Genomic DNA, 57,671 nt, shown 5'->3' on the forward strand with positions numbered 1-57,671 from the left:
AATGCCCGCTTCAGTTGAAAGTGTAACTCCGCCTTCAGGATGTCCTTATCATAAAGGTTAAAATTTATTCTAAAAAATTAAAAAACCCTTCAAAATAAATTTGGAGGGTTAATTTTTACACACTGAAATTGTTTTAAATGGTCAATCCATGAATATTTTTCACCTGCCCCATCACAAAAGTGCTGTGTGTACTTCCTATTGAAGGCACTGCCCCCAAAATATTGAAAACAAAATTCTGGTACTGTTTCATGTCTTTCACATATACCTTTAGCAGAAAATCAAAATCTCCTGAAATACTGTAACATTCTGCGACCTCTTCAATTTCCATAATTTCTCTTTCAAATTCTACGGCGAGATAGCTATCATTACTTTTCAGCTTTAGCTGGCAATATACCGTAAAGCCAAGATTAAGCTTTTCTGCATCCAAAACTGCAGCGTATTTCTTCACATAGCCTTCCTGTTCCAGACGCTTCACACGCTCAAAAACCGGCGAAGGAGAAAGGTTTATTTCCTTTGCGAGCTCTTTTACGGTCAATTTTGCATCCTTTTGAAGTAGTCTAAGTAATTGTAAATCTTTATTGTCGAGATGCTCCATAGAATATTATTCTTTTTGATGTTAATTTTAAGTCAAAGATAAAGAATTTTATTCTACCACATTAACATTTTAAAGGTTAATTTGCTTAATGTATGAGAAATCATTAATATTTTATTCTTTATTTCTATTTTTACTCAAGACATTTACCAACTCTATTACACTGTTGGAAATAATAAAAAGTAAAAGGGAATATTTTATATCGAGATCACTCTGATTGGGGAGTGGTCTCATTTTTAAAAATAAAAATATATTCTCTCGTTAATACAAAAAAATTTTTAGTAAAATAATCTTAGGGGAAGCAGCTGTACATTTTGTAGGGTTGCTTTTTTATTTAAAATCTTTGTATTCAGCACACTTTTGAAGAAATTATCAGCATTCTGATAAACAACAATATCCATTTTTATGAACAAAAATCAGAATATTATTCTAATCTATATTAAATTCCTTTAACATTAAAGGATAATTTACTCTGCAATAAATAAATTATAGTTTAATTATCTTTTTTAATATTAAATTATCATTAATAAATTCTTTATAATTATTTTTAAGCAAAATTAACATTCACAATTCTGCCTGAATTTTATTGAATTATTTTAAATAAATTTAGTTAAACATTACCATATGAGAAAAAACTACCCTTTTTTATTTTTTATCTTTTTACTCTCTTTTTTCTCCAAAACCGATGCACAGACATATCAACTCACCGGAACGCCCATTAATACAACGGGGTGGACGATGGTTGCGCCTACCGTTGTCGGAACCGGAGGGGATTTCATTCAGCTTACCCCTGATACCAACAACCAGTCCGGCTCAATAAGGCTGAATGAACCTATCAACCTTAAATATTGTGATAAATGGAGAGTGGAATTCGATTTCAGAATGGATTCCAACCAAACTGCCAATGGCGACGGTATTGCTTTCTGGTATTTACAGAATCCGCCAATAGCCAGCGTATTAGGCTCAGGACTTGGGGTTTCCCAGAATGCTGTAGGCTTAGTTGTAGGATTCGATACATACAACAATACCACAACAGCAGTGATGAGTAAAGTGCATGTTGGTTACGGACAGATTGCAAACACTACGGATGCTAACAATGTAGAATTTTTCAACATTCCGGGAAGTTCATTCCATTCTCCCGACATGAATACCACGCTTCCTTTTCAGGGAACGAATTATAAGCATGTAGAAGTAACTTCAGATGTAGTTCCGGGAACCCAAAACTGGATGATAAAGATAACCATCAACGGTACACTCATCTGCAATCAGATTTTTGCTCCTTCAGGTGCAGCGGCAGCTATGACCGTAGGATATTTCGGATTCTCGGCTTCTACAGGGGGCAACAGATCAAGACATTCGATTAAAAATGTAAAGGTTTTCGTAGATAAAATTCCTTTGTTGCAAGGCGCTATTTCAAAAGATATCTGCCCGGATGCTACAGGGATGGCGACTGTTGATTTAACGACTTTCAATTCACAGCTTACTGCGAATCCTAACAACTATACTTTTGCGTATTATATCGGTGGAACGCCTATCGCCAATCCCACGAACTTTCAGTATAATGCCAATACAAACATATCGGTAGTGATAAAGGATCCTACACTGGTCTTATGTGATAACAATGACGCCACAATAACCTTGAGGGTTGCACCGACAGTTACCACAACAGATGCTACATTAAGAACCTGCTTCATTGAAACCAAGCCGTCTACAGGGCTTTTCAACCTTACTACCGCTTCTGTAATCGGTACATCATCAGGTATTACCAAACAGTACTACCCTTCTTTAACGGATGCCGAAAATCAAACAAACGCAATTGCAGATCCTATTAATTATATTGCACCAAACGGAGTGGTATACATCAGAGTAAGCAACACATTTGGATGTTATGATATTGCGAAAGTAACATTGGAAGTTATTCCGCCCGTTTTCTCTAATGTTTTAGAGGATAAAATCATCTGTATGGAAGATACGACTACATTGGATGCAGGGCCCGGCTTCGTGAGCTATCAATGGAGCACAGGTGCTACAACAAGATCTATTACCAACGTAGGAGTAGGTACTTATTGGGTAAAATTGAAGACAGGAACATGTGTGGCTACTCAGGCTGTAAAAGTATATGCTTCTGAACAACCTGTTATCTCAAGTGTTGATATTTCTAATAATGTGGTTACAGTACATGCAAACGGTGGTACTCCGGCTTACCAATATTCTTTGGATGGTATCCAGTGGCAGGAATCTAATGAATTTAAAAACATGCCAAGAGGAGATTCTAAGATATTCCTTAAAGACGCTTATGACTGCGATCCTGTGGTTATCACGATCATTGTACCCAACCTTATCAACGTAATCACTCCGAATGGTGACGGAATTAATGACGGAATCGATTATTCTGCACTTGCCGGAAAGCAAAACCTTGTATTCAATGTATTCGACAGATATGGAGCACAGATCCACAGAGCCGATAAATCAAACAAATACAAATGGGACGGTACTGCCGGGGGAAGAAAAGTTCCTACAGGAAGCTACTGGTATTCCGTTTCATGGAATGAAAACGATAAGAAAAATACACCCATCACTTACTCGGGTTGGGTTCTTGTAAAAAACAGAGACTAATTTCAATACAATAATCATTACTTAAAATTTATATCATGAAATTTAAAATATTTTCAGGATTCTTGCCTATTGCAGCCCTGCTGCTGGCATCTTCTTTAGAAGCGCAAAACTTTCAGCAAATGCCGATAGCGTCGGGACTCACCTCTGATGTTATCGCCAATGGAATAGGATCATCAGCCATATCTACATCTACGGATGTGGATGGGGTATCTTACGCCTTTGTTTCGAGGGATTTTCAGGTAAACGCATCAAGCACCCCACTTACGTATGGATTACCTGTTAACCGACTTATCAATAGCGTGGTTGCTTCAACGCCGGGATTATCCTATCAGCTTCCTGATTATAATTCAAGCAACTCTTTAAAATTATCAACACAAAATAGCTCCGGGACAATAACTTTTACCACACCGATTCCGGCTTTCAAACTGTATATGCTTGCAACCAGCGGAAGTGGAGCATCAACCGTATCTGCTGTGGTAAATTTTACGGATGGCACATCCCAGACCTTCACAGGAGTAGCGGTTCCGGATTGGTATGATAACACAGGATTCGCTGTTCAGGGCTTTGGAAGAATCAACAGAACCAATGATAATCTGGAAGCCAGTACAACAAATCCGAGGTTATATCAAATTTTGTTAACTATTGGTGCAGGCAATCAGTCGAAACCAATCCAAAGTGTTACAGTTACAAAAACATCATCGGCTCAGGGTCATGCTAATATTTTTGCATTCTCTGCAGATGCCTACTCTGATTGTGCTGCTCCGACATTAAACGCTGTAGGAACTCTTACATCAAGCAGTGCAGATGTCTCGTGGACAGCTCCTACAGGTACGATTGCCTCGAGCTATGATATTTTTTACAGCACAACCAATACAGCTCCTACAAGCGGTACCTCACCTATTATCACGGGGATTACAGGAACTTCAACTACAATTCCGAATTTAAACCCGAATACGACTTATTATTATTGGGTAAGAGGAAACTGCAGTACGGGAGGAACGAGCCAAAGCGTATGGTCTTTCTCAGGAACATTCAAAACATTGTGTGGAGAAGTAACCAGCATGTTTGAAAATTTTGATTCTTATACGACAGGAAATATTGTTCCTACCTGCTGGGTAAGGCTTGCTGGTTCGGGTTCTCAGACCATAACATCAACATCGCCTGCTTCAGGAACCAGAAATATTTACCAGTCAACATCTTCTACTGCAACACCAACTTATGTTGTGCTTCCAGCGTTTTCTAATATTAATTCCGGAACCAGCCAGTTGAGATTTAAAGCCAGAGTAAGCACTGGGGCTCCAGGCTCTCTAATTGTAGGTTATGTAACCAATACGGCAGATGCTGCCACATTTGTCCCATTACAAACCTTAACTATCACCAATACATCCTATACAGCAGCAGGCTCTGAATACACTGTTTCAGTTCCTAATACAGTTCCTGTCGGTGCGAGATTGGCAATAAGAAGTACCAATGATGGTAAATCTTATTATTGGGACGATGTATATTGGGAAGCTTCTACCCTGTCTACTTCAGAGGTTAATGCAAACAAAAAGAAATTGACCATTCATCCGAATCCTTTCAAAGATGTGCTATACATTTCTGAAATTGAAAAAGTGACCTCTGTTACCATCAGCGATATTTCCGGAAGAGTGGTGAGAACGATTGACAATCCTACACAGGAGATCAATTTGAGTCTATTAAATTCAGGATTATATTTGGTTAACTTAAGAATGAAAGACGGTACTCAGTACACCGTAAAAGCAATTAAAAATTGATTATTTAATATATTGCACCCAGGGCGATTCAATAAAATGAATCGCCCATTTTTTTGAAAACCACCTACCTAGGAAGCTCAGGCATTGAAACATTTTCAGTTTTTGAAGTTAATGTCTTTAAAAACGCTTCCAGCTGAGCAATTTCTTCATCCGACAGTTCCAGCATTCTTACCATCCCGGATTTTTCGGATTTTAAAGTAATTCCTTCGTGAACTGTTGATCTTTTTTGCGAATATTCCGGATTTCCTTTGCTGTAAAAATCGATCACTTCTGTTAAAGTTTTCATCGATCCGTTATGAAAATAAGGAAATGTCCGTGAAATTTCTCTTAAACCAGGAACTCTGAATTTTCCGGCATCCTCAGGTTTTTTCGTTACTAAGTATCTTCCCAGATCCTCTCCTTTTTCACCCAATAAAGATGTACCGACATTTTCGAACCCACTGTTGGAAAAATATCCCGAATTATGACAGTTCATACACTGAGCCTTTGTTCTGAAAAGATGCAGCCCCATCAATTCATCATTGGTATAAACTTCTGATTTTCCGTCGATAAACTGATCAAACTTACTTGATCTACTCTTAATCATTCTTTCAAAAGTGGCAATCGCTTTGGAAATTCGGTCTTTCGTGGCGGTTTTATCACCAAAAGCTTTTTCAAATAAAATTTCGTAGCCTTTTATTTTTGAGATTTTCCCGGCTGCAATGTCAATATGTTCACTCATTTCTCTTTCATCCTGAATCGGCATTTGCGACTGCTGTTCCAGAGATTCTGCACGCCCGTCCCAGAATAATGATTTTGCATGTGCCACATTCAGAATACTCATGGCATTACGGATTCCGAGTTGTCGGTCGTGCCCGAAAGAAAATGTCCGGTTATCACTCCAGCCCAGTTCCGGATCATGGCATGAGGCGCACGCGATCTGATTGGATTTTGAAAGTCTGGGATCAAAAAAAAGTGTTTTCCCCAGTAATTCTTTTTCTTCCGAATAAGGATTATCATCAGGAAATTGTACGTTCGGCAGATGTCCGATTTCAACAAAAGAAGATGCAGATTCAGGATCTAAAATTGGTTTTGGCCACTTTGAAGAATCTCCCGAAGAATACAGTTTTCTCAGGGTATTCATAAAAGCATTTCTCTGATTTACCTCTTTTTGTACCTTATTGCTTAAACAATTATTGAGCAGCGAGACAACAAGAAACAAAACCAAAATCCAACTTAAAACATTCTTCATGGTCATACGGAAGTTTCAGCAAAAATATGATATTTTTATTTCCTATCAATCCGGTAAAATTTAGAATTAAAAAAATTTAACTAAAATAAAAGCTTTCCTCCGCCGTTACTACATTGAACTAATTATTAAGAACAATCAGGTAATGTTCAGTTTTAATTATTTTTCACCGCAAAAGACACAAAAAATTTTAACACTTTAGCTACGTACTCAAAAGAATACATAAGCTTTCGAAAAATCTCTGTTTTTTTTAATCCTTTCGATAGCTTTTATGATTAAATATTCATACAGCTTTTGTTTCTTTTGCGGTAAAAAACAAGACCAGTTAAAAGCATATTTTAAAGTTTTACGTTTCATTCACATGATTGAGAATTAATTATTTTATATTTAAACTTTTATTCAAATAATAAACACAACTAAATGCAGACATTATCCTTGAAAATTGCCACTTCTGCAGCAGCAATTTGCTTCAGCACATTGGTTTTTGCACAACAAAAATACTCGGTAAGCGGCACTGTGAAAGATAAGAAAAATGGAGAACTCTTACTCGGAGTCACAGTAAAAGTGGCCGAAGACCCTACGATTTCGGTCGTTGCCAACGAGTACGGATTCTACTCTCTTTCACTTCCCAAAGGAACGTACAATTTAATTATCTCGAATCCCGGCTTTAAAGATTTTCAGCAAAGCGTTACTGTAGAAAACGATATAAAGCAGGATTTAGAACTCAGCCAGGAAGGGAGAGAGGAAAGAGATGAGAAAACAACAAAAATTGATGAGGTCGTTATTTCCGGAGTTAAAAAAGATAAAAATCTTTCTTCCGCTCAAATGGGAACGGAAACTCTAAGCATTAAAAACATTGAAAAACTTCCGGTTCTTTTCGGTGAAAAAGATGTGATGAAAACAATCCAGCTTTTACCCGGAATCAAAAGCAACGGTGAAGGCAGCAGTGGATTTTCCGTACGAGGCGGCGCTACTGACCAAAACCTTATTTTGCTGGATGAAGCAGCGGTTTATAACGCTTCTCACCTGCTCGGATTTTTCAGCACATTTAACAGTGATGCTCTGAAAGATGCGAGTATTATTAAGGGAAACAGTCCTGCCCAATACGGTGGGCGACTTTCTTCTGTGCTTGATGTTAAAATGAAGGACGGGAATAATAAAGATTACAATGTCAACGGAGGAATCGGTCTAATCAGCAGCAGATTAAGCGTTGAAGGACCGATTCAAAAGGAAAAATCTTCATTTATTGTTTCGGGAAGGAGGACGTATGCCGATTTATTTTTGAAGGCAACCGATGATTTCAAAGACAGTAAATTATATTTCTACGATTTAAATTTAAAAGCCAACTACCAGATCAATGAAAACAACAGGCTTTATTTATCAGGATATTTCGGAAGAGATGTTTTGGGATTGGGCGATACTTTTTCAACGGATTGGGGAAATACAACGGCTACTTTGCGCTGGAACAGCATTATCAACAGTAAGTTATTCTCCAACACCTCGTTTATCTACAGCAATTATAACTATAATGTTGCATTAAGCAGTAATAACAATACTTTCGGACTTGACTCTAAGATTGAAGACTGGAATCTGAAACAGGATTTCTCCTGGTTTGCCGGTAATAAACATTCTATAAAGTTTGGATTACAGTCTATTTATCATACAATTACCCCAAGCAGTGCTTCCGGAACGAGTGTGAGCAGTTTTCCGAGAAACCCGAGATATTCGTGGGAAAATGCGCTGTATATTAATGATGATTTTAAAGCAACAGAAAAGCTGACGATCAATTATGGGGCAAGACTTTCAATGTTCAGTGTTTTGGGTGGAGACACTTTTAATACTTATCAAAATGGAGTTCTTACCGATTCTGAGTTTTTGGAAAAAGGAAAATTCGGGAAGACTTATATAAATCTTGAACCGAGAATTACAGCCAATTACAGAATTAATGAAGTCAGCAGTGTGAAAGGAGGCTATTCCAGAAATACACAGAATCTACATTTATTGAGCAACAGTGGAAGCGGAAACCCAACCGATCAATGGATTGGAAGCAGCTACACCGTAAAACCGGAAATTGCAGATCAGGTAAGCGTGGGCTACAGCCGAAATTTCAACAATAACAATTATGAGCTGAATGCTGAGATATATTACAAATCCATGCAGAATCAGATTGATTATAAAAACGGAGCGCAAATCAGTTTCGATACGGCAGCGGATGTAGAAAGCGAATTATTGTTCGGAAAAGGAAGAGCGTACGGACTTGAACTAATTGCGAAAAAGAAAAGCGGAAAATTAACCGGCTGGATTTCTTATACTTTGTCTAAAACCGAGCGAAAAATCAACGGAATTAATGATAATGAATGGTATAATGCAAGACAGGACAAAACACACGATCTCTCGGTTGTCGCAACGTATCAGCTAAATCCAAAGTGGTCTTTTTCAGGATTATTCCTTTACAGCACAGGAAATGCAGTGACTTTCCCTACCGGAAAATATGAGCTGAACGGGCAAACCATTTTCCAGTACAGCAGCAGAAATGCGGACAGAATGCCGGCTTATCACAGAATGGACCTGAGTGCAACCTACGAACCAAGTTCCAATAAACGTTTCAAAGGATCGTGGTCTTTTGGAATTTACAATGTGTACGGACGAGAAAATGCCTATACAATTACCTTTGAAGACAATCCGGACAAGCCCGGAACGACAAGAGCCATGCAGACTTCGCTATTCCGTTGGGTACCAAACATCACTTATAATTTTAAATTTTAATTCATGAAAAATATATTTTTAATCATATTATCTCTGTTTTTAGTCACCTCCTGCGAAAAGGAAATCGATCTTGACCTTGAGGATCAGAGCGGAAAAATCGTCATCGAAGGAAATATAACCGATCAGCCAGGGCCTTATTACTTAAGAATAACAAAATCAGTTGCTTTTACAGAAACCAACCAATATCCTGCTATAGAAAATGCGCAGGTGGTGTTAAGTGACAATACAGGGCAAACCGAAACATTACAGTATGTAGGAAACGGAAACTATAAAACTTCAACCTTCGCAGGGCAATCGGGAAGAACCTACACCCTGAAAATTAATGCAGAAGGACAGCAATATTCAGCACAAAGCACAATGCCTGAAGCCGTTTCTTTCGATGATCTGGAGCAGGATTCTTTTATGGTAGGAGGCGAAACGAGCTATACCCTTCTGCCTGTTTTCAACGATCCAACACCTTTGGGGAACCGTTATCTCTTTGTTTATACGGTAAATAACAATCCTAAAAAGTTCTTCTCTGAATTTTCTGATAATGTAAATAACGGGCAACCTAACCAAAGACCTCTGTTGCTTCCTAATGATGATGGAGATGCAGATGATATTAAAGTAACTATTGGCGACACCATCCATGTTGAAATGCAGTGTATCGACGAAAGCGTATACACATTTTACTCTGCTCTTTTACAGCTTTCAGGAGGCGGCCCAGGTGGGGGTGTCACGCCGACTAACCCGCCGAGTAATATCAGCAACGGAGCGTTGGGATATTTTTCTGCACATACTGTGAGAACAAGAACTGCAGTTATTCAGTAAAAAATTTAACAGCACATAAAAGAAAGCTATTCGGAGACCTTCTGAGTAGCTTTTTTATTGATTTATTTTAATCGACTTTCAGTTTAGCTAAAATTAATTCTAACCGATGTAACAAATATTCTCCGAAAGGTGTCTTATATAAGAAACATAGTTTTTACATGAAAAATATTTTGATACCCATCGCTTTATTGGCGAGCCTTTTTACTTTTGCACAATCACAAAAAGACACCATAAAATCTTCAGAAAAAGAAATTGAGGCTGTTACGGTAATTGCAAGAAAACCCACGGTAGAATCCAAAGCAGACCGTACCGTTTTCAATGTTTCCAACAGCTCTATCCTTGCAGGAAATACAACCTGGGATGTTCTCAGAATGACGCCGCTGGTGAGCATTGACAATAATGATGCGATAAAAGCGGAAGGAGAATCTGTTACAGTTTATATTAATGACAGAAAAACGGTTTTTACCGGTAAAGAATTAAAGGAATATTTAAAAACAATTCCTGCAGACAACCTGATGAAAATTGAGGTAATTACCAGTCCGTCTTCCAGATACGAAGCCACAGGATCGGTGATTAATATCGTTCTTAAAAAGCGTGATGACGAAGGGATCAAAGGGAGTGTCACCTTAAATAACAGACAAAACACAAAAAATTCCCAATACACCAATTTAAATTTAAATTACCATAAGAAAAACTTTACCCAGACCTTCAGCGGAAGCTACGGAGACAATACATACGTACAGAGAAGTTCCAGTTTATTTAACTGGTATGCCGACAAATCTACCAATCAGATTGACAGCTATGTTACCGGCAGAAGCAAAAGTCCTTCATTCTCCTCTACTTCGGAGTATGAAATCAACAGCAAAAATACGGTAGGTGTTATTTTAGAATATTATCAGAGTAATTCTACTTCCAGTTCAAAAGCCAGCAGAATAAATCATATTGATGGGGTTTTTGAAAGTTCTTCAGAACAAAATCAGAATGCAACAGGACTCAACCGTAACCTGGGAACCAACTTATTTTACAAATGGTACGATAAGGAAAAAAATAAAATTTTAGATGTTAATGTAGGGACAAACTATTACGGACAGTCCGGAGAAAGCTATTTTATCAACGATAAACTATTTGCCGACGGCTCGTCGTCTATGGAGCAAATCGGTATTCTTTCTGATACTGAAAACAGGAATTACTATCTGAAAATAGACTATACACAGCCATTAGGAAAATCCGGTGCTACCTTTGAAGTCGGAGGTAAAATTAACTTCAACAATAACGTAGTGCCCAACGATCTTTATGGGGATATACTTGCAGGATTGAGTTCTCATGATATTTTCCATTATGAAGACAATATCAGTTCGTTATATGCCAACTATAGCCGCACTTTCTTTAAAAAATTAGAGACAAGAGTCGGTCTCCGTTACGAATATATCGATTACAGAATGCGTCAGGATGTTTCGGGAAAATCAAGAAAAGATGCTTACGGAACTTTTTTACCTAATTTATTATTAAAATATTCTTTTTCAGACAAATATGATTTAACATTAACGTATAACAGAAATCTCTGGAGACCTTGGTATGCGGAATTCAACCCGTTTATGACTCCGAATACAGAAGGAATCTATAACAGAGGAAATATGGATCTCAATCCAAACCCAAGCGACAGAGTCTATATGAAACTGGGAATTTTAAAGAAGTATTTTATTTCCGCAAGATATTCTTACACCAATCAGGATTACTGGACAGATTATCTGCAGGAAGAGATCGGTGGTAAGAAAGTTTCTGTCACTCAGGAATCCAATTTCAACGGAAAAGTTCACAAATACTATTTGTATGCGAACACCAACCAGACTTTCTTCAAAAATAAACTGACGGTAAACCTAGGACTTGGATGGTATTACATCGACAATAGTGATTTCAATGTGAAAAACGGATTGACGAACAATTATTACATCAACTTCCTGAGTGCTTCTACCAACCTTTCTTACACGAATCTTTTTAATAAAAATATTAATTTAAGTGCCTGGGTAGAAGTTTCCAATCAGAATAACGGAAATTCCAATACCAATAAACCTAATATCTTCCATAATATTTCTGCCACGAAAATATTCCCTAAAACACAAATGGAAGTCAGCCTTCAGCTGATGAATATTTTCCAGAGACCTAATTATGATGCGACGACCTACAATACCACAGGATACGTGCGAAGTGCTTCGAAATGGGATTGGTACGGAGCATCCATCTCTTTCGTGAAACGTTTCGGAAATCAGAAAGTAAAAGAAAATACCAAAACCGATGTTGAAAAAAACGGCGGCGGCGCTAAATAATTTTTTAATGTTTAATATGAGAACGGATGATAAATTAATTTTTATAGTCCGTTTTTTTGTTAAAAATATTTCAGATAAAGAATCAAAGTCTTTTTAAGTTTATAATTTACTTTTAACATTAAGAAACTAAGAGTATTTAGCTTAAAAAACTTAATAAAGATCAATTTATTGATTTCTTAACCGAACACACCTTACTTAACTGAATTACTTAATGTTAAGAAAAAGAATAGACAAAGTTTATTTTAATTTAGAAAATTAAGAGAGAGCTATAAAAATTTATTAATAAGAACCCGTTGTGCATTTTGATTTGTTTTTCGTCATTTCGATTAGATTTTTGAAGAAAATCGTATTGAGAAATCTTTAATTTTGAAGATAAATTCCATTCTCAATACATTTTTTCTCCACTTTGTTACGAAAAAATACTCGAATTGACGAACCACATATTAAGTTTTTCAAAATGCACAACGGGTTAATAAAATTTAAACCGGCTATTAAAAAAAAATTATAAATATTTAATTTTTAAATTACAAATGGCATAGATATTATTATATATATAGCAAATACAAAAAGATGAAAAATATTTTGCAATATAGAAGATTAATAGACCGTTATTTAATTCTCAGCGTTAAATCCCAGTTTAATCTGGAGCTCGATCTCACCGGTGAATACACCTTTGCAGAAAATTTGGTATCTAAGAAAATTATCGTGGCAACTACCTTTACAGAACGTATATTTTCAAAGCCATCGGTAAAGCTTTTCCTATCTTCACTGATTGCAGAACTCAATTATGAAAAATGCAGTATAAGCTTTATTAAAAGTAAACTAAGAGCTTTGAAAAAAGGGCAATCCGGACAGAACATAAAGGAGGAATTATCAGAAGAAATATAAAAGAATCCCGGCTTATCTACCGGGATTCATTATAATAAATTTTAAAAGCAATTACTGTAAATATTTAGCGACTTTATCCTCAAGATCTTCAAGATTGAAGGGCTTCGCAACATAATCATCCGCCATCGCCTCTTTTGCCAAAGCAACGATATCGTTATTGGCCGTTACATAAATCACAGGAATCTCCTTGAATTCGTTATGATTTTTAAGAAGCCTGGTAGCCTCCACACCACCGATTTTCGGGATCCAGTTGTCCATCAGGATAATATCCGGCTGATATTGCGTTACTTTATCCAGAATATCATGTGAGGTCTCTGAAATTTCGACCTGATATCCGTTTTCTTCAAAAATAATCGTAATTACTTCCAGAATTGTTTTATCATCATCGAAAATCAAAATTTTCTTTTTACTCATATTAGTCAGTATATTTAAACTTAGTTAGGGGTTATTTTTTATAATTGATTAATATAATACGCCAGATTATCCGGCTTTATAATTAAATCATAATCGATTTCTTCCACGGCATGCTTCGGCATATAATTTACTTCGGCCGTTTCAGGATCTTGGATCCAAACTTTACCTTTATTTTTTTTAATATAGCCTAAACCTTCCACTCCATCGGCATTCGCTCCGGACAAAAGTATGCCAATCATGTTTTCGCCGTAAATTTCCGCCGCCGATCTGAAAGTTACATCAATAGACGGGCGCGAATAATTCATCTTTTCCGAACTGTCCAGCGACATCATTTTTTTATTTTCAAACAATAAATGATAATCTGCCGGCGTTATGTATAATTTATTAGCCTGCATCTCGGTTTTATCCTCAATTTCGATCACTTCCATCGAAGAAAACTGCTGAAGCAGGGTCTGCAGAATATTGGTTGTATGCGCTTTTCTGTGCACTACCAAGAGAATAGCAAAATTCAGCTCTTCGTTTAAGTTTTTAATCATCTCCAGAATAACCTGTAAGCTCCCTGCTGAGCCGCCGATTACAATTAATTCTGTTTTTATGCTTTGTGTTTTCATGATGAACAAGGTTACTGATGATCTACTTTTTTCCAGATCTTCTGATCTTCAATCTGGCTGTAATTTTTATCTAATTTAGAAAATCTCAGCGTTTCTTTTGCTCCTAAAGCTAAAAATCCTAAATTTTCCAGGCTGTTATCAAAAAGACGGAATACTCTTTCCTGCAAGCCTCGGTCAAAATAAATCAGCACATTTCTGCAAATGATTAATTGAAAACTGTTAAAAGAACTGTCCGAAACAAGATTATGTGTTGATAAGATCAGCTTTTCCTGAAGGCTTTTATCGAATTTCACACTGTCATAATTAGCCGTATAATAATCTGAAAAATCTTTTTTACCGCCTGATAAAATATAATTTTCGGAATACAGCTTCATTTGCTGCAAAGGAAAAACTCCGGCTCTTGCGGTTTCCAAAACCGACGGATTAAGATCTGTTCCGTAAATTAAAGATTTATGATAAAGATTAGCCTCCTTCAGTAAAATCGCCATTGAATAAGCCTCTTCCCCCGTAGAACAGCCCGCCACCCAAATTCTGATTAAAGGATAAGTTCCCAACTGGGGCAGGATTTTTTCTCTTAACGTCTTAAAAAACTGCGGATCCCTGAACATTTCTGTTACATTTACTGTAATTTCTTCTATAAAGCGTTTCAGATATTCGGGATCATTAAGAATGGTATATCTAAGCTCTGCAAAACTGGTAAACCTGTCTATCAGACAGATCCGGTTTACGCGGCGCTTAAAAGAGGCACGGCTGTACTCTGAAAAGTCGTAGCCGTACATATCATAAACGTCTTTAATCAGGTATTCCACCTCTTCATCTTTTACGATACTTGGTTCCAGCATTTACGGCAGTTTTTCTATGGCAGTTATTAACTGATCAACATCAATCGGTTTTGAAACATAATCCTGAGCCCCCGCATCAAGACATTTCTGTCGGTCTTCCGGCATAGCCTGAGCCGTCACCGCAATTACAGGGATTTTACTTATAGAAGGGGTTTCCTTTATAATTTTTATAGCCTGATATCCATCCATTTCAGGCATCATCATATCCATCAGCACTACATCAAACTGATTATCTTTTTCAAGAATCTCAATGGCTTCCTGAGCCATCGTACAGCTTTCTGTCTGGTAACCGCGAGACTTTAATGTCAGCTTAAGGGCAAATATATTTCGTGGATCATCGTCCACAATTAAAATTTTCTTTTTCATCAGAATTTCATCTGTTTAACTTTCATATAACCAAACACGAAGCAAGGATAACAATTGATCGATATCCACAGGTTTCGAAATATAGTCCGAAGCTCCTGCAGTAATACATTTTTCACGTTCCCCGATCATCGATTTTGCCGTAATCGCAATAATGGGCAGGCGCGCGAATTTAGGCATTTTTCTGATTTCTTTTATCGTTTCATAGCCATCCAATTCAGGCATCATCATATCCATCAGAATAACATCTACATCGGGGTTTTCTTTAATCTGCTGAAGGGCATGTTTTCCGTCCATGGCAACAACGGCTTCTACTTTATATTTTTCGAGAGCCTTGGTTAAGGAGAAAATATTACGGACATCATCATCTGTGATCAGTATTTTTTTACCGCTTAGTACTTCTGTTAAAGAGCCTAATGTTTTGTTTCTTACCGTTTCAATTGAGGTATTTTTTTCTTCAACCAAATGCAGGAACAGCCCAACCTCGTCTAAAATTCTCTGATAAGAATGGGCAGTTTTAACGACAATAGAATCGGCATACTGCTTGATTTTCAGCTCTTCTGCTTTGGATAGGTTTTTTTCAGTAAAAATAATGATCGGGAGATTTTCTAATCCGTCGTAACTCTTTATCGATTCAATGATCTGATATTCATTTCCTCTTGACGATGCTCCTACATCCAGAATCACACAGTCAACCTGGTTGGTGGTTAATGCTTTTACACTATCTTCCACGTTATTCTCCACCGACAATGAGATGTTGAAATTACTTAAGAAATAGGATAGCGCACTTGCATGTTTGGCATTTTCTTCCACAATCAGTACTTTTTGTGGACCTTTTTTCAGTGCTTCCTCAATTTTTCTGAAAACATCGGTCATTTGATCCAAAGCCACAGGTTTGCTGATAAAATCGATCGCCCCTTTCATTAAGCTTTCCTTTTTTACATGCAATGCAGACATCATGTGAACAGGGATATGTTTGGTTTCAGGATGAACTTTCAGTTCTTCCATTACCTGCCAGCCGTCTTTCACCGGCAACTGAACATCCAGCAAAATAGCCTGCGGATGGTACTGCAGCGCTGCGGATAAACCATAGTCTCCTCTCACTACAACCACACCTTTATAATTCTGTAAATGAGCATACTTCAGGAGCGCTTTAGCAAAATTTGTGTCATCTTCAATGATTAAGATTACTTTATCATCTTCATTAATATTATCTCTGTCGTCATCCACATTATCAGGAATTTCCAATGTCGTAAATGTTTCTTTTGCTTCAACTTCTCTGTCTTCCAGAATATTGTGGATTTCTTCTACATCTTCACGGATAATTTCCACCAGATCCTGATCGGTTTCAATCTGAGCAATTTCCAAAGCTTCTTTTACAGGAATAATTAAACTGAACTCACTTCCTTCGTTTACTTTGCTCTGAAGAGTCAGCTCTCCGCCTAGCAGTCTTGCAATTTCTCGGCTTATTGATAATCCCAAGCCCGTTCCTCCAAATTTTCTCCTTGTAGAACCATCAGCTTGTTGGAATGCTTCAAAAATAATCTTCTGCTTATCTTCTGCGATCCCGATTCCTGTATCTTTTACAGAAAATATAATGAAATCTGTCTTTTTCGGATCTTTTTTAATATGTAAATTTATACTTCCGTGTGTAGTAAATTTCAAAGCATTCGAAAGTAAATTTCTCAATACCTGGTCCACTCTCAAACGGTCGGTTTCAATAATTTTCTTTACTTTTTCATCAATTTCAATATTGAATTGAAGTTTTTTCTCCTGAAATACCGGATTAAATAAATTTTTGAGATCTTTCACAATATCATCAATCGCAACATCCTGATATTCCAGAGTCATTTTCCCGGATTCTATTTTGGCTAAATCTAAAATTTCATCAATTAACGTCAATAAACTGCTCCCTGAGCTTTGGATAACTTTTGCCGATTCAATCTGATCTTCATTTAAATTCTCTTCAGGATTTTCTGCCATTAACCTTGATAAGAGAAGGATCGAATTTAACGGAGTTCTTAATTCATGTGACATATTAGCCAGGAATTCAGACTTATATTTTGTACTTAAAGCCAATTCTTCTACTTTTTTCTGAATCTCATTATTGCGTTCTGCAATAAGATGATTTTTCTCTTCCAGTAATCTTGAACGCTCCTCCAATTCAGCATTGGCCTGCATTAATTCTTCCTGCTGAACCTTCAATTCTTCTTCAGAAGCCTGTAGTTTCTGTGTCTGAGCCTCCAATTCTGTATTCAAATTTTCCAGTTCGGAATGCTGAACCTGTAATTCTTCCGACTGTGCCTGGGTTTCTTCCAATAATTGCTGTTCTTTCTCGCGGCCTTTTGCTGCACTTAAAGCAATGCCTATATTCCGGCTACATTCGATGAAATAATCGATTCTGTCCTGCTCAAAATTAGATGTTGAACCCAACTCCATCACACCGATAATATGGCCGTCCGCATAGATAGGAACCAACATAATCCCGTAGATCTGGATTGTACTGCTTGCAAAAGTCACCACAAAATCATCCTGATGAAGATTGTTGTACACCTGAGGTTTTTCACTAATGAAAGCCTGGCCTACCATCCCCTCTCCCGGTTCGAAAGTCTTTTTCATATTATTTTCAAGACCGAAAGCTGTGCTTAATTTCAGGAGGCCTTCATCATAAAGATATAATGATCCGTTGATACATTTACCATATTCAACCAACTGATTCAAAGATTCCTCAGAAACTTCTTTCACCGATTTGTTGCCGACTAAAGATTCATTTAAAATGGCAAGACCTTTCTGGCGCCAGTCGCTTTTATTGATGGTATCAAAAGAATGCTTCAAAGATTCCGTCATATGATTCAAAGAGCCTACAAGGTCTCCCAAATCGTCTTCTGCGTTATCAACAACCTTTTGGCTGTAATCTCCATTCGCAATTCTGTTGGCAATCTGCTGAATGGCACTTACACGTCTCGACATTTCCAGATCTTTAGCCTTCAGCATTTTTTCCAGCTTATCTCTTCTGATCAGATCCGCCCGTAATTTAATATAGAAAAATGCCGTCACCACCACTGCAGCAATGGCCGAAAAAATGATGAATAAAACGGTAGTTTTAGAGGATCTTGTAAGGTCTTTATTTTTAATAGCCAACTGATTTTCTTCATATTGAGAAAAATCTTTTACAATCTGCCGGCATTTATCCATATATATTTTGCTTTCTAAAATCTGCTCCTGGGTCATCATCTGCCCTTTTCTGCGATTTTCTACGAAATGCTTCAGATTATCCAGATTTTTTTCTACATTCTCTTCTAATGAAGTTAACAGTTTTTTTTGATGCGGATCTGTAATTTCCAGACTTTTGGCATATTCAAATGTTTTGGCATATTCTGCAACACTTCGATTATAAGGCTCAAGAAAACTTTCACGGCCCGTGAGCTGATATCCTCTGTTTCCTGTTTCGGCATCCAGAAGAGCGACCAATACATCTTTTACGGCAGTAACTGCACGCCTGCTTCTTCCTACACTTTCACGATGCTCCATCTGGTTTTGAATACTTAAATAAGATGCAATTGAACTTGCAATCAATATTAAAAGAGATAAACCAACACCAAACTGAAGATTTCTTATAATTTTTTTCGGCATAGAATTAATTTAAAGGTAAAGTGAAATAAAAGGTCGATCCTTCATCTAATTTACTTGAAACACCAATATTTCCGTGATGCTGCTTGATAATTTCCGAGCAGATGAATAAACCGATACCCATTCCCTGAAACTGCACGGAAGATTCTTCGACACGGTAGAACTTATGAAACACAGCTTCCTGCTTAAAATCGGGAATTCCTATTCCGAAGTCGGTAACATTGATCTTTACTTCCTGCTCTTCTTCGTCCACAAAAGTGGTGACGATCACCTGATTGTTCTGAGGAGAATATTTAATGGCATTGGTAAGGAAATTGATCAGAACCTGCTCAATCCTGATCTCGTCGATCGGGATCAGGATATCCGGCAAAATGCCGTCGCGTTTTATTTTAACTTTATTTTCGTCGTGGGTCTGAAGAATAGTTTCAATGGCATTGCTGATGACATTTTCCAGATTGGTTGGTTTTTTATTAATTTTCAGCTTACCGTTTTCAATTTTAGAAACATCAAGCAAATCTGTAATCAGCGTATTTAATTTTTCAATCTGATCCAGAACTTTTGTTACAAAACCGGCTTCAGAACTGTCTTTTTGAAGTTTAAGTTTTCTTTCCAGCAGTTGAACATACGCTTTAATACTTGTAAGTGGAGTTTTAAGCTCATGGCTGGCAATGCTCAGAAATTCATCTTTTTCTTTCTCTACCTTTTTCTGATCATCAATATCCGTAAACGTTCCTACCCAGTTTTTAATTTTCCCATCTTCATGAACCGGAGTAACCCTCAGCAAATGATAACGGTAATCCTCTGTTTTGATATTTTTAATTCTTACCTCCAGCTCAAGCGATTTGCCTTTCTTTCTGCACCGTTCAAACTCTTCGGAAATGTTGTGATCATCCGGATGGGTTTCGGGGAAATCTCTTTCGGAGTTCGAATACTGATACCATTTTCCGTTTACAAAATCGACTAAACCTTCTTCATTTAAAGTAAACGCAATCTGTGGTAAAGATTCGAGCATCAGATGGAAATGATCGATCTGGGATTTCATGGTCACCTGGGATTCACGCCTTCCTTTCACCTCAAGCTCAAGGCTCTGCTGTGTTTTTTTCATCGCTACATTCTGCTCCTGAAGATTGTAAAAAGTCTTTACTTTCAGCATCAGAATTTCCGGATCCACAGGTTTTGTGACATAGTCTTTCCCTCCGGAAGCGTAGCCTTTCGTAATAAACTTTTTCTCGGTGTTCACCGCAGACAAAAATATAATAGGAACATCCTTCGTTTTACTGTATCCTGCCAAAGTTTCGGCAACTTCGAAGCCATCCATATCTGGCATCTGTACATCTAAAATGATTAAAGCATAGTTATTTTTCAATGCTTTCCCTAAAGCTCTTTCTCCGGAATTCGCGGTATCTACCTGAAAATCTTTAGATTCCAACAGTTTTTTCAGCGAGAAAAGATTGCTTTCGTTATCATCAACAATTAAGACCATAGAAACGTAAAATCAATAATTAATTATATTTACTTTAGTTTCAAAAATACTCACAAAATTCGATAAAACAGTTATTTTTTCATGATTATCGCTATATATACCACATTTTTACAGAGATTTTTTATGATTCGGAGAATAAAATAAAGATTAAGTGTCTGATAGTTTTATTTTTACTTTCAGCCGAAAAGTTTTTGGCATTTTTTTATTTGTTGCTAATTTATCGCTCTGCTATTTTAAAAATTGTATTATCCTACCCGTTCTGCATTTTGATTTATTTTTCGTCACTTAAAGTAAATTTTTTGAAAAATGTGCTTGTAAAGGATAAAGATGTCTAACATTCTATGGCGTCCCAAAAAAGATACCGTAGTTTTTTTGGTATCTAATGCAGTTACCTATTCTTTTTAAGAGCCTGTTTAAAAATTGATCAAAATTATTTCCCCGATCCTCACGGGAGTAATTTTGCTTAATTTTAATTGGAGTTTTGTGCCCTTTAAGGTCGGCATAAACAATAACCCCATTAAATCTCGATTTGAAATAAAATTTTAACAGGCTCTATGATGAGAATTAAATTTCAAATTAATTTTAATAAAATGCTCATTTTAGATACCACAGAATCCTGTTTTCTCTTATAATGGTCTTATAGTTGCAGATTTATCACCAATCAATCACTAAAATATATCTATAATGGAAACTAAGACCCCAACAAAGAAGGCAGCAACAAAAAAAACGGTAAGAACTAAAGCAGCTGCAAAAACTCCTGCTAAAAAAGGCGCTGCAAAAGAATTAAAAGATCTTTTTGAAGATTCTCTGAAAGACATCTACTGGGCAGAAAAAGCGCTCCTGAAAGCATTACCGAAAATGATGAAAAATGCACAGGATGAAAAGTTGAAAAATGCCATCAATAAGCATATCGGAGAAACAGAGACCCATGTGGAAAGACTGGAAAAATGCTTCAAATCCTTGGGAAAGAAACCTCAGTCAAAAAAATGTGATGCAATGCAGGGGTTAATTGATGAAGGAAAAAGCATCATGGAAGAAACGGAACCTGGAACAGTAAGAGACGCCGGAATTATTGCAGCCGCGCAAAAAGTGGAGCATTATGAAATCGCCACTTACGGAACACTGGCTGCTTTTGCAAAAGTACTAAAAGAAAAAGACTGTCTGAAAAATCTTCTGGACACTTTAAACGAAGAAAAAAAATGTGATGAACTGCTTACTAAAGTCGCAGATACCAATCTGAACAAAAAAGCAAAATAATTACTTCTTCAGAAAAAGAGAGACTTCTTACAGTTTCTCTTTTTTATTGAAAATAAACTATTCTTTTTATTTTAAACTTGTTTAATTTATTATCTAATCACATCAGTCACACTAGTTTACAGTTTAATCTGAAAATAAAGATTACAGAAAATCGAAGATTTTCAAAAAACTACTGTGTTCTAACAGGCAGCGTAACAGTCATTTGAAAATCTTCTGTAAGAGATGTGATTACATTTAAAATAGTTTAAAAAGACTTTTCTATAAAAATCTGTTCAACTTATTTTATTTAAAATAATCACTACGAATAACTGCAAAGCCTGTTGAATGGCACAAATTCTGATAATAAAAGAATACACCAAATAATAAATACTATGTCTATACAAATTAAAGTTGCCTTTTGCACCGAATGCAGAGGTTACCATTCCGCTACCCCTTCCGATAAGAAAAATATTAATCATGCCGATGTTACCGATCATTTCTTTTATCACGGCGAACCTTTCTTTACCCTTGATTCCGCAACATTTGACAAGGCATCGAAGCTGGAAAATACGGAAGTTATTACCATGAGTCTCGAAGAACATATTAAACATGATCATCTTTATTGTTACTGCGACAAAAAAACAGCTATTTCGAAGAATAATTATTATTACGAATCTTTGGAACCAGCAACCGAAGTCTTAATGAGTGAAAAGTGGAGTGATACGGATTATTATTTCAAAGATCTTTATTATACCTACAATAATTTTCACGGGCTTGTAGCCGGGAACCACAACAACTATAACAGCAGCAGACCCTAAATTACAAGCATGAAACAGCATTACTTTAATAAGATCTCAGATGTCCTCTGGGATTTTATTTTATTGTAATGTTAACTGTTAGTTTCATTAAAAAATTTACTAAATATGATTCCAAGCATAAAGCAGGAATATCTTTTATTACTAAGTTTATCAATCTTGAAATCACACCAATTCAATAAAACAATTTATATAGTATTATGAAAAAAACAATTTTTGCCCTATTAGCGGCTGCTTCTATCGTAGCATGTAAAAAGAATGAAACTACAGTTGCAGATCAACCTTCGGACAGCACTGCAAGCACATCCATGTCTGCCCCGGTAGATTCTTCTGCAACAACTCCTAATGATTCCACAGCTGTATCCGCCAGTCAGAATACTGCTACAGCCAATCTGAGCGATCAGGATAAAAAATTTGCTGATGCTGCGGCAAAAGGCGGAATGATGGAAGTAATGATGGGACAGCTTGCAGCTACTAATGCGGAAAAGACATCTGTAAAATCTTTAGGACAAATGATGGTGAAGGACCATGGCAAAGCGAATGATGAGCTTAAAGCCTGGGCAACCACCGTCAACTACACTCTACCAACCGCATTGGATGCGGAAAAACAGAAAAAATATGATGACCTTAAAGCTAAAAAAGGAGCTGAATTCGACCGCATGTACACCGATTTGATGGTGACAGACCACAAAAAAGATATCGCAGAATTTAAAAAGCAGGCTTCCGGAGGTTCAGAATCTTCTTTAAAGGCTTTTGCGAGCAAAACTTTGCCAACTTTAGAGCATCATTTAATGGAATCTGAAAAAGCAAAAGCCGACGTAAAATAATTTACTAAAAGTAATAGGAGACCAAATAATCATTGATTATCAAACAAAACAGCATTATGATTCAGGTCATAATATAAAAAATGTTACTTTTTATCCGCTGTGCATTTTACCAATTTTTGGTATTAGATCCGTCAGTTTGAGTATTTTTTCGTAACGAAATGAAGAAAAAAGGTATAGAGAACACATTGATCTTCAAAATTAAAAACTTCTCGATACGATTTTTTCAAAAATCTACTCTAAGTGACGAAAAACAAATCAAAATGTACAACGGGTTATTTTTTAATTTACTTACAATCAATCCATTCAGGACTTCATCTGAAATACAATTATGCTTGACCTCTCGTGCAAATGAGAGGTTTTTATATGATAAATCAGCAGGTTACACCTTACAGTTGATATTTAGGTCTTCTACAGGATCTCCAACCTCTATACGGTGCATATTTCCCCAGTCTGACATCGCTTTCAGCAAGGGATTCATTGTTTTTCCAAGATCTGTCATACGGTATTCTACCCGTGGCGGAACTTCAGGATATACAATCCTTTCAATAATCTGATCATCCTCCAGTTCTCTCAACTGATTCACCAGCATCCGTTCAGAAATTCCTTCAATAGATTTTTTTAATTCTCCGTAGCGCATTGTTCCGTGGTTTAATCTGCACAGTATTGCAGGCTTCCAGCGTCCTCCCAGAATACTTAGCGCTCTTGCCATACCACAGCTGTCGTTAATCAGTTTTTCGTTCAAAGCATTCGTAGATGTCTTCTTTCTCATTTCTTACTTTTTTGTTAGTACTTAACAATTTTATCAGTACCTACAAATTTACAATTTACACTCTACATTTGCATAAAAAATAAGCAATGAAAAATTTATCAGGCAAAATTGCCATCGTAACAGGCGGAAGCCGCGGAATAGGCGCTGCCATCACCCTTAAACTTGCTTCCGAAGGGGCAAATGTTGTATTCACCTATCAGAATTCTGCAGACAAAGCACAGGCACTTGCCGCTGAAATTAAAAATACCGGCGGAACTGCCGTTCCTATGGCCGCGGATAGTTCAAGCCCTGAAGATCTGAAAAATGTGATAGAAAATACAGTAAAACAATTCGGGAAAATTGATATTCTGGTGAATAACGCCGGAATTTATGTAGGCAAACCATTTGAAGAGTATACCTTTGAAGATTATCAGCTCACGATGGATGTGAATGTCAGAGCTGTTTTCTTAAGTTCTCAAGAGGCTGTAAGACACATGCCACAAGGCAGCAGAATTATCTCAATAGGCAGCAATATGGCGGAAAATGCAATCGGGCCTCAAACCACTTTGTATACCATGAGTAAATCTGCTCTGCAAGGGTTTACACGCGGTCTCGCCCGTGATTTAGGTCCGAAAAAGATTACGGTTAACCTTGTACAGCCAGGCCCAATCAACACCGATATGAATCCCGACAATACAGAATTTGCAGATTTCCTAAGAACGCGCATGGCTACAGGGGAATATGGCAAGGCAGAAGATATTGCGAATACCGTGGCATTTTTAGCCGGAAAAGACAGCAATTTTATTACCGGAGCATTTATTACGGTAGACGGAGGCTTTAATGCTTAATCATAAGCTTAAAGAAGACTATCCCGATTATTTATATTAAATTATTGGAAATCACGTAAGAGATGGCTTCCGTTATATTGCTAACTCCAATTTTTTCAAATAATTTACTGCGGTGAAATTTTACGGTCGTAGGCGATACAAAGAGCTGCTGGGCAATTTCTTCAATTTTTAATCCCTGAAGATACAGCCTGATGATTTCTATTTCCCTTGGCTTAAGGGTAATTTTATTCTGTCCGGACCATTTTTCCGTATCCAGATTATAACACCAGTAAACGTCGGAAATATTTGATGATATGCAGATATTTCCGGCAGTTTTACTAAGAGCATACGAAGCTATACAAACCATCTTAGAAATATCTCCTTCTTCTGACACTTCGATTGGTGTAATCTTATGGTTCACCAACACATCCACAGTACTGACGCTTTTAATATGGAAATCATAAGCAATGGTGTGCTGTTTTTTTTCTTCGGAGGTAAGGCATTCAAAAAATTTAAATCCGGCACTATTGACTGCTTTCAGGATTTTAAGATCTTCAGCCCTTGCATATTTACGAAAGAACCTATAGCCTATTTTTTCTACTTCTTTAGAATGCAAACCGGCAAAAAGAGAAGGATTTTCTGATATAAACTCCAGTTTTTCATTTTTAAGATCAATAATATAAATACAGCCCACCCCCGTTCTGCCCAAAACTTTCAGGGCATTGTAATACATTTCGCAAGATGTATTCCGCCCCTGATTATCAACACTGCCAACGCCTGATGTGTTTGAAACATATCCCATATTTTGATTTTGATAATTTTTGCACCTCAAAACTATACAAAAGTATAGTAATATTAAAATTTTATTAAATTATATTTACACTCAGTTAATGAACGAGTCTTATTACCACTAAAAATTAAGGTTCTTTCAATTAATACAGTCTGTCCGGAAATTGAAACCACGTTCAATTGTGAAAGGCAGACGATTCTATTCCCTTTAAAAATGATCTGATGGCATTACAAATCTGTATATGCTCTAAGAAGATATTTTATAACTGAAACTGACAGTATTCTTAAAAGGGATCTTCAAAAAGATTAAGTATTAAAAATATTATTATTAAAATTAAAAGATAATAATATTGATTTTTAAACAGCTAAAAAGATAAAACAAACATAAAACTGTACGAAAGTATAGTATTATAAAAATTGTATTAAATTATTTTTACGAACATATAAAAAATTATAATTAATAATTAAAATCCTATTCCAAATGAAAAAATTCCAAAACAAACCATCCCACCACATCAGGTTATAATACTCCTTTACCATAACCTTCGGAATCATCATCACTGATATTCCGGTATTACTGCGAGAGACATTACTCTTGTGGCTATTCATCTTGTTTATAACTCATTTTACAGCCATTAAACTACTAATGGCCTGTACCAGATTTTATATGAAATGAAAAATAAAGGCTTTACTCTATTTTATAAAAAAACCAAACCAACCAATCAATGTTTATCAACTATTTATAAATATTAATATATGAGAAAACTTTTACTAATCGTTATTTTCTTGTGGTCTTTTGCGTCGGTTGTCTCGGGGCAAACCTGTACTCCGGTACCGGTTCCTTTTCTACAATCATTCAGTACAGGGGCACTTCCTACCTGCTGGACCAGTCAAAATCCAACAACTACGTCAACCAACGTCAACGTAAAGTGGAAATTTTCCGGAGCTGCCGGATATGGAGCCACCGGAAACGGAGGAAAGCCTTCAGGAACTTTTGCCTGGGTAGACGCCTCTTCACCATTTGATAATGAGCATAATGTGGAGCTTATCACTCCGCAGATCAATTTAACCGGCCTTACGACTCCATATGTAAAGTTCGAATGGTTCAAAGATCATTTAACAGCATTGAACGGAACCGTTCCTGTCGCTGAAAACAATGAGCTGAAAGTGGCTGTAAACAACGGTAGCGGCTGGGTACAGATCTGGTCCAGCAATACCAACAGCCCGGAATGGAGAACCGTAGGGATTCCTTTGGCAGCGAGCTATGTGGGAGCTACTGTTCAGTTAAGATTCACTGTAGATAAAGATGTTTTATCTGGCGGTGATTTTTATGATGATGTACTTTTAGATGAAGTACAGGTAATAGAAGCGCCAACTTGTTTTGAACCTGTTGCTTTGCCTGTCACCAATATTGTTCCTAATTCAGGTACAATCAACTGGACTGCACCTCTTGCACCTGCTCCGGCACCTGCAAACGGATACGAATACTACTACAGTACAACGAATACAGCGCCTACGGCTGGAACTGTCGGTACACTAACCGCAGCAACCACAGCTGACTTAACACCGCTTGTTCCGGGCACTACCTATTATTGGTGGGTAAGATCTGTCTGTTCACCTACTAATAAATCATTATGGGTAGCGGGTGCTCCTTTTACACCCGGTCAGATCGGAGGCGGAACTGCCACTCATGGATATTTACCGATTTATTCTTGCTCAGGATTTAATTATTCACAGCAGATCTATACAGCTTCGGAGGTTTCAGGAGCTGTCGGAACCAATAACTATATTACCTCCATTAAGTTTTTTGTTGCGACCACCGCAACGACTCAGGCCAACTATAACCAATGGGTTGTTTATCTGGGCAATACATCACAACTTGATTTCGCAACAACATCAAGCTGGGTACCTTCAACTTCTTTAACACAAGTATACACAGGAACACTGCCTGCAATGACAGCCGGAACCTGGGTAACTCTACCATTAAGTACACCTTTCCTATGGGATGGAGTAAGTAATATTGTTGTTGCCGTTGATGAAAATTCTACAGGAACTTCATGTACAGCAAACTGGGGAAGCTATACCGCAGGAACCAACCGAGGAATGCTTTATTACAATACAACAACAAATCCGGATCCTGCAAATCTTCCGGTGGCAATCAGCAGATATTCTGTATTGCCAAGAATCCAGATGGTGGGTACTCCGCTGGCTCCGTGTACTAATAACCCGCCTGCTAATATTGCTGTAAACAATATCACTTCAACATCTGCAAATGTTACCTGGACAGCTACTGCCAACGCAACTTATGTAGTGCGATACAGAACAGTACCGGGAGGAACATGGCAAACGATTACCATCAGTACACCATTAATTAATAATGTTACGCTACCAGGACTTCTTGAAAGTACTCAATATGAAGTACAGGTTGCTACGATTTGTGGTACACAGGGAGCGTTTTCGGCAAGTGTAAACTTTACAACTCCGGCACTAACTTACTGTAGTGTTGCTCCGGCAACCGTAACGAACGGATATATCAGCAATGTAACAATGATTGGCACCAATGTGCCTTTAACGAGCAATACGTCAGGGCCATCAACCTATACAGATTATTCTTTAGACCCTACAAAGACTGTTACCCTATTAAGAAATTCTGCTAATAATACTTTATCTGTAGGAAGATCTATTGCTACCGGAACATATACAACTTATGCATGGATCGATTTCAACGGTGACGGAATTTTTGACAATAACCCATCCACAACACCAGGCGGGGAAAGAATCATGAATTTAGGGTTCTCAAGCACAACGCCAGTAACCGCTACTTTTAATGTTCCGGCAAATGCATATTTGGGAACTAGTAAAATAAAAATGCGTGTGATCGTTTCTTCAACGACTCCAGCCAATGCCTGTACAGCATTAACCGGAAATGGTGAAGTGGAAGATTACTACGTTAAATTTATCGATCTTCAGCCATGTACGACTGCAGCACCAACGAATATTGCAGTAAATAATATTACACATAACTCTGCGTATGTATCATGGTTACCTGCATCCAACGCAACTTACGTGATCAGATGGAGACAAGGAACAACAGGAGCATGGTTACCTTCTGCAGCAGGGCTTACACTTCCTGCAGGACAAAGCTTCCATACTATTACGGCATTGCTTGAGCAGACTGCTTATCAGGTTCAGGTAGCCACAATCTGTAGTGGTACCCAGGGGGCATTTTCGGCAAGTGTAAACTTTACAACTACTCCACTTACCTACTGTACAATGATCGGTACAGGAACGGGAGATTTCATTTCAAATGTAAAAGTTACGCCTACTAATTTCCCTGTAATGGATAACACATCTGTTCAGAATAATTATACCAGTTATACAACGCCCGCAACTCTTGTTAATTTAGAAATAGGATCTTCAGGAAACCAGATATCAGTTTCTAAAGACTGGGATGGAACTACGTATGCTGAAGCAGTATATGTTTGGATCGACTGGGACAGAAACGGTGTTTTTACAGATGCTGAAAGAATTATGACTTCTGCGGCAAGCACCACAACTCCTGTTACAGCGACATTCTCTGTACCATCTACAGGAATTTATACCGGTCCCTTAAACACAACGATGAGAGTTGTTCTTAAGCGTACCAGCGCACCTGTAATGTGTGTGAACCCCGCTAACGGTGAAGTAGAAGACTATGCCGTAAAATTAAGACCTTGTAATAATGCTACTCCAGGAAATCCTGTATTTTCAAGTATTACGCACAATTCGGTTTCGATAAACTGGGCAGCTGCAACCAACAATAATGCATTTGTTTTAGAATACAGACCGGTAACAACACCAGCTTCTGCATGGATCCCTTTGAATCTTTCTGTTTTAGCAGGAAACCCGCCGGTAGCCATCAGCGGACTTACACCGGCCACTACTTATGAGGTAAGAATTGCGGCAGTTTGTGGCAGCACAGGAGTTGGGATTTTCACACCTATCCGTACATTTACAACAAGATGTGATCCCAATCCCCCGAATGTAACGATCAGTAATGTTACTTCCAATTCAGCATTAATTACATGGAATCCTATTGTTCCTAATGCCAACTATATTTTAAGATGGAGAGAAGTAGGAACTATCCCTTGGAACCAGCCGACTATTCCTCAGCCGCCGGCTAATTCATATACAATTCCGAATCTTAGTTCATTTAAAACTTATGAAGTACAGGTAGCAAATATATGTACAGGAGAAACAACTCCGAATACATGGTCTAATCCTAAAGTATTTACTACTGTAAGAGTTTGCGAAATAGCACCTCCGGGACTTACCATTACCAATATCACTCCAACAACTGCCGAAGTTACATGGAGTTCATTCCCTGGGGCAACTTATATTTTAAGATACAGAAAAGTAGGAATTCCGAGCTGGACATCCGTTACCACAAATACAAATACGATTACATTAACAGGACTATTGGAACTTACAAAATACGAAATGCAGGTAGCCAATATCTGTGGCGGAACACCGGGAGATTATACCAATCTTTATTATTTCACGACACCTACTATCGTATACTGTCAAATGTCATCGGGTAGCTCTGCAGCAGAATTTATCTCAAAAGTTCATGCAAAACCAAACGGAAAACCTGAAATGATCAATACAACACTTGGGTCAAGCTATTCAGACTTCACAGGAGATTCTACGAAGTTTATCGAATTGATACAGGGATCAACAAGTAACCAGATTACCATAGATAAAAAGCTTGGCTCTAATGCAAAAGCCGGAGTAACAATCTGGATCGATTTTAACAGAAACGGATACTTCGATATCGATGAAAGAATTATGGCAGACGGCCCTAACACCAACCCAACGGCAAGCACTACCTTCAGTGTTCCTGCCAATGCATTTATAAGCCTTACAGACTATCAGTATGTTGTAATGAGAGTTGCAATGCAGAAAGACGGAATACCTGTGAACTGTGTAGACTTCCCGAATGGCGAGGTTGAGGATTATACGGTTAGAATTTCTAAACAAAAAGTTCCGAATTCTGTTAATCAGACCGATATTCTTATTTATCCTAATCCGGTAAGTACTACACTCTATGTAAAAAATATCAGTCCTAAGGCAAACTATAAGATCTACAATGCAGAAGGAAGATTAACATCAACAGGGATACTCCTTAACAACTCTATCAATGTGAGTAATCTTATCAATGGGGTTTACCTTATTGAGATAGAAGACGTACAAGGATCTGTAATGAAAAAATTCATAAAAGAATAAATTCTGATTATGAATTCAATTTAATTTTTAAACATCATGAAAAAAATACTATTCGGACTGCTAATATTATGCTTAACCTTCAGTTCTCTCTTTGCCCAGAGAGACACAGAGCACTGGATAGCACCCTATTATGCTTCTACAGCTTACACTCAGGCATTATACTTGTCTACTGATTCTACCACTCCGGTTGATATTACAGTATCAAGTAATAATACCATACTTGGGACTGTTGCCATCAGCAAAAGCAATCCTCAGATTTTTGTAGTGCCCGTTAATAATATTGCTGCCAATGCGATTGGTGAAGCCTTCAGTGTTATTAATAAAGGAATTTATGTAAAAGGCACCCGACCTTTTTATTGCAGTCTGAGAATGGTGAGCAGTACCACGCATGCCGAGATTATCACAAGTAAAGGGAAAGCAGGTATCGGTAAAGAATTTTATGTTGCCGGTACCCCTTCTACAGCAACGATTAGCGGTTTTAATTTCTCTGCAGGAGTAATGGCCACAGAAGATAATACAGTTGTCACAGCTACCTGGAACGGAAACGTAACGTTCATCAACGGTACACCGCCTGCCAACACGCATACATTTACCCTGAACAAGGGACAATCTTTTATTTTTGCAGGTCTTCCGGGAACGGGAGGCCTCAATCTCTCCTCTTTTATCGGAGCTAAAATTGTTTCTGATAAACCTATTACACTAACCAACGGAAATGTAAACGGAAATTTTGGAGCCAATACTTCCGCAGGATCAGATGCGATTCTCGACCAGTCTGTACCTACCGAAAGACTCGGGAATACATTTGCGATGGTAAGAACAAGATCTACCACAGCAGACTTGGAAGGTGGTATTGTTGTAGGAACAGAAGATAATACACAAATATTTATCAATGGTGCTGCAACACCAATTGCAACCATCGACAGAGGAGAATATTATAGAATTTCGGGGGACAGCTATGTTCAGCAGGGTACTTCGGGACATTATAATATGTTTATTTCTACCACTAAAAATGTATACCTGTATCAGCTGGTTTCAGTTACCAACAGCAGCGCCACCTGTGGTTTCAATTATATTCCTCCATTGAACTGTTTCTTGCCGAGAAAAATTGATGAAATCGGTAAAATCAACGAAATGCCTACGGGTACAGGAACCACGAGTGTTGTTCCGTCAAATACCATCGTAAAACTTAATATTCTGACAGAGGTCGGAGCTACCGTCACTGTTAATGGTGTACCGCCTTTAGCATCGGAAGGTCCTTTCCCGCTAACAGGAAATACAAACTGGGTTACCTACGCCGTACCGTCTATTACCGGAAATGTATCGATCGTTTCTAATAAAGCAGTTACAGCAGGAATCAACGGTGGATACAGTACTTCAGGATACGGAGGGTATTTTGCAGGATTTTCTTCAATTCCTCTTATTGCCAAGCAGTCGGGAGATTGTATTCCGGGGATTATATTAGAAGTGGATGACAGTTACGATACCTATCAGTGGTATTTAAACGGAAACCCGATTCCGGGAGCTACCTCCAACTCTTATACTCCTGTCGCTTCGGGTAATTATACGGTAAGAATTACTGTAGGATCTTGTCCGCCAGCTACGACTCCAATTTATAAGGTTTACACCTGTCTTAATCAATCTACAAAGGCACTTACGGTATGTGAAGGTTATAAGGCAATTGTTCCGGAATTTACAAACTCTACCCAGACATACGTACCAGGTACAGTAACAATTGTTACCCAACCTACCAATGGTACCGTAATTATTGATCCGAATGGGGTTATCGGATATACTCCGAATTTCGGATTTGTGGGAACAGATACTATTGTCTACAAATTCTGCGGAAACGATCCGGAATTTACAGATTGCGAGCAGATCACTTTAACGTTGACGGTTTCAGAAAGCCCAACCGTAACGAATGCCACGTTAAGAACCTGCTTCATCCCGGATTATCCTGCAACAGGATTGTTTAATTTAACAACAGCCCCTGTAACTTCTGCACCGGGAATTATCAAACAATATTACCCTTCGCCGACAGACGCCCAGAACGGAACCAACGAAATTACCAACCCAACAGACTATGTTGCACCGAACGGGGTTGTTTATATTAAAGTAAGCAATGCCAACGGTTGTTACAGAATTGCTGAGGTATCTTTGGTTGTGTTCCCGCCTACCTACTCTACTGTGCTTGAGGATAAAGTTATTTGTATGGAAGACACCACAACATTGGATGCAGGCCCAGGGTTTACCTCCTACGACTGGAGTACAGGAGGTACGGGTCAGAGTATTAGCAATGTTTCGGTAGGAACTTATTGGGTAGATCTGAAAACAGGACAGTGCGTGACGAGACAAAAGGTTACCGTGTACGCTTCCGAGCAGCCGGTTATAGCAGGCATCGATATTTCCAACAATAAAATAGCGGTAAATGTAACGGGCGGAAAGGCTCCTTATCAGTACTCGATAGATAATATCAGCTGGCAGGATTCTAATGTTTTCGAAAATGTTCCGAGAGGAAACAATACCGTTTATGTGAAAGACGCTTACGATTGTGATCCAAACAGTGTAGAAGTTACGGTTCCAAACTTAATCAACGTTATCACTCCAAACGGGGACGGTGTAAATGATGTATTGGATTATTCTGCCTTGGCTCATAAACCGAATTTTGTATTCAATATTTATGACCGATACGGAAGTAAAATGCATCGGGGAAATAAAACCAATGAGTACAAATGGGACGGAACAGTAGGCGGCAAAAAGGTCTCTACCGGAAACTACTGGTTTGATATCAGCTGGAACGAGCCAAACAGCAAGCAGACGCCGGTAAAATATTCGGGTTGGATCTTGGTAAAGAACAGAGAATAATTTCATTCAAAATTAAACAAGATTCAAAAACATTAAAATATCTGAACCTATTATGAAAAAAGCGTTATATATATTTTTAATTTTTATTTCGGGAATGCTGTCCGCACAGAAAAATCAGCCTACAAAGCTTGTTGTTTGTAATGATGCTGTGGGAACCGTAAAGTTATTTGATGAATATAAAAATCAAACAGAAAAAGTAAATGTTTTCAAGACCAAAGCAAGCTTACCATCGAACCTGAAAAAATTCGGTTTTCTTGCTGATAACGGTCTTACGGAAATAAAACTGAAGAAAAATGCAAGCCGCCCCGATATGATGTCGCTGGAAATGCTGAACGAACAGTACGGCCTGCCTAAAAATACAACTGTATTTATTGACGGATATCAGTTTGATCATCCGGAAATCAATATCTACAGCGAAATAATTATTAACGGTAAGATTGTAGATTCTGATGGTCGAAAATCACTACACATCTCTACAGTTGATAATTAAATCATTTTAATATTAATCCTGAGGGCGGACATCTGAGTCCGCTCTTTTTATTTAATTTAATTCAAAATTAGCAATAATTGTTTAAAATAATTATCCGGCATTATTAATTTTTCTCTGCTTAATGAACTGATAAACAGAACCTGCGATAAACAGAACGAAAAGAAGTAAAAGTGTTCTTCCAATTAACGGATCGTTAATATCTTTTGCCAGCGGATGACCTACAGGTACACGGGTAAAAGTTTCATTCACAGTCGGAACAAGCGATAAAAAGAAGCTGAACGAAAGGCAAAAATTTTCAAAAAACCTTGCCCTGCCACTGTCTTTTTTCTTTGCATACAGAAAATAAGCAATCAGTACCAGGACTAAGATAAAAACAGAAAATACATGCCCCGGATTGAAACCTCCGTGTTTCGACAAACCTAAAGCCGTAACACAGGTGACAGCTGTTCCATAAAAATAAATTTTCCCGGAGGTTGTGCCCAATTCTATTTTGCCATATTTTACAAACGCAGCTAATGCCGCAACGATAGCACCGATACCAATAATGGTGTGAAAAATTCCTAAAAGTGATAAGCCCATTTTTATACTATTTTAAATTGATTTCCTTGTTTAAGTAACTCTGCAAATTTCCAAAACAAGAGGCAAAACGGTTTTATCAATCGGTTCAATTATATGGTAATTCGGTTCAGAAAAAGTCCTGAAACGGAAGTCGCAGGATTATTATTAAAGAATTATAGTTTTTAAATGATTACTTTTTGTTTTGTAAACGGTAATGGGTAGGCGAAGTTTTGTATTTAGAAGTAAAGCTTTTTGTAAAATTGGCAGAATCGTTAAACCCACAGTCGAAAGCGATTTCCGTAATCCGTTTATCTGAAACAATGAGAAGCTCTGCCGCTTTTTCCAGCTTCTTGTTTTTAATGTAATTGGCTGGCGTATCATTATACAGTCTTGCAAATTCTCTTTTGAATGATGACAGGCTTACATTGTTTTGGGAAGCAAGCTCTTCAATGGTGACAGGCAAAAACAAACTCGCTTCAATTCTTTGCTTAAAAGTATAAGACGTCGGTGAAAAAAGCTGAGACAAAATAAGCTGTACCGATTCCGAACTCTGAGTCTGTGCAAGCAGCAAGATGATTTCCTTGAGTTTTAAAATTAAAATATCTTCATTTACCAAAGATGGATTCTGAAAATAAAACAGCAGGCCTTCAATGTATTTTTCGATTAAAAAATCACTGTTGATCATCTCGCTTGATGTATTCGAACTCTTATTTTTAGGAGCCTGAAGCAATAAAGGAAGCTCTCTTTCGTAAATTTTCTTTAAAATATCCGGATGAAAAGTAACAATCACTATTTCACAGTTACTCTCAGATGTATTATAAATCTTCTTTCCGGAATGAATACAGTTCAGAAACAGGGAATAATGGATCGGGACATCAACTTTATTTTCAGCATCCTGATATTGAAAATTTCCTTCCAGCACATAAAGAAAACAGGCCTGATCCGCAATCGGAAAATCAAATGTAAATGGAGACTGTATGACAATTTTCTGCAACAGGGTTTTACCGAACAGATCATACTTTTTATAATCATTGATCATAGCAGGTGGTTCTGAAAATATTTTTTGGTAAATTTATATTAATTTTAAATTCAACCACATTAAAAAATTATGTGATTCAGCTAAAAGTTTTTTGAATATCCATTATTTATCATACTTGGATTTTAACCACGAAGTGCACTAAAGATTTCACAAGGAACACAATAGTTGCGAACTTTGTGGATAACCTTAGTGTACATTGTGGTAAAAAATAATCATGATTACAGCAAACAACATTTAATTATAGCATATTGCGGACAATCAGAAAAAGTTTAAATAAGTTTATCATTTAGATAACCAAAATTCTCAAAAGAGAAAAAATCTCTCTTTTTACTAATGTGCTCTCTTTATTCTTATTTATTAACTTTAAATAAAAGCAGCTACATCTTTTGCCTCTTTTGACTCCGTCAAATCTTCGATTTGTGGTTAATAATTTTAGTTTTCCGCAAGGTATTTATGAACAAAAGAAATCGCCATCGAACCCTCACCTACCGCAGAAGCCACTCTATTCATCGCTCCTGAACGCACATCTCCCGCGGCAAAAATTCCGGGAAGACTGGTTTCCAGTAAAAACGGGTCTCTTTTTAGTTTCCAGTTTTTTGTAAATTCGGGATATGCCGTAAGGTCTCTTCCAGTTTCTATAAAACCTTTCTGGTCACGCTGAACCGACGCTCCCAACCAATCTGTGAAAGGTTTGGCTCCAATAAATATATATAAAGCTGCAGCATTTCCGGTTGTCTTTTTTCCGGTGGGCAAATGTTCAATAATTAAATTCTCCAGATGAGTGTCCCCTTTGGCTTCCCTTACTTCAGTATCCGTTAAAACCTCAATATTAGATAAATCGGCAATCTGCTGAATCAGGTAAGATGACATGGTATATGATAAACTGTCTTTGCGAACGATGATATATACTTTATCGGCAAATTTCGAAAGATACACCGCTGACTGTCCCGCAGAATTCCCTCCCCCTACAATGTAAACGCTTTTGTCCTTGCAGGCTGAAGCTTCTGTAGTTGCGGCACCGTAATAGATTCCCGCACCTGTAAAATCTTCAATTCCCTTGGTCTCAAGCTTTCTGTAATCAACCCCGGTGGTAATGATGATGGAACGGCAGTTAATTTCCTGCCCATCATTAAGGGTGAGTATTTTATACCCTTCAACCTGCCTGATATCCACCACTTCTCTCGGCGATAAAAATTCTGCGCCCAAACGTCGGGCCTGGCTTATAGCACGTCGTGTAAGATCTGCACCCGTTAATCCCGATGGAAACCCCAGGTAATTTTCAATACGAGAACTGGTGCCTGCCTGTCCGCCTGGAGCTTTTCTTTCAATGACCAATGTTTTCAGTCCTTCCGATGCTCCATAGACGGCCGCTGCCAATCCTGCAGGGCCGGCTCCGATAATCACTACATCGTATACCTCAGCCGTCACTTCCAGATTACATCCGATTCTTTCTGCCAAAGTCGCCACGTCGGGTTGGATAACGATACTTCCATCTTCAAGAAGAACAACGGGTAAATTTTCTTTTGAAAGATTATTAAGCTCCAACAGATGCTGCGCTTCAGAATTTTTCTCAATATCCATCCAAAGGTATGGAATCAGATTTCCTGCCAGATAGTCTTTTATATTGTGAGAAAAAGGCGAATATTGGTAACCAATGACCCTTAATCCTTTAAAATCGGGCTTATAATTACTTTGCCAATCGGAAATAAGATCATCAACAACAGGATATAATTTTTCTTCCGCCGGATCCCACGGCTTCATTAAATAATAATCCAGCTGAACTTTATTGATGGCATTAATTGCAGCCTCGGTATCAGAATACGCAGTAAGCAGAATCCGTTTGGCTTCGGGATATATCTTGATCGCTTCTTCCAGAAAATCTACGCCTTCCATCTCCGGCATGCGCTGATCGCAGATGAACATGGCAACGGCACGGGCTTCATTCTTAAGCTCGATTACTCTTTCCAAAGCTTCCTTTGCGGAAGTTGTGCTGATGATTTTGTATTGGCTGCTGTACTTTGTTTTCAGATCCCTTGAAATGGCATTCAGTACCTGAGGATCGTCGTCTATTGAAAATATGATTGGTTTTTCCATGATTATATTGAGAGTTTATTGACAATTAAGAGCACTGTTGAAAGGAATGCATATAGTAAAGGTTGTAGCTCCCGGTACAGATTCCACTTTTACAGAGCCTTTATGCTTCAGCACAATTCTTCTTGCGGTTTCGAGCCCCATCCCTGTGCCTTTTCCGATTGCTTTGGTTGTGAAAAAAGCATCAAATATTTTAGTTCTTATACTTTCAGGAATTCCGGGACCGTCATCGGTGATGGTTACCTTCACAAATTCACGGTCTTTTTCTGTGGTAATGGTAAGTCTTCCTTTTTTATTGATTTCCATACTGTCGACAGCATTGTCGATGATATTCGTCCAGACCTGATTGAGCTGTCCCGTATATGCCATTACCGAAGGAAGGGTCTCGTCATATCTTTCATCCACTTCTATATTGCCTTTACGGATTTTGTAGCCTAAAATGCTGAGGGTATTGCGAATACTGTCGTGTATATTGGATGCCATCTTTTCAGATCCGCGATCCATATGGGTGTAAATTTTAATCGATTTGATGAGTTCGGCAATCCTTACCGAAGACACCTGTATATCCTGAATCAGTTTTTCGGTCACCAGCATATTCAAAAGCCAGTTGAAGACCGCAGATAAAGCATGCTCCGGAACGATTTTCTGAAAATTCTGAAGATTTTCCGTCGTAAAATTAAAATCAACAAAAGTTTCGGAAATCTCTTCTGCATTAAGGACATTTTTTTCTTCCAGCCAGTCTGCAATCTGCTCTTCCCTTTTCGATTTTTCTCTTAAATTCAGTACCGGTCTTTCTGTGATGGCCAGAATCTTTAGAAGTTCTCCGCTTATTCCGTCTACCTGAGAAGCTTCCAGATGCAATGATGTCAGCTCTTTAAAAGCTTCAGGTTGTACACGCAAATGCTTACGGAGAGACAGCGAATCGCTTACCAAAGCCGCCGCAGGATTATTGATCTCATGGGCAAGTCCGGCTGCCATTTTTCCCAATGCTGCCATTTTATCATTCTGCTGCTGAAAAGCGGTAAACTCCCGAACCCTGTTATTCATAATGTGTACTAAGGCCTGGGTAAGTTCAAAGTGATTGCGGATCATGGTACGGATTTCATCTGTATTAAATGACATGATTCTTACCTCACCGATTGCCTGACTGTTTACCCCGGCATTTATACTCCGCGAATATGGAAGATATCCAAAGATATTGCCTTTGCTAAGCACTCCGATTTCCCGGTTTTCATTGCCCTGTTTAATAAAAAGATTAATATGACCTTCCAAAATAAAATGTGGCCCGTCGATTTTATCATTTTCATAAGTAATAAATTCTCCGGCAGTATAATCTGTGACTTTACTGTTATTTTCAAGCCATTGCAGCTGCTCATAAGGAACAGCAGCCAGCGCATCAAATTGCTGCAAGATCTCTATACTTTGTGCCATATTATATTCCTTTATTGTATTAATGATCTAGGGTAATAATCAGTATCATTTTTGATGATTAAAGATAAACATAAACGGCAGGAAATACAACAAGCCGATTTCAATAATATGATAAATTCTGCTTTACTATCTTAATCCTTACTTTACCAGCCTTATTCCTGAAAACTGCCACTGCAGCTCTGCCTGAAAAAAATTGCGGTAGGTATTTCTGCTGTGTCCTTTGGGTGTGGCTTCCGATGCCCCGCGCAATACCATCTGATTGACCATGAATTTCCCGTTGTACTCACCTACTGCGCCCGGTTCTTTTTTAAAACCCGGATACGGCAGATATGCACTGTTTGTCCATTCCCAACGCTGACCCCATTTAAAATGGGGAGACGCCACTTCCCATTCCTGTTCGGTAGGCAGACGCATGCCTTTCCATGAAGCATACGCTGACGCCTCGTAAAAACTGATATGGCTGAGTGCCTGATCTGGATCAACTTGCTGCAAACCATTTAAAGTAAAATACATCCATTTTCCATCGATTAAATGCCAATACAACGGCGATTTTTTTTGGTGAAGATTCACCCAATTCCATCCGTCGGCATGCCAATGGCGAAAATCTTCATAACCTCCGGCCTCCATAAATTCCAGATACTCTCGGTTGGATACAACTTGGTCCGAAATTTCAAAATCGTTCAGGTATACTTTGTGTCTGCCCAATTCATTATCGAAACAAAATCCAGAACCCTGAAATCCTATTTCATAAATTCCTTCCGAAAAATGTAAGAATTTGGGAGCTTCAACAGTTTCACTCTCCTTATTTTCTTTTTTATACACAGGAAAGAGAGGATTATGACCTAAAATAAATTTGATGTCGGTAAGCAATAATTCCTGATGCTGCTGTTCATGATTAAGTCCAAGTTCCAGCAAAGGTTCTATTTCAGCATTGAACAAGCTGCTGTTCATGAATTCGATCATCATTTCGTCGACATATTTCCTGTATCTGTAAATATCCGCTACAGACGGACGGCTGAGGTTTCCCCGATCTGTACGGATTACCCTTGCCCCGATGGTTTCGTAATAACTGTTGAAAACAAAATTGTACTGCGGATCGAAGATTGTATAGGAAGGATAATTAGGCACCAGAATAAACGTTTCGAAAAACCAGGTCGTATGCCCCAGATGCCATTTGGGCGGACTGACATCTACCACAGGCTGAACAACATAATCTTCAATTTCCAGAGGGGAACATATTTCTACAGAATGATTTCGGATATCTTTAAATCGCTGAATAAAAGAAGTTGCAACGGTATTATTTTCCATGATGATCTATTTATTTGTTTTGTTTACCTGCCAGACACTGTCTATAAACCATTTCTTTGAATCTTCTATTTCTGCCTTAACAGTGAATCCTGACTTTTCAGCTAAATCTTTAATATCTTCTTTGGAAAACTTTTGTGAAATTTCCATTTCTATTACTTCATTCTCGGAAAAGAAAATCTTTTCTTCACCAATTTTCACTTTCTGATCCGCCAGGCTCACCAAAAAACTGTGACAAGCTCCACTCAAGGGATCATACGTTTCATAATGACGGAATTGATCAATGGTAAAATCTGCTTCTAATTCTTCATTAATTCTTGATAAAAGGTTCAGGTTGAAGGCTGCCGTAATCCCGGAAGGATCATTGTAGGCTTTTAAAATGATATGCGGATCTTTCTTTAAATCAAAACCAATCAGCAGGATATCTCCTGGGTTTAATATTTCGTACAGCTCTTTACAGAACTTTCCGGCATCATGCGTACTCATATTTCCGATATTGCTGCCGAGGAAAAGCACTACTTTTCTGTTTTTGGAAATTGCTGATGTTTTTTTCAGCATTTCCATATATTCGCCTTCCATAGTTACAATCTTCAGCTCCGGCAGCTGATTTTTCAGATTATTTTCCAGCACGGAAAGAATATTTCCTGATATATCAATGGGAAAATAGGTAAAATCGATCTTCATTTCGTTCAGATGTCTGATCAGATAGGTGGATTTCAGCGCGTCTCCGGCACCCAGTTCGATAAGATCAAACGGTTCATTATAAGCACGGATGCTTGCTGCCAATTCTTCCGTTTTATTTTCAAAAATATCGAGTTCACAGCGGGTGAGGTAATATTCCGGCATCGCCATGATTTTTTGGAACAGCTCATCTCCTTTTTTATTGTAAAAATATTTTGATGATAAGTGTTTAGGCGTAGATTTCAGCCCCTTGATCACATCATTGAAAAAGTTTTGATGACTGTCGTTCTGACTGGTATGGTGGAATTCATCAGTAAGTGGTAGATTCATATTGATTGTCATTTAGTTTTTAGAATTCTGCAACTATCTTGCCGTCACTTCAAAGCGATATCTGATTATTGTACAAAATCTGTTTTAAATTAGCTAAAAAATGTAAACGACAACGAAATTTATAAAAATTTAATTTTACAATAGAAATGTAATGTTACGTTTACGTTTTAACAATAATAAAAAAGAGCTGCAGTAACCTGCAACTCTTTCATTTTAACGTATCGACTATTATCTATTGAACCATTACAAACAGTTTGTTATTCATTAAACTCATTATAAGTTAACCCTAAAGGGCAAAAATTTAAAACAGTTATCCGTTAAATTTTATAAAAACAATTAAGGGTTTTGCTCGTATCCGGCAATCTGAACCTGATTCAGTGGAATCTGATACAAATAATCGTTGGTGGTAATGGTAAAATTGTAATTGTTTGCAGCTGCCTCAGCATTGATTACACTTACACCGATATTCCATCTTACCAGATCATGCCAATACACCCCTTCTCCTGCAAATTCTGATCTTCTTTCTCTTCTCAAAGCCGTTATAAAATCTGCTGACGAAATGGATGTGGAAAGAGGGGCAAGACCTGCTCTCTGACGGATTCTGTTCAGTTGAGGAACAGCAAGCGCTGTACTTCCCTCATAATTTAAAACTTCTGCGTACATTAAAATAACATCGGCATATCGGATAACCGGGAAATTGATTGGCCAATCGTAACGGTTGCTGATCACCAATCCGGGTTCACGGAATTTAATAAAATAATTAGCGTTATCCGGCTGACCATTGGCTGCAATGAATGACGTTTTTATCGTAAGGTTTTTTCTTAAATCACCCGGTTCGTAAGAATTGATCAATGACGTTGAAACTCCCAGCTCGGCAGAACTGTACAAACTACTTTGTGCATTGTAAAGCGGGTCGGTTACCCCAAAATTCGGCGATACATAACTTGGCAAGTAAGATCCCTGAGAAACTCCTCCGCTGATGTGTTGAATTTCGAAAAGGTGGTACTTATTGTCGTTCGCACTTTTGAAAAGATCTGCATAATTAGGTGCAAAGGTTACATATTGTCCTTCCACCTGAATCACCGCAGATAAATGCTCTTTGGCTTTAGCAAGATAAGAGCTGTTGTTTAAAGGATATCCATATCCCGTAAGATATACTCTTCCCAACATAGCATGAGCCGCCGGTTTGGTGATTCTTCCTTTATTTTTGGCATCGTAGGTATTTTTCAGACCCGCAACTGATGCTTCAATTTCTGATGTGACAAAATTATACAAAGTCTGAAGATCAGTTCTGGGAACTGCCGCCGCTTCCGTAGGAGTCATCGGATGATCGATTAAAGGAACTTTCCCGAACATTCGCATTAATTCAAAATAAGCATACGCTCTTAAAAACCTGGTTTCCGCGCGGTACTGCTCTTTTGTTGCACCATCTGCAAAAGGAACCGCATCAATTCTCGCCAAAATATTATTAGCATAGCTCACCAACTGATAAGCATCATCCCAAAGAATTGACATCTCTTCGGTAGAAGAAGTATCCTGAAAACGGTTGATCGCAAAATAATCTCTGTTTCCGTTTTGAGAAATGGCATTGAAGTTATTCGAACGAACTTCTGAAGCTAAAAGATAGAAATTTACATCATATCCCCCTCTTGAAGAAGAATTAATCATCGCAGAATACACTCCGGAAACCGCCTGCTGAATCTGCAATTCTGTGGTATAGAAAGACGTTTGTGTGATATTATTTTCAGGTTCAAGCATCAAATCTTTTTCACAGCTCACTGCTGACATTGTTAAAGCCCCAAAAATCAAGGCTTTGCCTAAAGTTTTAAAATTCAGTGGTAAAAGAAATTTATTTTTAATATGTGTTGTTTTCATTATCATAAAATTAGAAGTTAAAGTTTAAGCCCATCATATAGACTTTTGCATTAGGATATGCTCCGTAATCAGTTCCGTCCGACTGTACAGATTCCGGGTTGTATCCACCGTAATAGTGATCTTTTCTCCAAACATTTTCTAAACTCACATAGAGCCTTAGGTTTGAAATTTTAAGTTTTTGACTCACTTCCTTATCAAAAGTATACCCAAGCGTAATGTTTTTCAACTGAATATAAGTGGCATCATACAGCCATCTTGTATCCAGCAGACCTCCTGTAGTACCATCCAGTCTAGGTGTTTTTCCGTCTCCCGGTTCCGCATCAGAACGCCAACGGTTTGCCCAGTTCCCCATCACATTTTGGGTAGTCCCCATACTTGTACGGTCGATGGCTCTCCCCAATAATGCATAGCTGTACCCTCCTTTTTGCCCCTGGAAAAATACCGACAAATCGAAATTTTTATACGAGAATGTATTGGTAAAGCCCCAGTAATAATCAGGAGTTGGTCCACCGATAATGTGACGGTCGTTCTCATCAATTTTACCATCACCATTTACGTCTCTGTATTTAACGTCCCCTGCAATGGCTCCCACTGTTTTTGCTACACCAGCATTGGCGATGTCAGCACTCGACAGTACCCCGATTGCTTCATAAAGATAGAAGGAATTAAGCTCTTCCCCTACCATGATAATATTGGTAAGATCACTGAAACCTGTCGGAATCGGCTTATTATTATTTCCTAATTTTGTAACTTTATTATTATTGAATGCAATGTTAGCAGAAGTATTCCATTTGAATGCACCCACCAAGTTTCTTGTGCTTAAATCCAATTCTAAACCTGTATTTCTCACAGAGCCTACATTTCTCCAAATCGTATTATATCCTGTAACTGAGGCGATAGGTTCCTGAAGAAGAAGATCCTTGGTATTTTTAATGTAATAATCTGCAGTGAAATCGATTCTTTTAAATAAGCCTATTTCCAAACCGAAATCAGAAGATTTTGTTTTTTCCCAGGTAAGATCCGGATTGGCAATGGTATTAGGAATCAGACCTGTAGAAACCGACCCTCCAAACGAGTAGTTACCTCCCGAAAGCGTTCCGAATGCTCTGTAGTCTCCGATAGAATTGTTTCCGTTTTCCCCCCAGCTGTATCTCAGCTTCAAGTTGCTCAGCCAGTTCTGATTTTGTAAAAATTCTTCTCTGTCGATTTTCCAACCTCCACCGAAAGCGGCAAAAGTTCCCCAAAGATTATTCCAGCCAAACCTTGAAGATCCATCTCTACGGATACTCGCAGAAAGCATGTATTTACCTTTATAATTGTAGTTTACACGTCCAAACATCGAGATCAGCATCCATTCTGAAGCGGTATATTCTGAATTTAAAACAGACACCGACTGGGTGAAGTTAAATGTTTTTAAATCATCATTAGGAAAACCTCTGTTTCTGTTGTACTGCGTTGTTGTTCTGTAATTTTCAGCACTGTATCCTGCAATCGCATCAAAATCATGATTTCCGAAAGATTTTTTATAGCTTAACAAACCTTCCCCTAAGTACCTGTTGTAATTTACCGTTCTTCTGCTTCCGATACTTACCTGCCCCGGCACGTTGGTAATTAAATTGAATGTTGGCGTGTAGCCTGTATTGATATTAAAGTTGTTGGTGGCTCCTCCTGATAATTTTAAATTTAATCCCGGTAAAATATCATACGAGAAATACAAACTTGATAATAATCTGAATTCGTTGGTATCGTTGGTCGTATTTTCCATTAATCCGATCGGACTTTGAGTAGAACCTGCCCATCTGTATTGTAAGTTTTTCCAGAAATTGGTATAAACTCCAGCACTTAGCTCAGCCACAGGCACCATTGATAACATTTTGTGAGCAGTGTTGTCTTTTCCGTCAACAGTAGCTCCATAACTTTGAGAGTAACTTGGCCGCAAAGTAATTCCCGCTTTTATTTTATCTGAAAGATTTACATCAATCGCTGCACTCAGATTAAATCTGTTGAAACCTGTATTGATGGCCAAACCTTCCTGATCAAAATAAGCTCCCGAAATGGCATATTTTATCCCTTTCCCTCCGCCTCTTACAGCAAGCTGGTAATTCTGAATGGCAGCCGGGCGATAGAATTCGTCCTGCCAGTCGATGTATGCCACCTGATTGGTTCCCCATCGCGGATCGATCATATAATTGATATTGGCTAAATTGTAATCTGTTGTGTTGGCAAGATTAAAATACTGTGCTCTTTTCTCATAACTGTCTGAAGCTAAATTTCCAGGCGCCAAAGCCGTCCACCTTTTGTTGATGGCTTCGGTTGCAAAATCAATCCACTCTGAACTGGACATGATATCGAGTTTTTTCTCGATCGTCTGAACTCCATAATATTGTGAAAAACTAAAAGTTGGTTTCCCTGAAGCCCCTTTTTTTGTGGTAACAATCACTACACCGTTTGAACCTCTGGATCCGTACATCGCTGTGGAAGCAGCATCTTTAAGCACGTCAATCGATTGCACATCATCCGGAGAAATATTTGCCATATCATCCACAACCATTCCGTCTACCACGTAAACCGGCGAATTACTGGCCGAAATGGATGCTGTACCACGTACTCTGATCTCCAATGGTTCCCCCGGTTTCCCTGAAGTGGCCCGTGTTTTTACCCCTGCAATCTGACCGGTCAAAGCCTGATCCACTCTCGCAATGGGACGATCTTTAAAGGTTTCTGTATTTACCTTACCTACTGCTCCTGTAACTTCTCCTTTTTTCTGGCTTCCGTAGGCAATAATGACTACCTCATCAATATCTTTGGTTTTCCCACTGTTTGCCTGTATTGTGTCTTTCGTATTCCCGGTCTTTGGTTTTTCCTGCGCAAAGGCTAAACCCGTGGCTCCTACCAACAAGCCCAGCGTTATTATCGTTTTTTTCATTTATCCGTTGTTAAGTGTTTAAAAAGATTACCATTACTTTCCTATTTTTAATTCTATACTCACTATAAAGCTGTTAAAGTGCTGTAAAGCCCCATTTTTGTTTGTTTTATAAAAGTATATGTATTGGAAAACTCTGCTATCCTGTAGTCACCTGTTATTATTCTCATTCGAGAGAAATAGTTAAGGATAAATAATTGTTAATTATTTTTTAAGAGGAGTGGCTATTGTAAAAAGTAATATCAAGAAAACCTTATAAAAAAGGAGTCGCACTTTGCAAAGAATATATTTTTAATCAACTGAAAAATTGACTAACTTCGGTATTTTGTTGGTAAATCTAATTGAAGGCTATGATCAAGCTATTAGCAACCACTAACTGACATGAGAAACGATTGCTTTAGCCCAGAACAAGTCCAGATAAAATTAATTTGATAGAAAAAACAGCCCTATTAAAAATAAAGCTGTTTTTTAAATATTTTATGCAAAATGAGACTGATTTACATAACAGAAAACATAGCTTTCAAGATATCATCATACACCTGCTTATCTGCTTCTCCGGTACGGGCCAAAACCCTGATTCCCGAATAATTATTAAAAATAAATCTTGCCAACGTTTTAGCATCCATATTTTTAGAAATCTGTTCCAAATCCTGACCTTTTTGCATGGCTTTTGTAAAAATACCTTCCATAATCTGGGTATTATTTTGTACAATTTCGGAAATTTCGGAATCGTGCACAGCCAGCTCAATCGAAGTATTTACCATGAAACAGCCTTTTGTGATGCGGTCTTCCAGACTCTCGATAACTGCCTGTTTGAAAATATTTTGTAGTGTTTCTTTAATATTTTCTGAAGTATCGAAAAGCTCTACGATCTGATCCTGAGATTGTTTCTGATATTTTTTCAAAGAAGCGACAAATAATTTCTGCTTATCTCCAAAAGTATCATACAGACTGGAACGGCTCAAACCAAGATGAGTCACCAGGTCCTGCGCCGAAGTCCCGTTGTACCCTTTGTACCAAAAAATCTCAATCGCTTTGTCTAATACCTGATCTTCATTAAATTCTTTAGTTCTTGCCATGATTTTAACTTTAAATTGTTAAGCAAAGATAAGAAATTTACGGAACATTCATTCCGGAATTTGAGAAAAAAATTTTAAACTACTGTATTCACAGTTAAACCACCGTCAACAACGATTTCTGCCCCAGTGATGAAAGAAGAATCTTCTGAAGCCAAGAAACTTACTGTTTTTGCAATTTCGCTGGATTGTGCAAATCTTTTCAATAAAATTTTCTCTCCTAAAACCACACCGAAACCTTCGACTTCTTCATTTGATAATCCTAATTTTCCATGCAACGGAGTTTCAACAGGACCGGGAGAAACTGCATTCACTCTGATTTTTCTTGATGCCAATTCTACCGCAAATACTTTGTTTAAAGATAAAACTGCTGCTTTACTCGCTGCATACACACTAGAATTTGGCATTCCCAAATGCGCGTTCACCGAAGTGTTTAAAATAATAGAAGCTCCGTCATTAAGGATCGGTAATAATTTCTGGATTGTGAAATAAACTCCTTTTACATTCACATTCATAATGCTGTCGTAGTGTTCTTCTGAAGCCGAATCTACAGGCGCGAAAGCCGCAATTCCTGCGTTTAAAAACAAAATATCAACTTTTCCGAACTGAGAAGAAACCTGCTCTACCAAACTGTCAATAGATTTTAAATCTGTCTGATCTGCCTGAATTGCTGTTACATTCAGCTCTGTTTCTGCCTGCACAAGTGATTCTTTGTTTCTTCCGGTTACAATCACTTTTGCCCCTTTTTCTGCCAATTCTTTTGCTGTTGCTAATCCGATTCCGCTATTTCCGCCTGTTACGATAGCTACTTTGTTTTCTAAATTTTTCATTTTTAAAATGTTTTAAATATTGTTTGTAAATTTTCTGATACAAAATTACATTAACGGAATGATCGTTCCGTAATAATAATGTTAAATTTTTGTTAAATTTTATTAATCCTCTTTTTAGGAGATTTGTCCCCGTTGGAGATATCGCGTCAATCGCGAGCCGTGGTGAATTGTTAGGTGAAATATTGGGAAAAAGAAGAGTTCATGATTCAAAATAAATTATATTTGATACAAAAAGTTATTCCAAAAACTTAATGACGAATATCCTTGCGAACCACATCCAAAAAATCATAAATCTCTCCGAAAGTGAGATAGAACATGTCCGCTCTTTTTTCACTGAAGAATATTTTCAAAAAAAGGATTTCATTATTCGGGAAAATTATAAAGTAGAACATGTTTATTTCATTATTTCCGGGCTTGTAAAACTTTCTTATTATGATAAAGAAGGCAAAGAGCACATTATTTCTTTTGCTATGGAAGACTGGTGGGAAAGCGATTATATGGCATTTTATACCCAAACAAAGGCAACACAAGTATTGCAATGCCTAGAAAAAACTACAGTTTTGAAACTGTCTTATAAAGATTATCATCAATTGCTGAAAGAAGTTCCGAAAATGGTAGAATTTTTCCTGTCAAAAGCTGTAAACGGGCATATTTCTAACCAGCGAAGAATTTTGTCTTTAATGACGTTAGATGCCAAAGAACGCTACGAACAATTCCTAAAATACTACCCTTCTCTAATCCAAAGGATTCCTAAAACCACTTTGGCAGCATATCTCGGGCTTTCCCGAGAAACATTGAGCCGTTTTTTCAGAGAGTCCTGATAATTGTGACACAGGTCACACCTAATCGAAAACCATATCCTGAACTTTGCTCTATTGTTTAATTAAAAATTTTCAACATGGAAAAAAGAATCATTAATCCGTGGACGTGGCAGGATGGCAGAGATTATGCACAAGCCGTAGAAGTAAAAAACGTTGAGAGCACACTGTACATTTCGGGGCAGACGGCTATTGACGACAATGGAATTTCCAGCAACGATGATATGAGAACGCAGATTTCTAAAGCGCTTGAAAACCTTAAAAAGGTAATTTTACAAGCAGATTTTGAAGTAAAAAATATTGTTCGTCTCAATATTTATACAACAAATCACGAAGAGTTTTTCAATAATTTTGATGTTTTTCAAAACTGGATTACCGAGCACCAGATTCAGCAGACAACGACTGCTATGGAAGTAAAAACTTTATTCGAAACCTTAAAAGTAGAATTTGAAGCAACTGTTGTAAAATAGTGTAATTAAGAAGCTTTTAACTTTGAAACCATTAATACAACCGTGTTTTCCAGACACGGTTGTATTGTATTTAAAATTTTCAGCTTAAAATCAATTAAAAGATTTTTTAAATTCCAAAGGTGAAAGATGGGTCTTCGTTTTAAATAACTGACTGAACGATTGTGAATGCTCAAATCCCAAAGCATACGCCACTTCACCCACCGATAAACTGGTTGTTGAAAGCATTTCTTTCGCTTTATTTATCAGCCTTTCATGAATATGCTGTTGAGTACTTTGTCCTGTTAATGAACGCAGCATATCACTTAAATAGCTTGGAGAAAGGTTCAGTTTTTCGGCAAAATAACTTACGGTTGGAATACCTTGATGTAAAGAGATTTCGTCATCAAAATACGCATTTAATATCGTTTCAAATTTTTGCAGAAGATCGTTGCTGGTTGCTTTTCTTGTAATGAACTGACGTTTATAAAAACGATTGGCATAATTTAGCAATAATTCAATTTGGGAAATCATCACATCATGGCTGAAATCGTCTATTCGTGCATTTAATTCAGATTCAATAAAATTAAAAATAGAAAGAATTGTATTTTTCTCTTCTTCAGACAAATGCAAAGTTTCTTTAATGGAATAAGAGAAAAACCCGTACTGCTTTATTTTCTTTGCCAATGAATAACCCAAAAAGAAATCCGGATGAATCAACAGCGAATATTGTGAACAAGCCGTATCGCTCCCACTTTTTCCTCCGATAATCTGGCCAGGCGCTGCAAACAGTAAACCGCCTTCATCAAAATCATAATAATCCTGTCCATATTCTATCTTTCCGCTCAGTTTTGGTTTGTAGGAAATTTTATAAAAACTCAAAACATGACGATGCGGAATTGTTTCCACCACAGTGGTATTATTGGCTCCGTTCAGCAAGCTGATGAGCGGATGCTTCGGCGGCGGTATATTAAAAAAACGATGCGCATCAGTCAATGATTCAAACCGTTGTGGAGTATGATCTTCTTTTTTCATATTGTTTTTAAAGATAAGAAAAACCGATCACAAAATGAGTAATCGGTTTGTTTTCATTTATTTGGATTCGCCTTGTGCAGAACGGGAAACCTCGTCCCATTCTTCCCAAACAGCGATTCTGTCGGCATAAACAGATTTTGTCCATTCAAGATTACTGCTTCCTAAATTAAATCTCAATGGCGGGTTCTCAGAATCAACCATTTTGAAGAGTGCTTGAGGAGTGGCTTCAGGATTACCTCTTTCCAAATTTTGCAGACCTTTTATAAATTCAGCTTTAAAATTGCTGTATACTTCCATTCCTTCTGAGAACTTAAGCGATTCCTGACTTCCAAATTCGGTTGCATACGCTCCGGGCTCAATGATCGTCACTTTAATTCCGAATTGCTTTACTTCCAGAGCAAGACTTTCATAGATCGCTTCAAATGCCCATTTAGAGGAACTGTAATATCCAATTACCGGCATTGTAATGTGGCCAAGATTGCTGGAAGTTCCCAAAATATGGCCATATCCCTGTTCCCTCAGAATCGGCAATCCGGCCTTAACAACATTTACAGGGCCCAAAATATTTGTTTCATATAAAGCTCGGATTTCGTCGGTATCGGCTTCTTCAATTGTTCCGACTAATGAATATCCTGCGTTATTCAGTACAATATCAAGTTTTCCAAAATGTTCGTGGGCTTTTTTTACGACTTCCTTCACCTGATCTGCATTGGTAACATCCAGTTCTAAAGTAAGAACGCGGTCTCCATATTTTTCATTAAGCACCGAAATACTTTCTAATTTTCTTGCCGTAGCAACAACCTTATCGCCACGTTCCAATGCTGCTTCTGTCCAAACTCTTCCGAAACCTCTAGATGCTCCGGTAATAAACCATACTCTATTTTGCTGTGTCATTTTAATTAATTTTTGTTTTACATAGCAAAAGTAGGACACTTCATACACAGTTTTGTATGCTAACCGCAGACATTTGTAGGCGAATTGAGGAAGTTTAAAATCTATCAGATTTAGCTTATTTTTATCATCAAAAGAGGCAAAATATTTATACAGCTATTATTAGAGCATTAAAAGCATTCAAGAGAATAAAAATTAAAGTATTTTTAAATTTAATGTTTTCTTTTTTAGGTTTAATGATATAATTTATCCTACGAAGATTGAAAGGAAATTTATAAAAGACGCCGCAGGTGCCATCAAAAAAGCAACCGGTTTTACGCCTGTCGGATACAATGCGAATTGGCTCCGCAGAGGTAGGTTGATAAAAAAATTATGCACGCTGTAAAAATCACTAATTAATTACCCATTATACCGCTGTACTTTAATTAGACAAACTCATCAAAACTGTAGATTTTAGAGGGAATTCTATATCTTTGGGCTTCGTAATCCAATTCTTATAAAAAGCTAAAAACAACATGAAAAAACTCCTGGTTTCTTTATCAGTTTTACTCTCACTCGGTATACAGGCACAAATTGAACAATGCAATCTTCAGCAGTCCAAGTTTATTTCTGCTACGACAGTAGACAAAGAAGACTTAATCTGTATTGCAAAAAATTCACAAAAGCCTTATACCATTTTTTACACGCTTGCTTCCTGGTGTGCACCTTGTCTCATGCATTTACCCGACACTTTAGACCTAGAAAAGACGGGAATGGCAGATGTATTCGTCCTATTGGTAGAGGCTGAACAGGATCGCCGAATAAACAGTGCAATCAACTTTATAAAGAACGCTGATGAAAAAGTAAAATATATAGTACTAAAAGATGAACTCTACGGAACAAAAGTAGGTAAACGAAATAAAAAATTTGTTGCGGAAATTACTCCATCCAATTTTGAAACCATTGATGATTATTCAAAAATTATCCTCATGGACAAAAGCGGAAAGACAATCTATGTAAGCAATTGGAAAGACTACAATAAGGATTGGAAAAATTCAAAGAAAATGTATGAAAACAAAATTATTCCTTTGCTAAAATAATATACCATTCAGGTCAACATTCTCAAAAAGATTTTACAGTATCCCTCAGAACCCATGACAGATATATTTCCGACGATAAACAGTACGATTTCCCCCGATGCACTTTGTAAATTTGTTCAGCAGCAATATGGACTCAGCGAGAGAACAGAATGCAGCATCATCCGACTGGCCATGAACCATTTATACAGGATTCAAGACGGTGAAAAAAGCTACGTTTTCAGAGTATATACTCATAACCTGCGTACCGAACTAGAGGTGGAAGAAGAAGTAAGGCTCTTAACCCATTTAAAAGAAAACGGCAGACCGGTCGCCTATCCCATTGCAGCCTTATCCAAAAGTTTTATTCAAAAAATTCAGGCACCTGAAGGAGAGAGATTTGGCGTTTTATTCTCATTTGCAAAAGGTAAAAAAGCAGCAAAATTTTCACCGGAAACAAGCTTTCTGATCGGTTAGGCATTAGCCAAAGTCCATCAATCGGCGGAAAACTTTGAACTGAAAAGAATCTCCTACAACACTCAGAACCTGCTGATAAATCCGGTTTTGAGAACAAAAGAATTTTACCGTAATGCCATTGATGAAATTGAATTTTTAGAAAAACTGTCTTCCTACTTAATTTCAAAAATAGAAAATATTGATCCTCAAACAACGAGATTCGGAAGTGTGCATCTCGATGCCTGGTTTGATAATTTACACATTGATGATAAAGAAGGAATCACCTTTTTTGATTTTGATTTTTGTGGAAACGGCTACCTGTGTTTAGATATTTCTTACTTCCTGTTTCAGTTGCTAGCAACACACCTGAATGAAGAAGAATACCAAATAAAAGCAGAAAGCTTTATGAAAGGCTACGAAAGCGTAACAGAACTCAGCAGTGAAGAAAAAGAGTATATTTCTTTTATCGGTTTAGCAATTATCATCTATTATATAGCGGTTCAGTGCGACAGGTTTGATTACTGGACCAATATATTCTTAAATGAAGACCACCTAAAAAGAATGGTTGGAAACCTGAAACGTTGGATGACTTACCATAATATCCAGATTGAATAACAAAAGCAATGTGCAGGGCACTTGAAGTGACGAAAATATATCAGAGATTTTCAAAACAGAGATTCAAAAAATAATCACCCAAACAAAAACCTATCATTGTAAAGATTTATATTTCTACATTTGCCCGGACTAAACGTTATGAAAAAATCTATACATTTTAAAGCACTCATCAGTTATCGTACTCCTGAAAAAGGAGGATTGGTAAGCCCTGTATCCAACGGATTCCGTGCTTCATTTCAATTTCCTTTTGAGCTTACAACATACATCGGCATCCACACAGTGGAAGAAGAGGCACTTATTTTTCCCGGTGATTCCGTAAGTGTTGACATTACCTTAGTACATGCTGAATCATTTTTAGGAAAGTTATATAAAGGAATGGATTTCGAGCTTTCAGATCAGTCAGGAACGATAGGGAGCGGCATTATTACGGATGTTTATATAGAAAGGTAAGTAATGTAGGAGCTTTTTACAGTTTCTTAGTTAATTTTAGCATCATCCACCCTATCCTTTCTGAAAAACGGATATTATTTAATACGGAAATCCTTGCCCTAGAGTTCAATCGAAGAAAAATAAGGCATCTCACTACTCATATTATCCCTTTAGGCAATGCAATAATCTCAAGGAGTCTCAATGCATCTTCAATAATGTACGGCTTTGTACTTTCTTTTGGTTTCCAGTCTTTATGAAGAAAATATCGAATTAGTTCAGCTATAACAGCCGGCCGATTCAAATTGATGTAAACAGTTTGTTCCTCATCAGCCGGGCATTGTTCATTATAGGGTAAAGGAGGTTCATGCTTATATAGCCAAACTACTCCATCATCGGGATAGCCTACACGCCATCTTTCTTTTTCTATATCTGATTTAAGCGTTAAATTATCCTCTTCCTGAAACGAAAGTTGAAGCGGAGATTTTTTATATCCTTCAAGATAGATCACAACCTTTTCAACGCATTTTGAGTATTTATAGTTTGTTAAATGAAGATGCGATCTTTTCCACAAGTACGTCTCATTGTCTATTTTAATTTTCCGTAATATATTTTTTGCCATTTTTTATTAACCTTATTTTAAATAGCTGTAAATCAAAAATGTAAAAACTACATCAATTTAATTTATATAAGTTTTGTAAAGTTACTTATGCCACAGATCTAAGATTATTTTGATCATTTTTGAGATTCAGTATTGTATATCTAACGTCTCGCGGTTTCGCTCCTCTATTGCGAAGCCCTTGTGATATTCAGTTAGGAAAATTAAGGATATTTTTCGGTTTTAATCAATTCAGTAAATTCTGATAACTCCAGCTTCAATTCATCCAAATTGTTCGGATTAAATAAACTTTTTGGCTTTATTTTTGTTAACCGCTGGATATATAATATAAAATTTTCTCTTCATGAAAAAGCTTATCCTTACACTCCTTATCTCCTTTTTATCCACTGGTATTTTTGCGCAAACCGTAAAATATCAGTTATCCAGTCACATTCTGGATATATCTAAAGGTACACCGGTCTCCGAAGTAGAAATTAAATTAGAAAAATACAACGAGCAAACGAAATTGTGGACTTTTATTGAAAAGAAAAGCACCGATATCAATGGGAGAATTGCAGATTTTTTACCTACCGAAAAATCAAATAATGGTATTTACAAATTAACTTATTATACCGAGCCATATTTTAAGAAAAACAAGGTGGAGAGTTTTTATCCTTTTATTGAAGTTGTATTTCAGATCAAGGATAACAACCATTATCATGTCCCGATTACTTTATCTGCATACGGCTATTCAACATACAGGGGAAATTAATCCTGGAATTTCCTTTAATTATTATACGATAAGAAAAAAATTATTCTAATAATTTTAAGCATCCTATCTTATGAAATTGTAGTCGAAAAAATCTGCTGATGCGCTTCGTTATTTTTTAACACGTAAACCACAAAAAATAGACTGTCTTTTTGAAACAGTCTATTTTTTTTAATTTCTGATATGCAGTCCGGCTATTCATATTTAGAAAAATCAACAGCAAAAATACATCTGTTGACCTGACTTCCGTTCTGAGCTCCAGCATTGGGTTCAAACTCTGTTAAACTCCATAAATAGTTATATTGAGATTCGTAATAAAGAGATTCTGCCCCATATGGCCAGCGGTAACGTACTGTGTCATCAGCTCCATCGGTATAACGGGCTAATCTAGCATTTGAGCCATAAGAATTACTTGGAGATCCTGTACACGAAAGCCATGTCCTGTTCCCTTTCCTGAATACTCCTTGTATTCCATGCGCATGATTATCTGTGAAAAGACTGTTCTTTGGAGTTATTGATACAATTCCTGTATTCTGAAGGGTTCCGTTTGCATCTACAGGAAAACCAAACACTTTAGGAACAATAGAAGCATCGGCACTTCCTGCATAATATTGTCCTGTCCAGAACTGAGTTCCTTCATCATTCACCTGAATCGTGGAGAAAGGATTGGCATTATTGATCTTCTGATACCCTATTTGGGGCAATATATACCGATAATTGAAAGCATATAAGTTACCGTTGGCATCTTTACCACATTTATCATTGGTTGTATCACCAGTACTCACTTCAATAATTTTATTCAAATCGAATACTCTAACCCCTAAATTGGTACTGCTGAGATATATTTTACCTTTAAAATAGGCAATCCCACCGGCATGCACATTCAACGGAGCATAAGAACCGTATTGTGAATAGGCAGTTGTACCTGCAGGAATATCAGGCTGTACCAACAGAATATGACGGTAGGTAAGATAAGTGCTTGAACTTGGGCTAATGTCAATAAGAGTAATGCGGGAACCTTTAAACTCAGCATCGTCTTTTGCATACCAGCTTACCAACAGATAGCGAACGCCGTCTTTGGTAAATCCTGCAATCCCCTGAGGTCTCCAGATCGATGTAGTTTCATCATCGGTATTCCAGCGGATTCCTCGTACTCTGTTTTCTTCAGGGATATTGAATCCGTATACTTCGGTGTAAGCATTTCCGCCAATAGCCTGACGGTTTTTATCAACCTGAGATGGGTTTAAAAAGCTGAAGCCGGTGTTGATATAAGTGCTTGTATCTACATAAGCATTAACACTTACGTCCGCAGCCGCTTTACTGACGTTGGTTTTTGATGAAGTTACTTCTTCCGTTGAAATCGGGCCAATCGCATCATTCTGGCACCCAATGCCTGTTACTGAAAGCAAAAGCATCCACCCAAGGAGTTTTCTTTGAATCATAATTAATGTTGTGTTTAATAGTTTATAAATTGCATGCGAAACTATCAGATTCTCTTTTGATGTAGATCACATCAGCATTAATTATGTATTAACTTTATGATTCCTCAAACACCGCTTTGATCTTTTTAAAGCATAATTTATATTAAAAGTTCAATTCAGAACACAATATACCCAATTTATTGACTTTTTAGTTATTGTTTTAATGATTTAAATATTTTAATTTTATATAAGTCAATGACTCAAAACCAATTACCATGAGAACAATTATATTCCTGCTTTCTTTTGTTGTCTTTCCAGTTCAGGCACAGGAGAGAAAAAAAGTTTCCCATACTATTTATGCAACCGGTAACATCGGATACGGAACGGGTAATAATGAAGTGCTTCGCGAATTGGGAAAACTCTCCCAGTCCTCTGAAAATACAACAGTTCTTTTTCTTGGCAATAATGTTTCGTCTTCCGGATTTGACAAAACGGATGAAGCTTCTGTTCAACAGCTCGGCAACAATCTGTCTCTCCTTAAAAATTTCAAAGGCAATCTATTTTTTATTCCCGGTTCCACAGACTGGAAAAAAGGAACCAATGGTTTGAAACAGCAACAGGATTATATTAATACAAGCCTTGGAAATGCTAAAGCTTTTATGCCTAAAGACGGATGTCCCATTAAAAAAATAGTTATCGACAATACCATCGACCTCCTGATGATTGATTCTGAATGGGCACTCATGGATTGGAATAAATTCCCCAACCTTAACGACGACTGCGATATCAAGAGTAAAACTG

Annotated in this window: 46 protein-coding genes (2 of these 46 running past the window's edge); 22 read left to right on the top strand and 24 right to left on the bottom strand. The window is 37.6% G+C overall.

The window, feature by feature from the left end:
• A protein-coding gene (locus BUA89_RS14630; RefSeq protein WP_072959493.1) for a peroxidase, FMP-type crosses the window boundary here: on the top strand, nt 1-61 show its 3' end. The gene continues 1,481 nt to the left of window position 1, outside the view; 61 of the gene's 1,542 nt are visible here — the last part of the coding sequence; its start codon lies off the left edge, out of view; the stop codon is at nt 59-61.
• Between the two features lie 72 nt (nt 62-133).
• On the opposite strand, the gene BUA89_RS14635 is transcribed toward BUA89_RS14630, so the two are convergent.
• A complete protein-coding gene (locus tag BUA89_RS14635) occupies nt 134-595 on the bottom strand; it encodes an Lrp/AsnC family transcriptional regulator (RefSeq protein WP_072959497.1) in 462 nt (153 codons plus the stop codon).
• A 621-nt stretch (nt 596-1,216) separates the two neighbouring features.
• Between BUA89_RS14635 and BUA89_RS14640 the strand changes: the two genes are divergently transcribed.
• Together BUA89_RS14640 and BUA89_RS14645 are read left to right on the top strand one after the other, a co-directional pair.
• A complete protein-coding gene (locus tag BUA89_RS14640; protein ID WP_072959500.1) occupies nt 1,217-3,208 on the top strand; it encodes a T9SS type B sorting domain-containing protein in 1,992 nt (663 codons plus the stop codon).
• A 35-nt stretch (nt 3,209-3,243) separates the two neighbouring features.
• The gene (locus tag BUA89_RS14645) at nt 3,244-4,983 is read left to right on the top strand and encodes a T9SS type A sorting domain-containing protein (protein ID WP_072959503.1); all 1,740 of its coding nucleotides are present in this window, start codon (nt 3,244-3,246) and stop codon (nt 4,981-4,983) included.
• 64 nt (nt 4,984-5,047) lie between these two features.
• Here BUA89_RS14645 and BUA89_RS14650 read toward each other — a convergent pair whose 3' ends face one another.
• Entirely contained in the window at nt 5,048-6,106 is a 1,059-nt protein-coding gene (locus BUA89_RS14650; protein ID WP_228420563.1) for a cytochrome-c peroxidase, read from the bottom strand.
• Between the two features lie 525 nt (nt 6,107-6,631).
• Between BUA89_RS14650 and BUA89_RS14655 the strand changes: the two genes are divergently transcribed.
• From BUA89_RS14655 to BUA89_RS14670, 4 genes are all read left to right on the top strand, one after another.
• The gene (locus tag BUA89_RS14655) at nt 6,632-8,977 is read left to right on the top strand and encodes a TonB-dependent receptor (RefSeq protein WP_072959509.1); all 2,346 of its coding nucleotides are present in this window, start codon (nt 6,632-6,634) and stop codon (nt 8,975-8,977) included.
• A gap of 3 nt (nt 8,978-8,980) precedes the next feature.
• Entirely contained in the window at nt 8,981-9,787 is an 807-nt protein-coding gene (locus BUA89_RS14660) for a DUF4249 domain-containing protein (RefSeq protein ID WP_072959513.1), read from the top strand.
• Nucleotides 9,788-9,945: 158 nt separating this feature from the next.
• Nucleotides 9,946-12,111, top strand: coding sequence for an outer membrane beta-barrel family protein (locus BUA89_RS14665; RefSeq protein WP_072959518.1), 2,166 nt, complete (start codon nt 9,946-9,948; stop codon nt 12,109-12,111).
• A 570-nt stretch (nt 12,112-12,681) separates the two neighbouring features.
• Nucleotides 12,682-12,999: a hypothetical protein gene (locus BUA89_RS14670; RefSeq protein ID WP_072959521.1), complete on the top strand. Its 318-nt coding sequence runs from the start codon at nt 12,682-12,684 to the stop codon at nt 12,997-12,999.
• 51 nt (nt 13,000-13,050) lie between these two features.
• On the opposite strand, the gene BUA89_RS14675 is transcribed toward BUA89_RS14670, so the two are convergent.
• From BUA89_RS14675 to BUA89_RS14700, 6 genes are read right to left on the bottom strand one after another with little or no spacing between them, the layout of a single operon-like run.
• Complete coding sequence (locus BUA89_RS14675; RefSeq protein WP_072959525.1) at nt 13,051-13,413, bottom strand: response regulator; 363 nt, start codon at nt 13,411-13,413, stop codon at nt 13,051-13,053.
• A 38-nt stretch (nt 13,414-13,451) separates the two neighbouring features.
• Nucleotides 13,452-14,024: a chemotaxis protein CheB gene (locus BUA89_RS14680; RefSeq protein WP_072959528.1), complete on the bottom strand. Its 573-nt coding sequence runs from the start codon at nt 14,022-14,024 to the stop codon at nt 13,452-13,454.
• Between the two features lie 11 nt (nt 14,025-14,035).
• Nucleotides 14,036-14,866 carry a CheR family methyltransferase gene (locus BUA89_RS14685; protein WP_072959531.1) on the bottom strand — a complete coding sequence of 277 codons (831 nt, stop codon included), beginning with the start codon at nt 14,864-14,866 and terminating at the stop codon, nt 14,036-14,038.
• Nucleotides 14,867-15,232: a response regulator gene (locus BUA89_RS14690; protein WP_072959534.1), complete on the bottom strand. Its 366-nt coding sequence runs from the start codon at nt 15,230-15,232 to the stop codon at nt 14,867-14,869.
• Between the two features lie 15 nt (nt 15,233-15,247).
• Nucleotides 15,248-18,862 carry a response regulator gene (locus BUA89_RS14695; protein ID WP_072959536.1) on the bottom strand — a complete coding sequence of 1,205 codons (3,615 nt, stop codon included), beginning with the start codon at nt 18,860-18,862 and terminating at the stop codon, nt 15,248-15,250.
• 4 nt (nt 18,863-18,866) lie between these two features.
• Complete coding sequence (locus BUA89_RS14700; protein WP_072959539.1) at nt 18,867-20,342, bottom strand: hybrid sensor histidine kinase/response regulator; 1,476 nt, start codon at nt 20,340-20,342, stop codon at nt 18,867-18,869.
• 684 nt (nt 20,343-21,026) lie between these two features.
• Between BUA89_RS14700 and BUA89_RS14705 the strand changes: the two genes are divergently transcribed.
• From BUA89_RS14705 to BUA89_RS14715, 3 genes are all read left to right on the top strand, one after another.
• A complete protein-coding gene (locus tag BUA89_RS14705; protein ID WP_072959541.1) occupies nt 21,027-21,599 on the top strand; it encodes a YciE/YciF ferroxidase family protein in 573 nt (190 codons plus the stop codon).
• A 371-nt stretch (nt 21,600-21,970) separates the two neighbouring features.
• Entirely contained in the window at nt 21,971-22,396 is a 426-nt protein-coding gene (locus tag BUA89_RS14710; protein ID WP_072959544.1) for a TroA family protein, read from the top strand.
• 197 nt (nt 22,397-22,593) lie between these two features.
• Complete coding sequence (locus tag BUA89_RS14715; RefSeq protein ID WP_072959546.1) at nt 22,594-23,220, top strand: DUF4142 domain-containing protein; 627 nt, start codon at nt 22,594-22,596, stop codon at nt 23,218-23,220.
• A gap of 379 nt (nt 23,221-23,599) precedes the next feature.
• Here BUA89_RS14715 and BUA89_RS14720 read toward each other — a convergent pair whose 3' ends face one another.
• Nucleotides 23,600-23,989, bottom strand: coding sequence for a winged helix-turn-helix transcriptional regulator (locus BUA89_RS14720; protein ID WP_072959549.1), 390 nt, complete (start codon nt 23,987-23,989; stop codon nt 23,600-23,602).
• 86 nt (nt 23,990-24,075) lie between these two features.
• Here BUA89_RS14720 and BUA89_RS14725 point away from each other — a divergent pair, with 86 nt between their 5' ends.
• Nucleotides 24,076-24,816, top strand: coding sequence for an SDR family NAD(P)-dependent oxidoreductase (locus tag BUA89_RS14725; protein WP_072959552.1), 741 nt, complete (start codon nt 24,076-24,078; stop codon nt 24,814-24,816).
• A 31-nt stretch (nt 24,817-24,847) separates the two neighbouring features.
• On the opposite strand, the gene BUA89_RS14730 is transcribed toward BUA89_RS14725, so the two are convergent.
• On the bottom strand, nt 24,848-25,597 hold the full coding sequence (locus tag BUA89_RS14730) for a response regulator transcription factor (RefSeq protein ID WP_072959556.1): 750 nt from the start codon (nt 25,595-25,597) through the stop codon (nt 24,848-24,850).
• A 743-nt stretch (nt 25,598-26,340) separates the two neighbouring features.
• On the opposite strand from BUA89_RS14730, the gene BUA89_RS14735 reads away from it, so the two are divergent.
• From BUA89_RS14735 to BUA89_RS14745, 3 genes are read left to right on the top strand one after another with little or no spacing between them, the layout of a single operon-like run.
• On the top strand, nt 26,341-30,849 hold the full coding sequence (locus tag BUA89_RS14735; RefSeq protein ID WP_072959559.1) for a fibronectin type III domain-containing protein: 4,509 nt from the start codon (nt 26,341-26,343) through the stop codon (nt 30,847-30,849).
• A 36-nt stretch (nt 30,850-30,885) separates the two neighbouring features.
• The gene (locus BUA89_RS14740) at nt 30,886-33,711 is read left to right on the top strand and encodes a T9SS type B sorting domain-containing protein (protein ID WP_072959564.1); all 2,826 of its coding nucleotides are present in this window, start codon (nt 30,886-30,888) and stop codon (nt 33,709-33,711) included.
• 52 nt (nt 33,712-33,763) lie between these two features.
• Nucleotides 33,764-34,201 (top strand): hypothetical protein, encoded by a 438-nt coding sequence (locus BUA89_RS14745; RefSeq protein WP_072959567.1) that lies wholly within the window; start codon nt 33,764-33,766, stop codon nt 34,199-34,201.
• A 90-nt stretch (nt 34,202-34,291) separates the two neighbouring features.
• Here the strand turns inward: BUA89_RS14745 and BUA89_RS14750 are convergent, their stop codons facing one another.
• The 10 genes from BUA89_RS14750 to BUA89_RS14795 form a co-directional block, all read right to left on the bottom strand.
• Complete coding sequence (locus BUA89_RS14750; RefSeq protein ID WP_072959570.1) at nt 34,292-34,780, bottom strand: hypothetical protein; 489 nt, start codon at nt 34,778-34,780, stop codon at nt 34,292-34,294.
• A gap of 169 nt (nt 34,781-34,949) precedes the next feature.
• On the bottom strand, nt 34,950-35,798 hold the full coding sequence (locus tag BUA89_RS14755; RefSeq protein ID WP_072959574.1) for a helix-turn-helix domain-containing protein: 849 nt from the start codon (nt 35,796-35,798) through the stop codon (nt 34,950-34,952).
• A 432-nt stretch (nt 35,799-36,230) separates the two neighbouring features.
• On the bottom strand, nt 36,231-37,892 hold the full coding sequence (locus tag BUA89_RS14760; protein ID WP_072959577.1) for an FAD-dependent oxidoreductase: 1,662 nt from the start codon (nt 37,890-37,892) through the stop codon (nt 36,231-36,233).
• Nucleotides 37,893-37,907: 15 nt separating this feature from the next.
• Nucleotides 37,908-39,320 carry an ATP-binding protein gene (locus tag BUA89_RS14765; protein ID WP_072959581.1) on the bottom strand — a complete coding sequence of 471 codons (1,413 nt, stop codon included), beginning with the start codon at nt 39,318-39,320 and terminating at the stop codon, nt 37,908-37,910.
• 138 nt (nt 39,321-39,458) lie between these two features.
• Nucleotides 39,459-40,628, bottom strand: coding sequence for an ergothioneine biosynthesis protein EgtB (egtB, locus tag BUA89_RS14770; RefSeq protein ID WP_072959584.1), 1,170 nt, complete (start codon nt 40,626-40,628; stop codon nt 39,459-39,461).
• Between the two features lie 6 nt (nt 40,629-40,634).
• Complete coding sequence (egtD, locus tag BUA89_RS14775; protein WP_072959673.1) at nt 40,635-41,636, bottom strand: L-histidine N(alpha)-methyltransferase; 1,002 nt, start codon at nt 41,634-41,636, stop codon at nt 40,635-40,637.
• 336 nt (nt 41,637-41,972) lie between these two features.
• On the bottom strand, nt 41,973-43,511 hold the full coding sequence (locus BUA89_RS14780) for a RagB/SusD family nutrient uptake outer membrane protein (protein ID WP_072959587.1): 1,539 nt from the start codon (nt 43,509-43,511) through the stop codon (nt 41,973-41,975).
• Between the two features lie 10 nt (nt 43,512-43,521).
• Nucleotides 43,522-46,437 (bottom strand): SusC/RagA family TonB-linked outer membrane protein, encoded by a 2,916-nt coding sequence (locus BUA89_RS14785; RefSeq protein WP_072959590.1) that lies wholly within the window; start codon nt 46,435-46,437, stop codon nt 43,522-43,524.
• Between the two features lie 494 nt (nt 46,438-46,931).
• Nucleotides 46,932-47,513, bottom strand: coding sequence for a TetR/AcrR family transcriptional regulator (locus tag BUA89_RS14790; RefSeq protein WP_072959592.1), 582 nt, complete (start codon nt 47,511-47,513; stop codon nt 46,932-46,934).
• Nucleotides 47,514-47,587: 74 nt separating this feature from the next.
• Nucleotides 47,588-48,340 carry a glucose 1-dehydrogenase gene (locus BUA89_RS14795; protein ID WP_072959597.1) on the bottom strand — a complete coding sequence of 251 codons (753 nt, stop codon included), beginning with the start codon at nt 48,338-48,340 and terminating at the stop codon, nt 47,588-47,590.
• Between the two features lie 251 nt (nt 48,341-48,591).
• Between BUA89_RS14795 and BUA89_RS14800 the strand changes: the two genes are divergently transcribed.
• Both BUA89_RS14800 and BUA89_RS14805 read left to right on the top strand, forming a co-directional pair.
• Nucleotides 48,592-49,161: a Crp/Fnr family transcriptional regulator gene (locus BUA89_RS14800; protein WP_072959599.1), complete on the top strand. Its 570-nt coding sequence runs from the start codon at nt 48,592-48,594 to the stop codon at nt 49,159-49,161.
• Nucleotides 49,162-49,238: 77 nt separating this feature from the next.
• Nucleotides 49,239-49,628 carry a RidA family protein gene (locus tag BUA89_RS14805; protein ID WP_072959602.1) on the top strand — a complete coding sequence of 130 codons (390 nt, stop codon included), beginning with the start codon at nt 49,239-49,241 and terminating at the stop codon, nt 49,626-49,628.
• 90 nt (nt 49,629-49,718) lie between these two features.
• Here BUA89_RS14805 and BUA89_RS14810 read toward each other — a convergent pair whose 3' ends face one another.
• Together BUA89_RS14810 and BUA89_RS14815 are read right to left on the bottom strand one after the other, a co-directional pair.
• Nucleotides 49,719-50,639: a helix-turn-helix domain-containing protein gene (locus BUA89_RS14810; protein ID WP_072959605.1), complete on the bottom strand. Its 921-nt coding sequence runs from the start codon at nt 50,637-50,639 to the stop codon at nt 49,719-49,721.
• Between the two features lie 57 nt (nt 50,640-50,696).
• Nucleotides 50,697-51,533, bottom strand: a complete 837-nt coding sequence (locus BUA89_RS14815) for an SDR family NAD(P)-dependent oxidoreductase (protein ID WP_072959611.1) — start codon at nt 51,531-51,533, stop codon at nt 50,697-50,699.
• Between the two features lie 512 nt (nt 51,534-52,045).
• Here BUA89_RS14815 and BUA89_RS14820 point away from each other — a divergent pair.
• From BUA89_RS14820 to BUA89_RS14830, 4 genes are all read left to right on the top strand, one after another.
• A complete protein-coding gene (locus BUA89_RS14820; RefSeq protein WP_072959615.1) occupies nt 52,046-52,609 on the top strand; it encodes a hypothetical protein in 564 nt (187 codons plus the stop codon).
• A gap of 54 nt (nt 52,610-52,663) precedes the next feature.
• Nucleotides 52,664-53,062, top strand: a complete 399-nt coding sequence (locus BUA89_RS23315) for a phosphotransferase (protein ID WP_228420564.1) — start codon at nt 52,664-52,666, stop codon at nt 53,060-53,062.
• An 87-nt stretch (nt 53,063-53,149) separates the two neighbouring features.
• Nucleotides 53,150-53,656, top strand: a complete 507-nt coding sequence (locus BUA89_RS23320) for a phosphotransferase enzyme family protein (protein WP_228420565.1) — start codon at nt 53,150-53,152, stop codon at nt 53,654-53,656.
• A gap of 138 nt (nt 53,657-53,794) precedes the next feature.
• Nucleotides 53,795-54,106 (top strand): hypothetical protein, encoded by a 312-nt coding sequence (locus tag BUA89_RS14830; protein WP_072959619.1) that lies wholly within the window; start codon nt 53,795-53,797, stop codon nt 54,104-54,106.
• Nucleotides 54,107-54,242: 136 nt separating this feature from the next.
• Here the strand turns inward: BUA89_RS14830 and BUA89_RS14835 are convergent, their stop codons facing one another.
• Nucleotides 54,243-54,704 (bottom strand): hypothetical protein, encoded by a 462-nt coding sequence (locus BUA89_RS14835; protein ID WP_072959623.1) that lies wholly within the window; start codon nt 54,702-54,704, stop codon nt 54,243-54,245.
• 340 nt (nt 54,705-55,044) lie between these two features.
• Between BUA89_RS14835 and uraH the strand changes: the two genes are divergently transcribed.
• Nucleotides 55,045-55,452: a hydroxyisourate hydrolase gene (gene uraH / locus BUA89_RS14840; protein WP_072959626.1), complete on the top strand. Its 408-nt coding sequence runs from the start codon at nt 55,045-55,047 to the stop codon at nt 55,450-55,452.
• Nucleotides 55,453-55,643: 191 nt separating this feature from the next.
• Here the strand turns inward: uraH and BUA89_RS14845 are convergent, their stop codons facing one another.
• Entirely contained in the window at nt 55,644-56,891 is a 1,248-nt protein-coding gene (locus BUA89_RS14845; RefSeq protein WP_083531690.1) for a hypothetical protein, read from the bottom strand.
• A gap of 254 nt (nt 56,892-57,145) precedes the next feature.
• On the opposite strand from BUA89_RS14845, the gene BUA89_RS14850 reads away from it, so the two are divergent.
• Nucleotides 57,146-57,671: the beginning of a ShlB/FhaC/HecB family hemolysin secretion/activation protein gene (locus tag BUA89_RS14850; RefSeq protein ID WP_072959630.1), read on the top strand. 3,002 nt of this gene lie beyond the right edge of the window; only the first 526 of its 3,528 coding nucleotides appear in the window; the start codon lies at nt 57,146-57,148; its stop codon lies off the right edge, out of view.

It is taken from the genome of Chryseobacterium arachidis (genome assembly GCF_900129245.1).
Classification (GTDB): domain Bacteria; phylum Bacteroidota; class Bacteroidia; order Flavobacteriales; family Weeksellaceae; genus Chryseobacterium; species Chryseobacterium arachidis.

Excerpts from the sequence above, each read along its gene's own strand:
- BUA89_RS14835 (WP_072959623.1), bottom strand. The coding sequence starts at position 54,704 with ATGGCAAAAAATATATTACGGAAAATTAAAATAGACAATGAGACGTAC.
- BUA89_RS14645 (WP_072959503.1), top strand. The coding sequence starts at position 3,244 with ATGAAATTTAAAATATTTTCAGGATTCTTGCCTATTGCAGCCCTGCTG.
- BUA89_RS14635 (WP_072959497.1), bottom strand. The coding sequence starts at position 595 with ATGGAGCATCTCGACAATAAAGATTTACAATTACTTAGACTACTTCAA.
- BUA89_RS14685 (WP_072959531.1), bottom strand. The coding sequence starts at position 14,866 with ATGCTGGAACCAAGTATCGTAAAAGATGAAGAGGTGGAATACCTGATT.
- BUA89_RS14720 (WP_072959549.1), bottom strand. The coding sequence starts at position 23,989 with ATGAGAAAGAAGACATCTACGAATGCTTTGAACGAAAAACTGATTAAC.
- BUA89_RS14810 (WP_072959605.1), bottom strand. The coding sequence starts at position 50,639 with ATGAAAAAAGAAGATCATACTCCACAACGGTTTGAATCATTGACTGAT.
- BUA89_RS14715 (WP_072959546.1), top strand. The coding sequence starts at position 22,594 with ATGAAAAAAACAATTTTTGCCCTATTAGCGGCTGCTTCTATCGTAGCA.
- BUA89_RS14655 (WP_072959509.1), top strand. The coding sequence starts at position 6,632 with ATGCAGACATTATCCTTGAAAATTGCCACTTCTGCAGCAGCAATTTGC.
- BUA89_RS14845 (WP_083531690.1), bottom strand. The coding sequence starts at position 56,891 with ATGATTCAAAGAAAACTCCTTGGGTGGATGCTTTTGCTTTCAGTAACA.
- BUA89_RS14765 (WP_072959581.1), bottom strand. The coding sequence starts at position 39,320 with ATGGCACAAAGTATAGAGATCTTGCAGCAATTTGATGCGCTGGCTGCT.
- BUA89_RS14735 (WP_072959559.1), top strand. The coding sequence starts at position 26,341 with ATGAGAAAACTTTTACTAATCGTTATTTTCTTGTGGTCTTTTGCGTCG.
- BUA89_RS14805 (WP_072959602.1), top strand. The coding sequence starts at position 49,239 with ATGGAAAAAAGAATCATTAATCCGTGGACGTGGCAGGATGGCAGAGAT.
- BUA89_RS14675 (WP_072959525.1), bottom strand. The coding sequence starts at position 13,413 with ATGAGTAAAAAGAAAATTTTGATTTTCGATGATGATAAAACAATTCTG.
- BUA89_RS14700 (WP_072959539.1), bottom strand. The coding sequence starts at position 20,342 with ATGGTCTTAATTGTTGATGATAACGAAAGCAATCTTTTCTCGCTGAAA.
- BUA89_RS14750 (WP_072959570.1), bottom strand. The coding sequence starts at position 34,780 with ATGGGCTTATCACTTTTAGGAATTTTTCACACCATTATTGGTATCGGT.
- BUA89_RS14695 (WP_072959536.1), bottom strand. The coding sequence starts at position 18,862 with ATGCCGAAAAAAATTATAAGAAATCTTCAGTTTGGTGTTGGTTTATCT.
- BUA89_RS14780 (WP_072959587.1), bottom strand. The coding sequence starts at position 43,511 with ATGAAAACAACACATATTAAAAATAAATTTCTTTTACCACTGAATTTT.
- BUA89_RS14795 (WP_072959597.1), bottom strand. The coding sequence starts at position 48,340 with ATGAAAAATTTAGAAAACAAAGTAGCTATCGTAACAGGCGGAAATAGC.
- uraH (WP_072959626.1), top strand. The coding sequence starts at position 55,045 with ATGAAAAAGCTTATCCTTACACTCCTTATCTCCTTTTTATCCACTGGT.
- egtB (WP_072959584.1), bottom strand. The coding sequence starts at position 40,628 with ATGGAAAATAATACCGTTGCAACTTCTTTTATTCAGCGATTTAAAGAT.
- BUA89_RS14730 (WP_072959556.1), bottom strand. The coding sequence starts at position 25,597 with ATGGGATATGTTTCAAACACATCAGGCGTTGGCAGTGTTGATAATCAG.
- BUA89_RS14705 (WP_072959541.1), top strand. The coding sequence starts at position 21,027 with ATGGAAACTAAGACCCCAACAAAGAAGGCAGCAACAAAAAAAACGGTA.
- BUA89_RS14815 (WP_072959611.1), bottom strand. The coding sequence starts at position 51,533 with ATGACACAGCAAAATAGAGTATGGTTTATTACCGGAGCATCTAGAGGT.
- BUA89_RS14680 (WP_072959528.1), bottom strand. The coding sequence starts at position 14,024 with ATGAAAACACAAAGCATAAAAACAGAATTAATTGTAATCGGCGGCTCA.
- BUA89_RS23315 (WP_228420564.1), top strand. The coding sequence starts at position 52,664 with ATGACAGATATATTTCCGACGATAAACAGTACGATTTCCCCCGATGCA.
- BUA89_RS14830 (WP_072959619.1), top strand. The coding sequence starts at position 53,795 with ATGAAAAAATCTATACATTTTAAAGCACTCATCAGTTATCGTACTCCT.
- BUA89_RS14660 (WP_072959513.1), top strand. The coding sequence starts at position 8,981 with ATGAAAAATATATTTTTAATCATATTATCTCTGTTTTTAGTCACCTCC.
- BUA89_RS14785 (WP_072959590.1), bottom strand. The coding sequence starts at position 46,437 with ATGAAAAAAACGATAATAACGCTGGGCTTGTTGGTAGGAGCCACGGGT.
- BUA89_RS14640 (WP_072959500.1), top strand. The coding sequence starts at position 1,217 with ATGAGAAAAAACTACCCTTTTTTATTTTTTATCTTTTTACTCTCTTTT.
- BUA89_RS14755 (WP_072959574.1), bottom strand. The coding sequence starts at position 35,798 with ATGATCAATGATTATAAAAAGTATGATCTGTTCGGTAAAACCCTGTTG.
- BUA89_RS14820 (WP_072959615.1), top strand. The coding sequence starts at position 52,046 with ATGAAAAAACTCCTGGTTTCTTTATCAGTTTTACTCTCACTCGGTATA.
- BUA89_RS14800 (WP_072959599.1), top strand. The coding sequence starts at position 48,592 with ATGACGAATATCCTTGCGAACCACATCCAAAAAATCATAAATCTCTCC.
- BUA89_RS14710 (WP_072959544.1), top strand. The coding sequence starts at position 21,971 with ATGTCTATACAAATTAAAGTTGCCTTTTGCACCGAATGCAGAGGTTAC.
- BUA89_RS14740 (WP_072959564.1), top strand. The coding sequence starts at position 30,886 with ATGAAAAAAATACTATTCGGACTGCTAATATTATGCTTAACCTTCAGT.
- BUA89_RS14790 (WP_072959592.1), bottom strand. The coding sequence starts at position 47,513 with ATGGCAAGAACTAAAGAATTTAATGAAGATCAGGTATTAGACAAAGCG.
- BUA89_RS14670 (WP_072959521.1), top strand. The coding sequence starts at position 12,682 with ATGAAAAATATTTTGCAATATAGAAGATTAATAGACCGTTATTTAATT.
- egtD (WP_072959673.1), bottom strand. The coding sequence starts at position 41,636 with ATGAATCTACCACTTACTGATGAATTCCACCATACCAGTCAGAACGAC.
- BUA89_RS14690 (WP_072959534.1), bottom strand. The coding sequence starts at position 15,232 with ATGAAAAAGAAAATTTTAATTGTGGACGATGATCCACGAAATATATTT.
- BUA89_RS14665 (WP_072959518.1), top strand. The coding sequence starts at position 9,946 with ATGAAAAATATTTTGATACCCATCGCTTTATTGGCGAGCCTTTTTACT.
- BUA89_RS14725 (WP_072959552.1), top strand. The coding sequence starts at position 24,076 with ATGAAAAATTTATCAGGCAAAATTGCCATCGTAACAGGCGGAAGCCGC.
- BUA89_RS14760 (WP_072959577.1), bottom strand. The coding sequence starts at position 37,892 with ATGGAAAAACCAATCATATTTTCAATAGACGACGATCCTCAGGTACTG.
- BUA89_RS14650 (WP_228420563.1), bottom strand. The coding sequence starts at position 6,106 with ATGAATACCCTGAGAAAACTGTATTCTTCGGGAGATTCTTCAAAGTGG.
- BUA89_RS14745 (WP_072959567.1), top strand. The coding sequence starts at position 33,764 with ATGAAAAAAGCGTTATATATATTTTTAATTTTTATTTCGGGAATGCTG.